47 protein-coding genes and 1 riboswitch (2 of these 48 only partly in view) are annotated in these 57671 nt (G+C 63.5%); of the genes, 28 read left to right on the top strand and 19 right to left on the bottom strand.

Annotation, left to right across the window (positions count from 1 at the left end):
* Positions 1-1139, bottom strand: the 5' portion of a protein-coding gene (locus F3J17_RS18580; RefSeq protein ID WP_167061722.1) for a DHA2 family efflux MFS transporter permease subunit. 445 nt of this gene lie to the left of the window's left edge; only the first 1139 of its 1584 coding nucleotides appear in the window; it begins with the start codon at positions 1137-1139; the stop codon falls past the left edge of the window.
* A 345-nt stretch (positions 1140-1484) separates the two neighbouring features.
* Here F3J17_RS18580 and F3J17_RS18575 point away from each other — a divergent pair, with 345 nt between their 5' ends.
* The 3 genes from F3J17_RS18575 to F3J17_RS18565 all read left to right on the top strand — a co-directional run bounded on the left by F3J17_RS18575 (position 1485) and on the right by F3J17_RS18565 (position 4647).
* Positions 1485-2129 carry a dienelactone hydrolase family protein gene (locus F3J17_RS18575; protein WP_167061719.1) on the top strand — a complete coding sequence of 215 codons (645 nt, stop codon included), beginning with the start codon at positions 1485-1487 and terminating at the stop codon, positions 2127-2129.
* Positions 2130-2522: 393 nt separating this feature from the next.
* The gene (locus tag F3J17_RS18570; protein ID WP_167061716.1) at positions 2523-3623 is read left to right on the top strand and encodes a rod shape-determining protein; all 1101 of its coding nucleotides are present in this window, start codon (positions 2523-2525) and stop codon (positions 3621-3623) included.
* A gap of 238 nt (positions 3624-3861) precedes the next feature.
* The gene (locus F3J17_RS18565; protein ID WP_167061840.1) at positions 3862-4647 is read left to right on the top strand and encodes an alpha/beta hydrolase; all 786 of its coding nucleotides are present in this window, start codon (positions 3862-3864) and stop codon (positions 4645-4647) included.
* A gap of 216 nt (positions 4648-4863) precedes the next feature.
* On the opposite strand, the gene F3J17_RS18560 is transcribed toward F3J17_RS18565, so the two are convergent.
* Positions 4864-5265 carry a hypothetical protein gene (locus F3J17_RS18560; protein ID WP_167061714.1) on the bottom strand — a complete coding sequence of 134 codons (402 nt, stop codon included), beginning with the start codon at positions 5263-5265 and terminating at the stop codon, positions 4864-4866.
* Between the two features lie 405 nt (positions 5266-5670).
* Between F3J17_RS18560 and gltA the strand changes: the two genes are divergently transcribed.
* Positions 5671-6972 (top strand): citrate synthase, encoded by a 1302-nt coding sequence (gene gltA / locus F3J17_RS18555; RefSeq protein WP_167061711.1) that lies wholly within the window; start codon positions 5671-5673, stop codon positions 6970-6972.
* A gap of 267 nt (positions 6973-7239) precedes the next feature.
* Entirely contained in the window at positions 7240-9510 is a 2271-nt protein-coding gene (locus tag F3J17_RS18550) for an amylo-alpha-1,6-glucosidase (RefSeq protein ID WP_167061708.1), read from the top strand.
* An 18-nt stretch (positions 9511-9528) separates the two neighbouring features.
* On the opposite strand, the gene F3J17_RS18545 is transcribed toward F3J17_RS18550, so the two are convergent.
* Positions 9529-10584, bottom strand: a complete 1056-nt coding sequence (locus tag F3J17_RS18545) for an asparaginase (protein WP_167061705.1) — start codon at positions 10582-10584, stop codon at positions 9529-9531.
* 661 nt (positions 10585-11245) lie between these two features.
* Here F3J17_RS18545 and F3J17_RS18535 point away from each other — a divergent pair.
* Positions 11246-12403: a porin gene (locus tag F3J17_RS18535; RefSeq protein WP_167061699.1), complete on the top strand. Its 1158-nt coding sequence runs from the start codon at positions 11246-11248 to the stop codon at positions 12401-12403.
* 101 nt (positions 12404-12504) lie between these two features.
* Here F3J17_RS18535 and F3J17_RS18530 read toward each other — a convergent pair whose 3' ends face one another.
* Positions 12505-14088 carry an MFS transporter gene (locus tag F3J17_RS18530; protein ID WP_167061696.1) on the bottom strand — a complete coding sequence of 528 codons (1584 nt, stop codon included), beginning with the start codon at positions 14086-14088 and terminating at the stop codon, positions 12505-12507.
* A gap of 110 nt (positions 14089-14198) precedes the next feature.
* Here F3J17_RS18530 and F3J17_RS18525 point away from each other — a divergent pair, with 110 nt between their 5' ends.
* Positions 14199-15077 (top strand): LysR family transcriptional regulator, encoded by an 879-nt coding sequence (locus F3J17_RS18525; RefSeq protein ID WP_167061693.1) that lies wholly within the window; start codon positions 14199-14201, stop codon positions 15075-15077.
* A gap of 45 nt (positions 15078-15122) precedes the next feature.
* Here the strand turns inward: F3J17_RS18525 and F3J17_RS18520 are convergent, their stop codons facing one another.
* The 4 genes from F3J17_RS18520 to F3J17_RS18505 all read right to left on the bottom strand — a co-directional run bounded on the left by F3J17_RS18520 (position 15123) and on the right by F3J17_RS18505 (position 20803).
* Positions 15123-15461: an FxLYD domain-containing protein gene (locus tag F3J17_RS18520; RefSeq protein WP_167061690.1), complete on the bottom strand. Its 339-nt coding sequence runs from the start codon at positions 15459-15461 to the stop codon at positions 15123-15125.
* Positions 15462-15560: 99 nt separating this feature from the next.
* Positions 15561-17600 carry a Fe(3+)-hydroxamate ABC transporter permease FhuB gene (gene fhuB, locus F3J17_RS18515; RefSeq protein WP_167061687.1) on the bottom strand — a complete coding sequence of 680 codons (2040 nt, stop codon included), beginning with the start codon at positions 17598-17600 and terminating at the stop codon, positions 15561-15563.
* Positions 17597-18562 carry an ABC transporter substrate-binding protein gene (locus tag F3J17_RS18510; protein ID WP_167061684.1) on the bottom strand — a complete coding sequence of 322 codons (966 nt, stop codon included), beginning with the start codon at positions 18560-18562 and terminating at the stop codon, positions 17597-17599. Before F3J17_RS18510 ends, fhuB begins: the two co-directional genes overlap by 4 nt.
* 33 nt (positions 18563-18595) lie before the next feature.
* Positions 18596-20803, bottom strand: a complete 2208-nt coding sequence (locus F3J17_RS18505) for a TonB-dependent siderophore receptor (protein WP_167061681.1) — start codon at positions 20801-20803, stop codon at positions 18596-18598.
* 259 nt (positions 20804-21062) lie between these two features.
* Between F3J17_RS18505 and F3J17_RS18500 the strand changes: the two genes are divergently transcribed.
* Positions 21063-21896: a helix-turn-helix transcriptional regulator gene (locus F3J17_RS18500; RefSeq protein WP_167061678.1), complete on the top strand. Its 834-nt coding sequence runs from the start codon at positions 21063-21065 to the stop codon at positions 21894-21896.
* Between the two features lie 2 nt (positions 21897-21898).
* On the opposite strand, the gene F3J17_RS18495 is transcribed toward F3J17_RS18500, so the two are convergent.
* From F3J17_RS18495 to F3J17_RS18485, 3 genes are all read right to left on the bottom strand, one after another.
* Complete coding sequence (locus F3J17_RS18495; RefSeq protein ID WP_167061675.1) at positions 21899-22789, bottom strand: helix-turn-helix transcriptional regulator; 891 nt, start codon at positions 22787-22789, stop codon at positions 21899-21901.
* Between the two features lie 172 nt (positions 22790-22961).
* On the bottom strand, positions 22962-23624 hold the full coding sequence (locus F3J17_RS18490) for a cation transporter (protein WP_167061672.1): 663 nt from the start codon (positions 23622-23624) through the stop codon (positions 22962-22964).
* Positions 23625-23780: 156 nt separating this feature from the next.
* Positions 23781-25637 (bottom strand): potassium transporter Kup, encoded by a 1857-nt coding sequence (locus tag F3J17_RS18485; RefSeq protein ID WP_205194859.1) that lies wholly within the window; start codon positions 25635-25637, stop codon positions 23781-23783.
* Positions 25638-26036: 399 nt separating this feature from the next.
* Positions 26037-26140, top strand: a riboswitch (SAM-I-IV-variant riboswitch).
* A 43-nt stretch (positions 26141-26183) separates the two neighbouring features.
* Between F3J17_RS18485 and F3J17_RS18480 the strand changes: the two genes are divergently transcribed.
* From F3J17_RS18480 to F3J17_RS18470, 3 genes are all read left to right on the top strand, one after another.
* Positions 26184-26504 (top strand): hypothetical protein, encoded by a 321-nt coding sequence (locus F3J17_RS18480; RefSeq protein WP_167061666.1) that lies wholly within the window; start codon positions 26184-26186, stop codon positions 26502-26504.
* A 133-nt stretch (positions 26505-26637) separates the two neighbouring features.
* Positions 26638-28293: a GMC family oxidoreductase N-terminal domain-containing protein gene (locus tag F3J17_RS18475; RefSeq protein WP_167061663.1), complete on the top strand. Its 1656-nt coding sequence runs from the start codon at positions 26638-26640 to the stop codon at positions 28291-28293.
* Between the two features lie 267 nt (positions 28294-28560).
* Positions 28561-29955, top strand: coding sequence for a cytosine permease (locus F3J17_RS18470; protein ID WP_167061660.1), 1395 nt, complete (start codon positions 28561-28563; stop codon positions 29953-29955).
* Between the two features lie 51 nt (positions 29956-30006).
* Here F3J17_RS18470 and F3J17_RS18465 read toward each other — a convergent pair whose 3' ends face one another.
* Positions 30007-30612: a rhomboid family intramembrane serine protease gene (locus F3J17_RS18465; RefSeq protein ID WP_167061658.1), complete on the bottom strand. Its 606-nt coding sequence runs from the start codon at positions 30610-30612 to the stop codon at positions 30007-30009.
* Between the two features lie 391 nt (positions 30613-31003).
* Between F3J17_RS18465 and F3J17_RS18460 the strand changes: the two genes are divergently transcribed.
* On the top strand, positions 31004-32173 hold the full coding sequence (locus F3J17_RS18460; protein ID WP_167061655.1) for a porin: 1170 nt from the start codon (positions 31004-31006) through the stop codon (positions 32171-32173).
* A 72-nt stretch (positions 32174-32245) separates the two neighbouring features.
* Here the strand turns inward: F3J17_RS18460 and catA are convergent, their stop codons facing one another.
* Entirely contained in the window at positions 32246-33181 is a 936-nt protein-coding gene (catA, locus tag F3J17_RS18455; RefSeq protein WP_167061652.1) for a catechol 1,2-dioxygenase, read from the bottom strand.
* A gap of 286 nt (positions 33182-33467) precedes the next feature.
* On the opposite strand from catA, the gene antA reads away from it, so the two are divergent.
* The 7 genes from antA (at position 33468) to F3J17_RS18420 (ending at position 40551) form a co-directional block, all read left to right on the top strand.
* The gene (antA, locus tag F3J17_RS18450; RefSeq protein ID WP_167061649.1) at positions 33468-34868 is read left to right on the top strand and encodes an anthranilate 1,2-dioxygenase large subunit; all 1401 of its coding nucleotides are present in this window, start codon (positions 33468-33470) and stop codon (positions 34866-34868) included.
* 3 nt (positions 34869-34871) lie between these two features.
* Positions 34872-35369, top strand: coding sequence for an anthranilate 1,2-dioxygenase small subunit (gene antB / locus F3J17_RS18445; protein WP_167061646.1), 498 nt, complete (start codon positions 34872-34874; stop codon positions 35367-35369).
* A gap of 17 nt (positions 35370-35386) precedes the next feature.
* Complete coding sequence (gene antC, locus F3J17_RS18440) at positions 35387-36448, top strand: anthranilate 1,2-dioxygenase electron transfer component AntC (RefSeq protein ID WP_167061643.1); 1062 nt, start codon at positions 35387-35389, stop codon at positions 36446-36448.
* A gap of 112 nt (positions 36449-36560) precedes the next feature.
* Entirely contained in the window at positions 36561-37556 is a 996-nt protein-coding gene (locus tag F3J17_RS18435) for an AraC family transcriptional regulator (RefSeq protein ID WP_205194849.1), read from the top strand.
* A gap of 127 nt (positions 37557-37683) precedes the next feature.
* The gene (locus F3J17_RS18430) at positions 37684-38688 is read left to right on the top strand and encodes a TIM barrel protein (RefSeq protein WP_167061640.1); all 1005 of its coding nucleotides are present in this window, start codon (positions 37684-37686) and stop codon (positions 38686-38688) included.
* 54 nt (positions 38689-38742) lie between these two features.
* Positions 38743-39150 (top strand): DUF6379 domain-containing protein, encoded by a 408-nt coding sequence (locus F3J17_RS18425; protein ID WP_167061637.1) that lies wholly within the window; start codon positions 38743-38745, stop codon positions 39148-39150.
* A gap of 177 nt (positions 39151-39327) precedes the next feature.
* Entirely contained in the window at positions 39328-40551 is a 1224-nt protein-coding gene (locus F3J17_RS18420; protein ID WP_167061634.1) for an MFS transporter, read from the top strand.
* Between the two features lie 84 nt (positions 40552-40635).
* Here the strand turns inward: F3J17_RS18420 and F3J17_RS18415 are convergent, their stop codons facing one another.
* Genes F3J17_RS18415 through F3J17_RS18405 form a run of 3 tightly spaced genes read right to left on the bottom strand, consistent with a single transcriptional unit; the run spans position 40636 to position 42783 of the window.
* Entirely contained in the window at positions 40636-41598 is a 963-nt protein-coding gene (locus F3J17_RS18415) for a LysR family transcriptional regulator (RefSeq protein WP_167061631.1), read from the bottom strand.
* Positions 41599-41611: 13 nt separating this feature from the next.
* Entirely contained in the window at positions 41612-42538 is a 927-nt protein-coding gene (locus F3J17_RS18410; RefSeq protein ID WP_167061628.1) for a LysR family transcriptional regulator, read from the bottom strand.
* Entirely contained in the window at positions 42514-42783 is a 270-nt protein-coding gene (locus F3J17_RS18405) for a hypothetical protein (RefSeq protein ID WP_167061624.1), read from the bottom strand. The genes F3J17_RS18410 and F3J17_RS18405 overlap by 25 nt, the downstream gene beginning before the upstream one ends.
* Positions 42784-42862: 79 nt before the next feature.
* On the opposite strand from F3J17_RS18405, the gene F3J17_RS18400 reads away from it, so the two are divergent.
* Genes F3J17_RS18400 through F3J17_RS18380 form a run of 5 tightly spaced genes read left to right on the top strand, consistent with a single transcriptional unit; the run spans position 42863 to position 48339 of the window.
* Positions 42863-43990, top strand: a complete 1128-nt coding sequence (locus F3J17_RS18400) for a porin (RefSeq protein ID WP_167061622.1) — start codon at positions 42863-42865, stop codon at positions 43988-43990.
* Positions 43991-44035: 45 nt separating this feature from the next.
* A complete protein-coding gene (locus F3J17_RS18395; RefSeq protein WP_167061619.1) occupies positions 44036-44338 on the top strand; it encodes a hypothetical protein in 303 nt (100 codons plus the stop codon).
* Positions 44339-44364: 26 nt separating this feature from the next.
* Positions 44365-45420, top strand: a complete 1056-nt coding sequence (locus F3J17_RS18390; RefSeq protein WP_167061616.1) for a sugar phosphate isomerase/epimerase — start codon at positions 44365-44367, stop codon at positions 45418-45420.
* A gap of 25 nt (positions 45421-45445) precedes the next feature.
* Positions 45446-46591 (top strand): Gfo/Idh/MocA family oxidoreductase, encoded by a 1146-nt coding sequence (locus F3J17_RS18385; protein ID WP_240161043.1) that lies wholly within the window; start codon positions 45446-45448, stop codon positions 46589-46591.
* Positions 46592-46641: 50 nt separating this feature from the next.
* The gene (locus tag F3J17_RS18380; RefSeq protein ID WP_167061613.1) at positions 46642-48339 is read left to right on the top strand and encodes a GMC family oxidoreductase N-terminal domain-containing protein; all 1698 of its coding nucleotides are present in this window, start codon (positions 46642-46644) and stop codon (positions 48337-48339) included.
* Positions 48340-48407: 68 nt separating this feature from the next.
* On the opposite strand, the gene F3J17_RS18375 is transcribed toward F3J17_RS18380, so the two are convergent.
* Together F3J17_RS18375 and F3J17_RS18370 are read right to left on the bottom strand one after the other, a co-directional pair.
* Positions 48408-49199 (bottom strand): SDR family oxidoreductase, encoded by a 792-nt coding sequence (locus F3J17_RS18375; RefSeq protein WP_167061610.1) that lies wholly within the window; start codon positions 49197-49199, stop codon positions 48408-48410.
* Between the two features lie 39 nt (positions 49200-49238).
* On the bottom strand, positions 49239-50003 hold the full coding sequence (locus tag F3J17_RS18370; protein WP_167061607.1) for an SDR family oxidoreductase: 765 nt from the start codon (positions 50001-50003) through the stop codon (positions 49239-49241).
* A 138-nt stretch (positions 50004-50141) separates the two neighbouring features.
* On the opposite strand from F3J17_RS18370, the gene F3J17_RS18365 reads away from it, so the two are divergent.
* A complete protein-coding gene (locus tag F3J17_RS18365) occupies positions 50142-51059 on the top strand; it encodes a LysR family transcriptional regulator (protein WP_167061604.1) in 918 nt (305 codons plus the stop codon).
* A 26-nt stretch (positions 51060-51085) separates the two neighbouring features.
* On the opposite strand, the gene F3J17_RS18360 is transcribed toward F3J17_RS18365, so the two are convergent.
* Positions 51086-51910: a hypothetical protein gene (locus tag F3J17_RS18360; protein WP_167061601.1), complete on the bottom strand. Its 825-nt coding sequence runs from the start codon at positions 51908-51910 to the stop codon at positions 51086-51088.
* 389 nt (positions 51911-52299) lie between these two features.
* Between F3J17_RS18360 and F3J17_RS18355 the strand changes: the two genes are divergently transcribed.
* The 3 genes in view from F3J17_RS18355 to F3J17_RS18345 are tightly spaced (at most 10 nt apart) and all read left to right on the top strand, a layout consistent with a single transcriptional unit that may run on beyond the window.
* Positions 52300-53376, top strand: coding sequence for an efflux RND transporter periplasmic adaptor subunit (locus tag F3J17_RS18355; protein ID WP_345891216.1), 1077 nt, complete (start codon positions 52300-52302; stop codon positions 53374-53376).
* Between the two features lie 10 nt (positions 53377-53386).
* The gene (locus tag F3J17_RS18350) at positions 53387-56605 is read left to right on the top strand and encodes an efflux RND transporter permease subunit (protein ID WP_205194848.1); all 3219 of its coding nucleotides are present in this window, start codon (positions 53387-53389) and stop codon (positions 56603-56605) included.
* A protein-coding gene (locus F3J17_RS18345; protein WP_167061596.1) for an efflux transporter outer membrane subunit crosses the window boundary here: on the top strand, positions 56602-57671 show its 5' portion. 415 nt of this gene lie beyond the right edge of the window; only the first 1070 of its 1485 coding nucleotides appear in the window; its start codon is at positions 56602-56604; its stop codon lies off the right edge, out of view. The genes F3J17_RS18350 and F3J17_RS18345 overlap by 4 nt, the downstream gene beginning before the upstream one ends.

Below are 57671 nucleotides of genomic sequence, written 5' to 3'. Positions count from 1 at the left end.
AGCACGAGATGGAACGTGTCGATCTCGATCACGTATCTTGAGCGCATGAAGAACACCACGGCGAACAGCACGAACGCGCAGGTGGCGATAATGCGCGCATCCGAGCGCGGCAGGATGCGCCCCACGACCGGCGCGAGAATCACGGCGAAAATCCCGAGCGGCGCGGTCACCAGCCCCGCATCGACGGAGCGGTAGTTCAGGTATTCCTGCATCCACTGCGGCAGTAGCACGAGATTGCCGAAGAACACGCCATACGCCACCGAAATCGCAATCGTGCCGCCCAGGAAGTTGCGCTGCCCGAATAGCCTCAAATCGACGATGGGATGCGCTTCGGTCAATTCCCACACGAGGAAGAACGCGAAGCTGATCAGCGCCACCACGCCCAGCCCCACGATCAGGGGCGAGTTGAACCAGTCGAGGTCCTTGCCTTTGTCGAGCAGGATTTGCAGCGACGCGACCCAGGCGATCAAAAGACCCAGGCCCACGATGTCGATGGGCGGCTTGCGCGTGGGCGATTCGCGGTTGCGGTAGATGCTCCATGTCACGAAGCCCGCGAACAGCCCCACCGGAATGTTGATGTAGAAGATCCACGACCAGTTGTAGCTGTCGGTGATCCAGCCGCCGAGCGCGGGGCCGGCAATCGGGCCGACCGTCGTGGTCATGGCCCAGAAGGCGAGCGCCGTCGACGATTTGTCCTTCGGCCAGGAGCCTAAGAGGATCGCTTGCGAGAGCGGAATCAGCGGGCCGGCCACCGCGCCCTGCAATACGCGGGCGATCAGCAGAAAGGGCAGGCTGGGCGCGATGCCGCAAAGCCAGGAGGCGAGTACGAAGGAAAGAATCGACGCCACGAACAGGCGCACCTGGCCAAAGCGCTGCGTAAGCCAGCCGGTCAGCGGAATCGACACGGCATTGGCTGCCGCGAACACCGTGATGACCCAGGTGCCTTCGTCCACCGACACGCCCAGGTCGCCCGAAATCGTCGGAATGGCGACGTTGGCGATCGAGGTGTCCAGCACGTTCATGAAGGTCGCCAGCGCCACGGCGACGGTTGCGAGAATCAGCCGGCCGCCTTCGAGCGGCGGCGGCGCGGGTGGGGCCGGCGGGGCGGGAGGCGTGGCTGAGGCAGCTGGCTGGTTCAAGCTTCTTCTCCGCGTGATCCGGTGATGCAAAACCGGTGCTGCAAAGCTGGAAAAGCCCGCGCGAGGCAGGCTGGAGTTGCGGCAAGCATAACCGCAATCGCCAAAGGCCATCCAGGCAGGTGTCAGCAGCCACACGTGGGAAAGGGGCTTGGCAGCGGCCCGTGCGCGCGTGCGTCGTGCTGACTATGGCCTTTCGCCTGGCGGTCGCGCCGACGCAATCTGCAAGCCCGGCGTATCCTTGCGGCTGGCGCGGGGGAGCGCAAGCGCGCTGCCCGGCGTTTCAACATCGACCCTCGCGCGCAGGGTCCGCATTTGTCAGAAACACGCCCACAGGGGATCTCCAGAATGAGCTGGGAACAATTCGATGGTGGCTGGCGTCTCGCGCCGGCCGAAGGCGCGCCACGCGCGCTGGTCGTGCTGCTGCACGGCGTGGGCAGCAATGCCCGCGATCTGATGCCGCTCGCCGATGCGTGGCGCGATGCGCTGCCCGGCGTCGCGTTCGCCTCGCTCGACGGCAGCGAGCCGTTCGACGGTGGCTTTGGCGGGCGTCAGTGGTTCAGTCTGCGCGACGTGAACGAAGCGAATCGCGGTGCACGCGTGGCCGCAGCCGCGCCGGTGCTGCAAAAACGTCTCGCCGATGAACTCGCGCACTGGGGCCTGGGCGCCGATAAGCTTGCGCTGGTGGGCTTCTCGCAAGGCTCGATCATGTCGCTCTATCTGGTAGCGACGCAGCCCGCCGGTTTCGCGGGCGTGGTCGCTTACGCGGGACGTCTTTCGGCGCCGGTGTCCGCGCAGAACCGCACGCCGCTCACGCTCGTGCACGGCGAAGACGACAACGTGATCCCCGTGCAGGAACTTGAACGTGCGGCGACCGCGTTCAGCGACGCGGGCTATGCAGTGGCCGCTTACGCGCTGCCAGGCGTCGGTCACACGATCACGGCGCAAGGCGCGATGCTGGGCCGCGATGCGCTGGTGCGCGTGCTGGGCTAACTACACGCCAGAAAACCCCTCCACGCGCGACGCCCGTCCCGCCGTGTCAATCAGCTCAGGCCGCACAACATGGCGGCCTGACGCATTTTTTCCACACTTCGCGTTTACGCTGTCGGGTTATTTCTGTTGCGGTTAAAGTCTCGCCCGGCTGATGCCGTAAACAGAGCCAGTGGGCCGTCATGGCTCCATGCGCCCGGCGCGCGTTGCATCATTCGCCAAGAGTTAATCGTCAGCAGAATCGTTCAATCGGGGATTGAATAGTTCAGCTGATTGTTTCTTATCGTTACGATTTGTTCAGACGATTGCACTAACGATTGTTTCGACGACGAAGCGCCGGGTTCGGATTCCGGGAGCGTGCCGCCGGCGCGCGCGCTCCTCATACACAACGACGACATGGCCCGAGCCACGCGGCAATCATCATTTCTGCACACACTGTCCCGCCACGCCGACCGCAACTCGGTGGCGGTCGACCTCGGCACGGCCAATACGCTGATCTACACGGCGGAGGGCGGCATCGTGCTCGACCAGCCTTCCGTAGTCTGCTTCGAGCGCAACGGTTACAAGAGCCGCAAGATCAAAGGCAAGGGCGCTGATGCGAGCGTCGCCGCCGTCGGCACGGAAGCCAAGGCGCTCGTCGGGCGCGCGCCGCAGAATCTCGAAACCGTGAAGCCGTTGTCGCACGGCGTGATCGCCGATTTCCTCGCGGCCGAGCACATGATGCGCCGCTTCGTGGCGATGGCGAAGCCACGTCGCCTGCTCAGCCGCCGTTCGGCGTTCACGGTCTGCGTGCCGGGCGACGCCACGCGCGTCGAGCGCCGCGCGATCCGCGAAGCGGCTTTCGCATCGGGCGCGGCCAGCGTGAACTTGATCGACGAATCGCTGGCGTCCGCGCTGGGCGCCGGGCTGCCGGTGAGCGCGGCGACCGGATCGATGGTCGTCGATATCGGCGGCGGCACGACGGAAGTGGGCGTGATCGCGCTGGGCAGCGTGGCGTGCGGCGGTTCGCTGCGGGTGGGCGGCGACCAGTTCGACCGCGCCATCATCGAGCACGTGCGCAATCTCTACGGCGTGATTCTGGGCGAGCAGACCGCCGAGCACCTCAAAGTGACGATCGGCAGCGCGCTGCGCGGCGAGCCCGTCGAGCGCCTGCGCGCAACGGGCCGCAGCCTCGAAGACGGCCTGCCGCGCACCATCGAAATCACCAGCGAAGATATCGCCGATGCGCTGGCCTTCCCGCTGCGTCAGGTGATCGGCGTGGTGCGCCAGGTGTTTGAGAGCGCGCCGCCCGAACTCGTGACCGATATCGCCGATAGCGGCATCGTGCTGACTGGCGGCGGCGCGCTGCTGGGGCGCCTCGACCAGTGTCTGGCGGCCGAACTGGGCGTGCCGGTGCGGGTGGCCGATGCGCCCTTGACCTGCGCCGTGCGCGGCGCGGGCGCGGCGGCTGCGGGCGCCGTGGCGGCAGACCAGCCGGCCTTCAGCGCCTACGACTGATCCCTGCGGGAACCCGCGCGCAGGGGCCGCTCAAAGCGAGGCCCGGCGGCCCGGGCGCGCTCGTGCGACAATACGCGCCTTTCGCTTTTCTTGTTACCCTGAATTACGTCGGGCGCCGCAGCGTTTGCAGGTTGTCTGCGCCGTTCCTTCGTCAGCTTTCGTCAGTCATCATCCAGCCGTGAATCAAGCCGTATTTCCCGCTCCCGGGTCGTTCGTCGAACTGCCCGGCGGGCAGCCCATGCCATATGTCGAAACCGGTAAGGGCGAATTGCTCCTTTTCATCCACGGGTCGCTTTGTGACTATCGCTACTGGCAGCCGCAGCTTGCGGGCCTGGGCGAGCACTACCGTTGCGTCTCCGTGAGTCTCACGCATTATTGGCCCGCGCCCGACAGCGCGGGCGCCGAGCCGTTCAGCTGGAGCCGTCACGCCGACGAAGTCGCACAGTTCATCGACGCCTTCGGCGCGGGACCGGCGCACGTGATCGGTCATTCGCGCGGCGGTTCGGTGGCGTACCACTTTGCACGCCGCTATCCGCAGCATCTGCAGTCGCTTACGCTCGCCGATCCGGGCGGCCCGGTGCAGCAGCCAGGCCAGAGCCTCGCGAAGCTGCCCGAGACGATCAACGCATTGCGCGCCCGCGCGGTGCAACTGATCGAGTCCGGCGAAGTGGATGCAGGACTGGAACTGTTCGTCGATTCGGTGAGCCGTCCCGGTTTCTGGGCCAAGAGCACGCGTTCGTTCCGCCAGATGGCGATCGACAATGCGCACACGCTCGGGCCGCAGTTTCTCGACCCGCTCGCGCCGTACACGCGCGAGGAAGCCGCCGAGGTCGGCTGCCCGGTGTTGCTGATCGACGGGGAACTGAGCCCGGTGATGTTCCAGCGCGCCGCAGCTGCGCTGGAAGAATGGATGCCTGACGCGCGCCGCGCGACGGTGGAGGGCGCTTCGCACGGCATGAACTTGGCGCGCCCCGGTGCGTTCAATGATCTGATCGATCATTTCGCGAGCGGCCACGGGCGCTGAGACGTCACCAGCCCACGATGTCCACGAGACGGCCGCGCAATGCGGCCGTTTTCATTCGAACTCTAAAGCATGGCACTCCGAATTAATCTGCGCGCAAAAAAGCGGCGCAATCCGCGCGAAAAACGGTAAAGATAGGCAACCGGCTCGGCTGACCGAAACGCCGCTGCAATCGCGGCGCGGTCAGCCGGGCAAAAACCGGGCAAGCGTGCTGAACGCTTAGTCGCGGCCGTGCGCGTGCGCGTCGAGCTTGTTCTCGGCGGCTTCGCCAACGAGGCCTGCGTAGTACAGGTGCACGCCGATAGCGAGCGAGTCGTTGCGGATTTCGTGGAAGGCCTTCCATGCCTTCACCGGGTCCTTGAACACGAGGTAGTGCGCTTCCTGCGCGACGAGGCGCGCAACCTGGTGCAGGCCGTGGCCGCGCAGCTTGTCGACGAGGTGGTCGAGGCTGCTGTGCGTGCGAGCGTCCGTGCGCGGGTAGAGCATGTGGAGCACCGCCACGCGTTCCGAGGCGAGGGCCGCCGAAAGCGCAACAACGATGTCCTGGTGATTGAGAGCCGTAACGACGGCGCCCTCTGCAAGTTCGTCTTCAGCGAACAGGGTGTCGATCGAGATGTTCATCTGTTCTTTCCTTACGTTTTGCGTACAGCGCGTGTGGCCTAAGTAAAAAAGGCCCGCCAAAAAGTAAGGCGGGCCGAAAGATGCATGCAAGACAGGGGAAGTCAATGCATGTCAACCAGTATCGCAGATACCGCGCGTTGATGTTGCGCTGCACAGGCAAAATATTGTTGCATAAATCGGGATTAAGCAAGCTGCAAGCATTCAATGTTGTAGATCTGAAGAGGCATTGTTGCTGGTCTCGATATCAATCGATGATGCAACGCGGCGTAGAATGCGGCAAGTGGTCGCAGTGAAGCCGCGCCGGAAATCTAAGACATGGTGCCGTGCTGCGCTGCGTCTTGCGAAGTAACGGCACTTGAGGGCCACTTGAGTGCGCTTGAGTGCAATTGAATGCAAGGACAAGACATGATCGACTCGAAGACCCACGCCACACTCACGATTCCCGGCCACGCTGAAGGCGTCGAACTGCCGGTTTACAAGGGCACGCAAGGCCCGGACGTGATCGACATCCGCAAGCTGTACGGCCAGACCGGCATGTTCACGTACGATCCGGGCTTCATGTCCACGGCGGCGTGCAACTCGGCGATCACGTATATCGATGGCGACAAGGGCGAACTGCTGTATCGCGGCTACCCGATCGACAACCTCGCGCAGAACGCCGACTTCCTCGAAAGCTGCTATCTGCTGCTCAAGGGCGAACTGCCCACGCAAAAGCAGAAGGACGAGTTCGTTGCGACCGTCACGAACCACACGATGGTTCACGAGCAGATGCACTTCTTCTTCCGCGGCTTCCGTCGCGACGCGCACCCGATGGCGATTCTGGTCGCGGCCGTGGGCGCACTGTCGGCGTTCTATCACGACTCGCTCGACATCAACGATCCGCAGCATCGTGAAGTGTCGGCGGTGCGCATGATCGCCAAGCTGCCGACGCTGGTGGCGATGGCGTACAAGTACACGGTCGGCCAGCCGTTCGTGTATCCGCGCAACGACCTGTCGTACAGCGCGAACTTCATGCAGATGATGTTCTCGAACCCGGCCGAGGAATACAAGGTCAACGACGTGCTGGTGCGCGCGCTCGACCGTATCCTGATCCTGCACGCCGACCACGAACAGAACGCCTCGACTTCGACCGTGCGTCTGGCTGGCTCGTCGGGTGCGAATCCGTTCGCGTGTATCGCCGCGGGCATCGCCTGTCTCTGGGGCCCGGCGCACGGCGGTGCGAACGAAGCCGCGCTGAACATGCTGGAAGAAATCGGCTCGGTCGATAACATCCCGAAGTTCATCGAGCAGGTGAAGGACAAGAACTCGGGCGTGAAGCTGATGGGCTTCGGTCACCGCGTGTACAAGAACTACGACCCGCGTGCGAAGCTGATGCGCGAAACGTGCCACGAAGTGCTCAACGAACTGGGCCTGCACGACGATCCGCTGTTCAAGCTCGCCATGGCGCTCGAAAAGATCGCGCTGGAAGACGAATACTTTGTTTCGCGCAAGCTGTACCCGAACGTCGACTTCTACTCGGGTATCGTGCAGCGCGCGCTGGGTATCCCGACCGCCATGTTCACCTGCATCTTCGCGATGGCGCGTACGGTGGGCTGGATCGCGCAATGGAACGAAATGATCGGCGATCCGGAACAGAAGATCGGCCGTCCGCGTCAGCTCTTCATCGGCAATGCGCCGCGTGAAGCCAAGCCGATCGCGCAACGCTAATGCTTTTTCATGATCGCCACGCCACGCATCGACGCATAACGTTGTGACGAGCGCGCACGGGCCACAAGCCCGCGCGCAGCGATCGACGGGCGCCCGCACGTTTTACCGTGCCGGCGCCCGTCTTCATTTCTGGCGAAGCACAGGCAATGCCTGCTACGTGCTTGCCACCGATTCGCGCTAACCGCTCCATAGCCACTACAATCGTTCGGACGAAGCACCTTGAAGCACTGATCAGGCAATGGTTGAGAGTTAGAGAGGAGGCAGGCAATGCAGGATCCTGAAACACTCGGCGGCGTCACGCGTTCCAGCGGCGTGGATCATCCCGACCCATCTCCCGATGGCGCGTTCATCGCGCCGGAAACCCCCGAAGTCGCCAGCGCCGACCAGCATGTGCTGAAGTCGGGCGATACCTTTATCGTCAACGACCCGCTCGGCGATATCACCGGCATCGACGACGGCTTGTTCGTCAACGACACCCGCGTGCTGTCGTCGCTGCGCCTCACCTTTGGCGGGCGCGTGCCTTCGCTGCTGTCCGGCAGCGTGAGCAGCGACAACACGGCGTTCACCGCTCACCTCACCAATCGTCCCTTGCCGCCGCTGGGCGGCACGAGTACGCCCGAAGGCGTGATTCACGTCGAACGCGAGCGCGTGCTCTCGGGGACCATGATGACCGAGGCCATCGAGCTCACGAACTACGGCACCCAGGACGCGTTGGTGCCGCTTTCCGTGTCGTTCGCCAGCGACTTCCGCGATATGTTCGAAGTGCGCGGCCTCAAGCGCGAAGTACGCGGCGAACTCAAAGCCCCGCGTATCGAAGGCAATGCGGTGCGGCTTGAATACATCGGCCTCGACAAGGTCGCGCGGCGCGTGCGCATCGAATTCTCGCCGAAGCCGGACAAACTGCTGGCGGACCGCGCGGACTTTTCCGTCGAATTGCCCGCGCAGGCCTGCGTATCGCTTTATCTCACCGTATCGATCGAAGTCGAGCCGCTCGAAGGTGTCGCGCCCGATGCGCCGAGCGCCGGCATCATCAAGCCGCGCCATTGCCTGGCCGATTCGAACGGGCAGAGCGTGGGCCGCGCGGCCGTGCGCGCGGCGCTGGTCGATGCGCACATCGTCATGCGCGAGCGGCGTCGCCAGACTGCACGCGTGCGTTCGAGCAATCCGCTCTTCAACGCGTGGATCAACCGCTCGATCGCCGATCTGGGCCTCCTGACCACCGATCTGCCGACCGGCCCGTATCCCTACGCGGGCATTCCGTGGTTCTCCACGCCGTTTGGCCGCGACGCGATCATTACCTCGCTGCAGACGCTCTGGCTGCAACCGGCGCTGGCGCGCGGCGTGCTGCGCTTTCTCGCGGCGCATCAGGCGCGTGAGGATTCGGCGTTCCGCGATGCCGCGGTCGGCAAGATCATGCACGAGATGCGCAAGAGCGAAATGGCCGCCACCGGCGAAGTGCCGTTCGCGCTCTATTACGGCGGAGTGGATTCCACGCCGCTGTTCGTGGTGCTGGCGGGCGCTTACGCGGAGCGCACCGGCGACATGGCGCTGATCGACGAACTCTGGCCCGCGCTCGAACGCGCCGCCGCGTGGGTGGCAGGTGTGTGCGAGCGCAACAAATTGGGTCTGCTCGATTATCGGCGCGAATCGGAAGGCGGTCTTGCGAATCAAGGCTGGAAAGACAGCCACGATTCCGTCTTCCACGCCGACGGACGCTTCCCCGATGGCCCGATCGCATTGGTCGAAGTGCAGGCCTATGCGAGCTCGGCGTTCGAAACGATGTCGAAGTTCGCCACGCATCGCGGCCTCGTCGAGGAAGCGGCGCGATATGCGGCGCGCGCCGCGAAGATTCGCCGTTGCGTCGAGGATAAATACTGGATGCCGGAGTCGGAGTTCTACGGCATCGCGCTCGACGGTCACGGCGAACTGTGCCGCGTGCTCGCTTCGAATGCGGGGCATCTGCTGGCGTTCGGCTTGCCGGAATACGAGCGCGGCCGTGCGGTAGCGGAGATTCTTGAATCGGCGCTGTTCCACACGGGCTGGGGCGTGCGCACGCTGGCGGCGGGCCAGGCGCGCTTCAATCCCATGGCGTATCACAACGGCTCGGTCTGGCCGCACGACAACGCGCTTTGCGCGCGCGGTCTGGCGCGCTACGGGCGCAAGGAAGCGGCGGTCCGGTTGTTGCAGGCCTTGTTCGAAGCCGCAGTGACCTTCGATATGCGCCTGCCGGAACTGTTCTGCGGCTTCCCGCGCCGCCGTGGCGAGCCGCCCACGGCGTACCCGGTTGCGTGTCTGCCGCAGGCCTGGGCGGCGGGCTCGCCGTTCATGATGCTGGAGGCCTGTCTGGGCGTGAGCATCGACGCCGTGCGTCACGAAGTGCGCGTCGAGCAGCCGATGCTGCCCGAAGGCATCGACTGGCTCGAAGTGGGGCACCTGCGTGTGGGCAATGCATCGGTCACGCTCACGTTCCGCCGCGTGGACGGCAAGGTCGTGGCGTCGGCGGATCGCAGCGATGTGAAGGTCGTAGCGGTGCTGTAAGCGCTCGCGGCGCGGCGATCAACGCTTGAGCAGATCGCCGCGCACTTCCAGATAACCGGTTTCGACGCCCATTGTGTTGCGGATGGGCGGCCGGTCGAATGCGCGCAGCGCAGCCAGTTGCTCCGTCGTGCCAATGCCCAGTTCGCGCAAAACCGCCGCCACGACCGCGTAAAGCGCGCCCAGATTCCCGTCTTCCACTTTCACGGCGATGCCGATGGCTTCATCGGCGCTGCTAGCGCCGCTGGCTTCGCTCTTGCGCACGCCAATCGCATAACTGCCGTCCGCGCCCACCTTGCCCACCAGATCGCCGCCAAACGCGCGCATCAGCGTCGTGCAGAAGCGCTGTTCGCCCGCAACCAGTTCTGGATGGGTCGTCATCGCCCGATAGATACGCGCGAGCGCCTCAGCGCGCGCGTCATTCGCGTCGCCGTCTGCCGCCTGCGCAAGCTTCGCATACAGACGCGCGAGGCGATCGAGCGGGAAGGCCGGCGTGGGCAGATTGCAGCCGTCGATACCCCATTGCACGCCGTCGTCGGGCAGGTCGCAGATTTCGGCGACGGTATGCTTCACGCGCTGCTGCAAGGGATGGCCGGCGGCATGGTAATCGTCAATCGGCGCGCCCATCATGCGCGCGGCGGCAAGCATGCCAACGTGCTTGCCGGAGCAATTGCTGCATGCAGGCGTCGGCTCGAAGCCGCGTTTGATCCAGTCGCGCCAGACCGCATCCGAGAGCGGCGCGTGGCCGCCGCAGCGCATCGCCGATTCATCCGCGCCCACCTTCGCGAGCATGCTGCGCGCCCGCTCGATATGACGCGCTTCGCTGCTGTTCGAGCCGCACATGAGCGCAAGATCGCCATCGTCGAAACCGAAGTGTTCGAGCGCGCCGGTTTCGATCACGGCCAGCGCCTGCGCGGGCTTGGCCGCCGAGCGCACGAGCGTGAGCCGCTGCGGATCGTTGAAGCCATAGAGCAGGCGCCCGCTGGCGTTCACCACGGCGATATGCGCGCGATGCGTGCTTTCGACAATGCCATTGCGATAAACGACGGCGGCAGTCTGCGATGAATCGAAGGTCATGACGTGTCTCCTTGAACCTTGTGGCTCGTTTGTCGGTAGCCTGAGCGGCTTTTCTGATACCGCGCATTCTAACTTCAACGTGCGCGCGCATTCATCATTCGAATTCCGCCTGAATTTCCATCACGGGTTTGCGATGTTCACAACCATTGAAATCGATGCGAGACAGATGAGAAAGCGATGGCTTTGATTAAAACATTTCATTTTCTTTACGACGCCGTCTTATTCGCCGATTTATTGTGTTTCATGCGCATTTTTGGGGCGCAATTGCACTGCATAAGCGCTACGCCATCGATGTCATGCACCTTCATTTACCCCTTGATTTCCAGCGTGTATTGCGAGGTGTTCTTTTGGCGCAACGCCGATTCAATTTCAACGCAATTTTTATTTTCGAGGCCTTATGATGCGCGTGATCGTATTTTCTTCCACGCGGCACGACGTCACGAGCGTATCTGCCGGCAGGCCTGCCTTGTCAGTGAATGCAAGCGCAGGCGGACATTGCATTGTCCGCAATAATCGCTCGTCATTATCGGGGTATTGCGCAATTGAAGTGCTTTACGCACGTTTCGCATCGATCTGCGAATGGTGCGCGCGCAGCGGCAAGTGTCACGTGGAAAGCGTATTCGATTCAATGAATTAACGCCCAAACTCGGAGCCATAAAACATGAAAAAATCGCTAATCGCCCTCGCACTCACCGGCGCGTTCGCAGTATCCGCTCACGCGCAGAGCAGTGTGACGCTGTACGGCCTCATCGATACCGGTCTCACCTTCACGAACAACTCGATGGGCCACAGCCAGTGGCAACTGAATAGCAGCTCCACGCAGAACACGGTGTTCGGCCTCAAGGGCACGGAAGACCTCGGCGGCGGCCTGAAGGCAATCTTCAAGCTTGAGCAGGGCTTCGTCCTCAACAATGGCGCACAGGCGTTCTCGGGCGACATGTTTGGCTCGCAGGCATGGGTCGGTCTGCAAACGGATCAATACGGCACGGTTACGTTCGGCCGCCAGTTCGACGTGATGAACGACCTCGTTGGCCCGCTCACGGCTGAATTCAACACGTGGGGCGGCAGCCTCGCGGCGCACCCGTTCGAGAACGACAACCTCGCGGCTAACTCGGTTGTCATCAACAACTCGGTCAAGTACGCCAGCCCGACGTGGTACGGCGTCACGTTCGAGACGATGTACTCGTTCAGCAACCAGACCAGCTTCGCGAACAACCGCTCGTACGGCTTCGCGGTTTCGTACGCACAAGGTCCGGTCAACCTCGCAGCGGGCTACCTGCAACTGAACGGCGCCGGCAACGGCAGCGGTGCAGTCACGACGGGCGATACCAGCGCGAACTTCGTCGCGCAACGTCAGCGCGTCTGGTCGCTGGGCGGCAACTACACGTACGGCCCGGTCACGGCCGGCCTCGTGTGGAGCCACTCGCAGATCGACAACGCGTCGGGCGTGTTCTCGTTCGGCACGGGCACGTACCTGGGCAGCGGCGACTCGTCGGCAGGCTCGCTCTCGGGCTCGCTGCGTCTGGATAACTACGAAGCGAACGTGAAGTACGCGATCACGCCGGCATGGTCGGTGTCGGGCGCCTACACGTACACGCACGGCGCGTACAACGGCTCGAACCCGGGCTGGAACACGGGCATGATCCAGACGGACTACGCGATCAGCAAGCGTACGGACTTCTACCTCGAAGGCGTGTACCAGAACGTCCACGGCGCGCCGCAAGGCTCGGTGCTCTCGCATGCGATGATCAACACGCTGTCGCCGTCGTCGACGGATACGCAGGTGGCGGTCACGGTTGGCATGCGTCACGCGTTCTGATCGACGTTCGGGCGGCCTGGCCGCCTGAATGTGGTCTGATTGCCTGACAAACGGGCTCGCTGTTGTTCGGCGAGCCCGTTTTGCTTTTGTTGTGTGCTCAACTATGCTTCACGCGCATCGGCGAGCAGTTTGACGGCCACTGCCGCGACCAGCGCGAACCCTCCGCTAAGCAGCAACGCCCACGAAAACCCTCGCGCAAAAGCCAGCGGAGCGGCGTGCGAGAGCACCTGCACGACCGATGTGTCCAGTGTTCGCATGGCATCGGTGAGATCGCCCGCGAGCAGGCTGGCCATGAAGTGCGAATCGACGGCTTGAGCAGCGCGGGGCGACGCAGCGACGAGTTGAGCCAGCGCGGTATGCGTACGCATGGCAAGCACCGCGCCGAGCACACCCACCGATGTGACGATGGCCGCAAAACGCGTCGTCGTGCTGATGCCCGAGGCCATGCCGGTGCGCTGCGGCGGCACGCAGGCCATGATGGCCTTTTGCGTATCGCCGTTCATGATGCCCGCGCCGGTGCCGGTCACGAGCATCGCCAGCGCGACGTACACATAGTGGCCGCTTGCGGCGCACGCGGCGGTTGCGAGATTGCCCACGCCGATCAACGCAAGACCCGCGCTCAGCACACCGCCGGTTGCGACGCGCCGCGAAAGCGCCGCGCCCAGTTGCGGTCCCACGATCATCGCGACCGCGAACGGCAGCATGCCCAATCCCGCTGCGAGCGCGGAGAAACCGAAGGCGATCTGCAGATAGAGCGGCAGGAAGGTCATCATCACCTGCGCGCAGGCCGCATAGCCGAACATCGCGAGCAGCGCGCCCACGAAGCGCGCCCGGCCAAACAGTGCGAGGTCGATCATTGGGCGCGCCTGCCAGCGCTCGGCGCAGACGAAGGCAGCCATCAGCGCGGCGCTCGCGGCAACACGACCCAGCGTCGCCGCCGAGTCCCAGCCGTGTACAGGAATGCCGATCAAGGCCCACACGCCGCAGGCCAGCGCCGCGGCAAACAGCAGGCTGCCCGGCGCGTCGATGCGCTTGGCGTGCGGATCGCGCGACTCGTCGATGGCGATCCACGCGCCAATGCCGAGCGCGAGGCAGATCGGCGGATTCATCAGAAAAATCCAGCGCCAGCCGGCCCATTGGGTGATTGCGCCCCCGATCCACGGCGCGAGCGTGGTGGCGATGCCCATGCACATGCCCCAGATCGCCCACGCGCGCTCGCGCGCCGGGCCTTGCGCAAAGCGGTGCGCGATCACGGACAGCGCCGCGGTGAGCAGCAGCGACGCGCCCACGCCCTTGACGGCGCGCGCCGCGATCAACGATGCCGCCGACGGCGCGGCGCCGCAGGCGAACGAGGCCAGCGCGAACAGCACGAGACCGCCAAGCAGCGTGCGGCGGCGGCCGAACCGGTCGGCGAGGCCGCCTGCAGGCAGGAGGCAGGCCGCGAAGGCGGTCATATAGGCGCTCACGACCCATTCGATCTGCGCGAAGCTGGCGTGGAACGAATGCGCGATCGAGGGCAGCGAAACGGCGACGACATTGGTGTCGAGCACGATCACGGCGCAGGTCGCGGAGGCGACCGTCAACGTGATGTTCGGATGGCGCTGCGAAAAACTGGCGTCGGGCAAAGCGCCGTCGACGGGGGCGGCGGTATCGACGGGCGCGCTGGAAACAGAGGGTTCGGACATGGGAGCGGGAGACAGTCGGGCAGCGTGGAAATCAAGCCCGCATCGTCGCATCATCGACGCTTCTCAGTCATTGCCATAAAATAGCGATTTGCTTCGCAAAAATATCAATCATGAGCCGTATCGAACTGCGTCATCTGCGGGCCTTTCTGAGCGTGGCGCGCCACCTGCATTTCGCGCGCGCCGCCGAGGAACTGGACATGGCGCCGCCCGCGCTCACGCGGCATATCCAGGAGGCGGAGCGTCATCTCGGGGCGCGACTGTTTCATCGCTCGCGCAGCGCTGTATCGCTGACGGCGGCGGGCGAAGCCTATCTGCCCGAAGCCGCGGCGGCGCTCGAACATCTGCAACGCGGCGAAGAACTGGCCGCGCTGGCCGCGCGCGGCGAAGCGGGGCGGATCGTGGCGGGTTATGTTTCGTCGGCGGTGTACTCGGGCGCGTTGCAGCGCTCGATCGGCGAATTCCGCGCTGCCTGGCCGCGCGTGGAAGTGAGCGTGACGGAGGTGGCAATGGACGATGTGGGCCGGCGTCTGGAGACCGGTTTGCTCGACATCGCCTATGTGCGCCCGCCGCTCGCGTTGCCGGATTCCCTGCGGCTTGCGACGCTGCAACGCGATGCTTTCGTGGCCGCCGTGCCGGCCGACTCAACGTTTGCCGCGTGCGAAACACTGCGCGCAGCCGATCTTGCGGAAGCAAGCTTCGCCGTGCCGGAGCAGGAATTCGGCACGCTCGAACTGGCGCGGCGCGGCCGCTTCGTGCCACGGATCGCGGCGCGGCCCGGCGGGTTGCTGGCGGTGCTCGCGTGTGTATCGGTGAACGGCTGGGTGGCTGTGATCCCCGATGCGCTGGCGGGATGCGTAACGCTGCCAGGCATCGTGTATCGGCCCATTGCGGGTAAGCCGATTACCTCCGAACTGGCGCTTGTCTATCGCAAGCACGAGAAGGCGCCAGCTGTGCGGGCGTTTTTGCGGTCGGTGGCGCGAGCGAAGTAAGGAGCGCCTGTTGCCGGTTTTGCCCCAGGCGCTCCCGGCGACCGTTCAAGACGCCTTGACCATCGCCACAACCGATTGATCGTAAGGCACCGCCGTAGGCGCACGAAAGCGCCAATGCTGACCCGGCGCGATCCCCGCGCCGTTCACCGACGTCGTTCCCAGGATTTCGCCCTGGGCGTTGAGCAGATTGATCGTGATGGTCGCGTTGTCGATGCGTGCGCCGGAGGTGTTGGTCGCGGTCCCGCTGATATAGCCGGTCATGCCGCCCGGATTGACTACGCCGCGCAGATCGCTCAACTCCAGCGCGTTTTGTGCGTAGGCGCTGAACGAAATCATCGAAGCGATCGACACGATCGCCGTGACGCAGACGCGTGTTTTCCTCATGACATTTTTCTCCCGTTCGGTTGATGAGCGCTCCATTGAAGCGTACGACCGAACCCGGGCATATGAGGAAATTCCGAGAATGCAGAGCCGCGTTGCCGATCAGCGTCGCCGTCCCAGCAGCCACATCAGATACGGCGCGCCGATCAGCGTGGCGACGAGTCCCGCGGGCAGCTCGCGCGGCATCAGCAGGGTGCGGCCCAGCCAGTCGGCGAGCACCATCGTCAGCGCGCCCACGGGCGCGGCTAGCGCGAGTTGCTGCGACGCCCGACGCGCGCCAAAGAGCCGCGCCACATGCGGCGCGACCAGGCCCGCGAACGAGAGCGGACCGACGATCAGCGTGGCCGCCGCCGTCAACAGCGCGATCAAGCCGAGCAGCGCGAGACGCGCACCGCGCATTGGCACGCCGAGCGCGCGCGCCGGTGCGTCGCCCAGCGGCAGGATCTGCAGCCAGCGCCGCGTGAAGGGCAGCAGCGCGCACAGCACGACGCAGAGCGCCAGCGCGAAGCCGGCATCGGCGGGCGTGATGGTGTAGGTGGAGCCCGATAGCCATTGCAGCAGCATGGCGGCCTGCTCGCCGCCGCTCGCGATCGCCACGGCCACCACGGCCTGAAACAGCGCGCCGATCGCCACGCCCGCGAGCATCACGCGCTCCGGCGCGTAGCGCGAGCGATGCGAGAACGCGAGGATCGCGAGCAGGGCCACCAGCGCGCCGAAGCTGGTCGCGGCAAGCCGTGCCACGTGGCTCGCGCCGCCGGGACCGCCCATGCCTGCCGCGCCAATCACCAGCGCGATCAACCCGAGCGCCGCGCCGGCGCTCACGCCGAGCAGTTCGGGGCTGGCGAGCGGATTGCCGGTCAGTCTTTGCATCAGCGTGCCCGCGACCGCGAGCATCGCGCCGGCTGCGAGGGCGGCGAACGCGCGCGGCGCGCGCCAGATCGTGACGTGCGACAGCTCGACCAGACCGCTCACGTGCCAGCCCTGCGGGCCGCGCGCGAGCAAAAGGCTCAGTGCGAGAGCGGCGAGCAGCGCCAGCGTCAGCGCGGCGAAGCGCCAGCGCAACGCAGCCGCAGTACAGCGCTTGCTGTGCGCTCCCAGCGGTTCCGGCGACGCCGCGCCCAGGCTTGCGCCGCGCTGCATGCGCGCAAGCAGGATCAGCATGACGGGCGCACCGTAGAGCGCGGTCGCCGCGCCGGTGGGCAGCAGGTCGCCCATCACGCCCGAGAAGCGCTGCACGGCCTGGTCCGCCACCCAGAGGATCAGCGCGCCGCACAACGGCGCCGCCACGAGGCGCTGGCCAAGCCGCCGTGCGCCCGCCATCCGTGCGAGCGGCGGCGCGGCCAGACCGATAAAGCCGATCACACCCACCGCGCTCACCACGGCTGCGCTCAGCATCACGGCCAGCGCGAGCGCCAGCAGACGCATGCGGCGCAGCGACAGGCCGAGACTGTGCGCATTGGCGTCGGCGAGGCCGAACAGGATCATCGGGCGCAGCAGCAGAAACGTCACGGCCATGCCGATCGCGAGCCGCCCGGCAAGCATGGCCGCCGCGCTCCAGTCCTGCTGCACCAGCGAGCCGCCGCCCCAGATGAAGAGGCCGCGCAGATAGGGCGCGTAGAACATCTGCAGCGCCACGCCGATCGAGCCGCAATAGAGCGTCACGACCATGCCCGCGACAGCCACCGGCACCGGCGCGAGCGCGCTGCGCCACGCCAGCCCGAATACCAGCATGGCGGCCGCGAGTGCGCCGCCGAGCGCGATCCATTGACCGGCCGCTCCGGCAAGCGCGGGGGCGGCGAGCGTCGCGATGGTCAGCGCGAGTTGCGCTCCCGCCGATACGCCCAGCGTCATCGGCTCGGCCAGCGGATTGCGCAGGACCTGCTGGAAGATCGTGCCGGCGAGGCCGAGTATCGCGCCGCACAGCCAGCTCACGACGAGGCGCGGCAGCCAGCTGTCGTGCACGATGATCTGCTGGATATCGCGTGGCGCGCGAAGCGCCTGCTCCCACTGCGAAGCGGGCAGCAGCGCGCCCAGATTGCTGAAGCTGAGCGCGAGCGCCGCAGCCAGCAGCGCAACCGTCAGCAAGGTGGGCAGACGACCTCGCGGGAACAGGCGTAGCGGGACGGGACGAGCGGTATTCATGAGTGTTGCGGGCTTCCCGTCATGGCATGGCCGGGCGAGGTGGGGCCGCCTGTGAGTGCATCGGCGAGTGCGTCGGCAAAACGGGCCGCCGAAGGCAGCATGCCGAAGCCCCAGAAGGGCGGCAGCGCCGCCACGCGGCCTGCGGCGACGGGCGGCAGCGCATGCCACAGGCGATTGCCTGCAAGTTGACGGTCCACGCCCGCTGGGAGCGGGTTGAAGTAAAGCATCATGGCATCGGGGCTCGAAGCAAGCTGTTCGAGACCGGCGACGCCGATGCCCCAATAGTCGGTCGCGCCATGCCACGCATTGCGCAGTGTCAGCGCATCCAGCACGTCCTGAAACAGGCTGCGCGCGCCATAAACGCCCACATGGCGCGCGTCGAAGAAACGAATCAGATAAAGCGGCGCGACGGCGCCGGGCGCGCCCGGCCGCGCTGCGTGCGCATCGGCGAGCCGTGCTCGCGCTGTGTCCAGCGCGTGTTGCGTACGCTCGACCAGCGCCTGCGCCGCGGCTTCGCGGCCGCACAGCTTGCCCAGTTGCAGCGTCACTTCGCACGAGCGTTGGTAGGGCGAGCCCGCATCGGTGTAGATCGCGAATGCGCGCACGGGGGCGATGCGTTCGAGCATCTCGCGCTGCGACTCCTGGCTCGAATTGATGAGGATGAGGTCGGGCGCGATCTGCTGGAGCAGTTCCAGACTGGGCGCGAGCCGCAGCCCGACGTCCGGCACGCCGGCCGGAACGGCGGGCGTGACCACGCTCGCGTTATAGCTGTCGGTCTCGCTCACGCCCGCGGGTGTGAAGCCCATCGCGAGCAAGGTCTCGACGAGCCCCCAGTCCAGCACGACGAGGCGTGGCGCGCGCGCGGACGACGCCCACGCGCGTGGGACGTCCAGACACGCAAACGGTAACAGCGGCGTCAGCGGAAGCAGCGCCGCCCGCTTGAGCAACGTACGTCGCTGCATATTCGCTTGGCTCCGGTCTGGCAAGGTGCTGACTTACCAGCGATAGCGCGCGGTCGCGAGCACTTCCGCACCGTCGGCGTAAGTACAGGTGGCCGCGCTGTAGCACGAGGCGATGTACTGACGGTTGAGCAGGTTCTTCGCGTTCACCGAGAACAGCCAGTGACGGCCCGTGTCGTAGTGAACCGCGGCATCGAGCAACGTGACCGCGCCGACGTGGATCGAGTTCGACTGGTCATACGAGCCGCCGATATAACGCACGCCGCCGCCGAAGCCCAGCCCGCGCAGCGGTCCGCCATGCAGCGTGTAATCGAGCCACGCCGATGCCGTATGGCGCGGAATGCCCCACACGCTCTTGCCTTGCAGCGAGGTGCTGGTGCCGTCGATGGTGGTTGCCGTGTCGTTGGATTCCGTCGTCACGTCGTTCAGATAGGTGTACGAAAGAACCATGTTCAGGTTGTCGCTGAGGCTCGCGTGGCCTTCGAGTTCGATGCCGCGCGCGCGCACTTCGCCAGCCTGCGAGTAATAGCCCGAGTGGTCCAGATCCGCAGTCAGCACGTTGTGCTCGGTGAGGTTGAACAGCGACGCCGTGACGAAGCTGTTGTAACCCGGCGGTTGATACTTCACGCCCACTTCATATTGCTGCGCGGTGGTCGGCTTGGCCGCGCCGCCGCCGTAGAGTTCGCCCACCTGCGGATCGAACGACTTCGCGAAGCTCGCATACGGCGCGATGCCGTTGTCGAACAGATAAACGAGGCCGGTGCGCCAGGTGAATGCGCGCGCCGATTGTGCCTGGTAGCTGGCGGTGACGGGATTGTTGTCGTCCGCGTCGACCCAGTCTTCGCGTGCGCCAATCAGGAAGCGCCATTTGCCGAACGCCATCTGGTCCTGCGCGTAGACGCCAAGCTGCTTCTGGCGGATGTGGTCGTAGGAGGTCTCGGCGGGCATCGAATTGTTGCCGTAGACCGGCGCGAACACGTCGAGCGCAGGCGCGCTGAAGTTCGAGCCCACGTCCTCGCCGTAAATCACGCGCTGGAAATCGAAACCGGCCAGCACGGTATGCGCGACCGGGCCGGTGGCGAATTTCGCCTGCGCCTGGTTGTCGATATTGAAGACGTTGACGCTTTCGTGGTTGTAGAACGAGTAGCGGTTCAGCGTGGTGTTCGAGCCCGACGCATAGGCGTACGGGAACACGTTCGCGAAGTCGTCCTTCACGTAGGTGTAGTGCGTGTTCTGGCGGAAGGTCCAGACCTGATTGAAACGATGCTCGAACTCATAGCCCACGGACAGCTGTGTGCGCGAGTGATGATCGAAATCCGGATCGCCCATGTTCGTATGCGACGAGATCTTGCCGGCCGGATTGAACAGCACCGTGCCGACGGCGGGCACGAAGTTGTAATAGCCCACGTCCGGATCGCGCTGATACTTCGCCAGGATCGTGAGCGTGGTGTTTTCGTCGGGCTTCCAGGTCACGGCGGGGGCGATATAAATGCGCTTCTGGCGCGTGCCGCTCACTTGCGTGGCCGAATCGAGACCGGTGCCGGTCAGGCGATAGGAGAGCTTGCCGTCCGCGGTCAGTGCGCCGCCCAGGTCGAAGCCCGCCTGCACGAGGTTGTGGCTGCCGGTCGTGAAGAACACTTCGTGAATCGGCGTGGTGGTCGGCTGCTTGCTGACGAGGTTGGCGACGCCGCCGGGATTGGCCTGACCATAGAGCACCGAAGCCGGGCCGTGCAGCACGTCGATGCGCTCCAGACCGTACGGGTCGAAGTTGGGAATCGCGTAGCCAAAGCTCACGTCGCTGGGAATGCGCGCGCCGTCCAGAAACTGTTCCAGATAGAAGCCGCGGCTGAACAGATAGGGCGCGCCCGATGCCGACGCGCCGCGAATCTCCGAGGTCACGCTGGCGGTATAGCGCAGCGCTTCCGCCACGGTCTGCGCGCCCTGCGCGATCATCTGGTCGCTCGTGACCACCGACACCGACTGCGGCGTCTCGATCAGCGGCGTATCGGTTTTCGTCGCCGATACCGACGTGACGGGCACGTAGCCATCGGCCGTGCCCGTCGCGTGGTTGTCGCGGCTGCCCGACACCTTGACCGTGGGCAACTGCTCGCCCGTGCCGCTGGTCGTGCTGGTGGTGTTGCCCGTCGTCGATGCGGTTTGTGCCTGAGCGGCGTGGAAGCTGCTCAGCAGGCAAAACAGCAAGGCATTGCTCAATGCGCTCGAAACGCGTACCCCGGTCTTCATGTTTGATCTACCCACTACTTTTGATAAATGTTAATGAGAATGATTCGTTATCACAACGTAAAAGAAACCAGCGCCTGTTCTTTTTTGGCTTTGAATGGGCAAAGCGGTGGGGGAGTACGACAGGTCAAGGCTGCGCGAATGCGCGTCACGAGGCACTATAATCGGAGACACTGACTTCCGTCAGGACAACTTTGACGCCAGAAAGGACATTTATGGCGTTATTGGTGTACCACAACACTCATTTGTCATCGATCAAGACATGGCCGTCCCCCGGCTCCAGACCTTCGGGCAGAGCGCCGCTGCCAAAAAAGTGATTGCGCAGGCCATCCACTACGCCGACGGCGCGCACGAAATCGCCCACATCCATCATCGCGCGCAGCTTATCTACGTGGCGGGCGGCATCGTTCGCGTCATCACGCCGCGCGGGTTGTGGGCGCTCAAGCCCGGCATGGCGTTGCTGATCGGAACGCAAATCGAGCACGAGTTGCATATGACCGGTCAGACGTCGATGCGCACGCTCTATATCGATCCGGACGCCTTGCCGCCACTGGCTGGCGACTGCCGGGTGATTGCGCTGGACGATCTGCTGCGGGCGGGCATCCTCGGCATGTACGACGCGGGCGGCGCCGAAGCGGATGAGCGCCGCACGGCGGTGCTGGTGCCGCTGATTCTCCATTTGCTCCACGAAGCGCTCGCGGCGAACGACTCCGACGGGACACACCAGGGCGAGACCTCGCTGCGCTTGCCGTTGCCCGAGCATCCGCGTCTGCGTGCGATCTGCGACAGCCTGATCGCCGATGCTGCGAACGCCGACACTCTTGAGCAATGGGCCGAGCGCTCCGGCGCGAGTGTACGCACGATCGCGCGGCTGTTTCGCCAGCAGACCGGCATGACGTTCGCGCAATGGCGCGAGCGTCTGCGGCTCGAAGACGCCCTGGCGAAGCTCTCGGTCGGCCACGCGCCGGGCGACGTGGCGCAGGCGCTCGGTTATGCCGACGTGCGCACTTTCACAGTGATGTTCCGGCGTGCGTTCGGCAGCACGCCGCAGCAGTTTCTGCACAGCCAGCAGCGGCTGAATGCGCCGCGTGCGTGATGCTACGCGCCCGCTGCGGCTGAAGACACCATCGACTGATACTTCAGCGGCGAGATGTGCAGCACGCGCTTGAACATCGCGGCGAAGGAATTGGCGTCGGCGTAACCCAGATGGCTGGCGACCTTGTCGATCGGCGTCTGGGTGGAGAGCAGGCACATCGCTTCGGACACGCGCATCTGCTCGCGCCACTTCGCGAATGGCATGCCGGTTTCGCGCTGGAAATGCCGCGCGAGCGTGCGCGAACTCGCGCCGAAGCGGTCGCCCCAATGATCGAGCGAATCGCTATTGGCCGGTTGTTCGATCAGCGCCTGGCAGATGCGGTGCAAACGCGGATGCTGCGGCAGCGGCAGACGGCCCGGCTGATCCGCGACCGGCACGGCAGCGGCGAGCAGATTGACGATCAACTGGGTGAGCAGTTCGCCGAGCTTGCCGGGTTTGCCGGGTTTGTCTTGCGTATCGGACGCATCGGACGTATCGGCGTTGTCCGGCGGCTGGGTGATGGCGAGGATGGCCTCGCGCAGCAGACCGCTCACGGGGATCAGACGCCCCGCGTCATCGGCGGGCAGCGGGCACGGATCGACATAAAGCGTGCGGAACGAGACCTTGCCGACCATCTCCAGTTCATGCTCGACGCGCGGCGGCACGAGCATCGCGCAATCGGGCGTCACGACCCAGCTGGCGGCGGGCGTGCGCACGCGGATCAGGCCGCTGGTGGCGTAGAGCAGTTGCGCGCGCGTATGCGTATGCGCGATCTCGCGCGCCCCCGACTCGTATTCGATGGCTTCGCCATAGACGACCGGCAGTGCCACCGACGGCGTGGCGTCGCGCGCAAGCGACGCCGCGAGACGGGATTCGACGTGTGGATTGTCCGTTTGATTATAAAAAGCTTCCATAACGTTCCATCTGGACAAGGTGTGCCCAAGCGACCGACGGAAGTATAGCCTTAATGAATGTAATGCGACTCATTATCATTCAATGAAATGAGTGAACGGGACGATAGCCCGTAAGCGGGAACCGGTGCGTCGAAAAGTGGTGGACTTCGAGCGGTTTCGGCAGGACGCGCGGTTAGGCGAACCGGCCGCTGCGAATCGAGCGGATGCAGCGGCTGAGCAGAATCCAGGCGGGATTTTCCTTCTGCATGAAGCCGAACAGAAAGATGAGGCAGCCGATCAACGCGGTGGCGCTGGTGTCGAACAGCGACGATCCGGCCAGCATGCCCGTCACGCCGATGGCGGCGATGCAGGACGAAACCGAATCGGCGACCGTATGGCGCGCGCTGGCGCGCAGCACGCCCGCGTAGTTCGCGTGGCCATGCTGCTCGGCGTGGGTGGCGGTCCACTTCAGGTAGCCGTACAGGCCGGCCTTGGCGAGGCAGCTTGCTATCGCCACCATCAGCGGGAACAGCGTGATATGGCGTTGCGCGTCGTCGCCCTGAGCGGCGGGCGCGAACACGCTCATGAGCAGGAATTCCGCGCCCACGGCCATCACCATCAGGCTCGCAAACGACGACACGACCGGCAGCAGGTGCTTCCTGCGGCCGTTGGGATTGCTGTGCACCCAGAAGATCGCGGCGGCCACCAGCCCATCGGTGGCGACGTCCATCAGGCTGTGTGCCCCGTCCGCCAACATCGCGTGCGAACCCGACGTCCAGCCGGCGGACATCTGGAATGTCATCAGGACGAGATTGACGAGCAGGGTGACGAGCGACGCTCTCTTGAGCGTATTCATGGTGTGCACGCGAGCGACGTTTTATCGTGAGTGGGGAGGGCAATGAGCCGACACGATATCGACGTCAGATTGCACGCCAGTGACAATCAGCGTGCTTAATAACAGGCGCTGGTCTTGCGGCACGCGCCGGGCGCGCTGAAAGCGCGAGGGATCAACTCATATTTCCACGCGCGAACCCAGTTCGATCACCCGGTTGGCGGTGAGCTTGAAGTACGCCGCCAGATTGCCGATGTTGTGCGCCATCACGCTGAAGAGCCGTTCGCGCCACACCGGCATGCCCTTGCCTCCGGTCGCCACCACGGTCGCGTGACTGAGGAACCAGGACACCTGCGCGGGATCGATGAGCAGCCCCTTCGGTTCGCAATCGCGCAGCGCCTGGGGCAGATTGGCCTCGTCCTTGAAGCCATAAGCGACCACGATGCAGTGGCAGTTGTGACCCAGCGGCGTGATGGCCACGCGTTGGTCGCGCGGCACATAGGGCACGTCGAGGTTTTTCACATGCACGAACAACGCGCGTTCGTGCAGCACATGGTTGTGTTCGAGATTATTGACGAGCGCATGCGGCACGGCGTTGGCGTCGATGTTCAGGAACACGGCGGTGCCGGGCACGCGGATCGTTTCGCCCGCAAACAGTCCTTCGAGATAGCGTTCCAGGGGCAGCGAGCCCGCATGGCTGCGCGCTTCTTCCACCATCAGCGCGCGGCCGCGATGCCAGGTAGACATGATGATGAACATGATCGCGCCGAGCATCAGCGGGAACCACCCGCCATCGACGAACTTGAGCAGATTGGCCGAGAAGAACGCGAAGTCGATGATGAAAAAGAACCCGGTGGCGAACACGCACAGCGCCCAGTTGTAGTGCCACGCGTAGCGCACCACATAGAACGTGAGGAAGGTGGTGATCATCATGGTGCCGGTCACGGCGATACCGTAGGCCGAACCCAGCGCCGTGGAGGAGCCGAAACCCAGCACCGCGGCCACCACGGCGATCAGCAGCAGCCAGTTGATGGCGGGCACGTAGATCTGCCCGACCTCGCGCTCCGAGGTGTAGACGATGCCCATGCGCGGCATGAAGCCCAGTTGCATGGCCTGCTTGGTCATCGAGAACGCGCCGCTGATGACGGCTTGCGAAGCGATGACCGTCGCCACCGTGGCCAGCACGACCATCGGGAACAAGGCCATCGACGGGAACAGGTGGAAGAACGGATTGTCCACGGCTTTGGCGTCGGACAACAACAGCGCGCCCTGGCCCAGATAGTTGAGCGCCAGCGCGGGCAGCACCAGCGCGAACCACGACAGGCGGATCGGCGGCGCGCCGAAGTGGCCCATGTCGGCGTAGAGCGCTTCCGCGCCGGTCAGGGCGAGCACCACCGCGCCCAGCGAGACGAAAGCCACCCAACCGTTGCGGATCAGGAAGCCAAGGCCCACGAAGGGGTTGAAGGCGTCCAGGATGGCCGGCGCACGGCCGATATTGAGCACGCCCGCCACGGCGATCACGCCGAACCACAGCACCATCACCGGCCCGAACACCGCGCCGATGCCCGCCGTGCCGCGCCGCTGCATCAGAAACAGCACCACCAGCACGGCCAGCGCGATCGGCACCACATAGGGTTTGAGAAGCGGTTCGGCGACTTCCAGCCCTTCCACGGCGCTCAGCACCGAAATGGCCGGCGTGATGACGCCGTCGCCGTAGAACAGCGCCGCGCCAAACACGCCGATGAGCAGCAGGGCATTGCGCAGGCGCGGCCGGTCCATCACCGAACTGGAGGCCAGCGCGAGCAGCGCCATGATGCCGCCTTCGCCGTGATTGTGAGCGCGCATGATGAGCGTGACGTATTTGAGCGTCACCACGATCATCAGCGACCAGATGATGAGCGACACCACGCCCAGCACGTTGGCGCGGGAGAGCGCCAGTCCGTGATTCGGCTCGAATACGGTGCTCATCGTATAGAGCGGACTGGTGCCGATATCGCCGAATACGATGCCGATGGCGGCCAGCGCCAGTCGGGCCATCGATCCGTCGAGGTGGCCAGCGTGCTCGCCCGGCTGCGGGCCTGAAGACGGTTCCATGAATGGCTCCTTCTCAGTGGATGGCGCCTTGCCAGCCGTTCCACTACAGCGTACAGAATAAAGCGCGCACCTTAAAGCCGTACTGATACGGAGGCGCACGGGGAAAACTCGAACAGGATAGTGAAGCACTCCTTAAGCTGTAAGAGCGCGGGCGTGACAATTTCATTCCAATTGCCTTACCGGTTTCGACGGTCTTATTCGCTCGCCTGTCTGGCTGAATGCCAAAAGTAAGGCGGCGGTTTTCCTGTTGTTCCCTTTGCCGCGTCGATCCTCCGCTTGCCCGTATCGAGAATTTCGATATAATGGAATCGCGTTCGAAATACTGAACGCAACGGTAAAACGTACATGCATCCAGAGTCGGACAGTCCGACGCCAACCTGCCTGCCCGGGCAAGGTGGAAGCCAATGTGGCGATGCGGCCGATTCACGGCAACGAAGCGGGAGCAGCATGGCTGGCACCGGTTCGATCAACCCTCAAACCGGAGCGACTATGCGTCAAGACACCCTCACATCCTCCCCGGCAGTCTGCGAAGACTGGTCCCATGCCCTTGGTGGCGTCAAACTCACGCACACCGTCCACCTCGTATCGAGTTCGAGCGCGGGCGTCGAATCGCGCGCGGCTGCGTTGATCGAAGACGAAAACGCTGCCGTCGATCGTTGGGCGGTCTCGCGCTGTCGCGGTGTGGTCGAGCAAACCATCGTGCTGGCAGGCATTACCGAAAGGCGCGCAGTGAAACTGCGCGAACAGCTTGCCGCGCTCGACGGCGTGCTGCGCACGCGGGTCGAGCATCAATTCGTGCGAAGCCGCTAGGCCGCTTCATCGAGCGAGCTTTTTCCTTGCCAGCGACCACAAAAAACATCATTTCGCGATTTTTTTGTGCTGAAGAAAATCCGGCATACAGCGACGGCCGACTCCGGCTGCGCGGTTCAACAGAGGAAAGAGCATGCCGGATGAAAAGACTTCAATCGATAAAGCGAGCGCCTTCGACTATGTGATCGTGGGGGCGGGCTCGTCGGGCTGTGTGCTGGCGAACCGCCTGAGCCAGGACCCCAACGTGACCGTCTGCCTGATCGAGGCCGGTAGTCACGACCGGAACGTGCGTATCCAGACGCCTGCTGGAACCATCACGCTCTACAAGAGCAAAAAATACAGCTGGAACTTTCTGTCCGCACCCCAGCAGCACCTGAATGGCCGCAGCCTGCATACGCCGCGCGGCAAGGCGCTCGGCGGATCGAGTTCGATGAACAGCATGATCTATATTCGCGGCCACGCGAGCGACTACGACAAGTGGGCAGCGGCGGGCTGTGCCGGCTGGGGCTGGAAGGACGTATTGCCGTATTTCCGCAGGTCGGAGAATAACCGGCTGGGCCAGGATCCTGGCCTGCATGGCGTGAGCGGCGAACTTTACGTTGACGCGCCGCGCGACCCCAATCCGGTTTCGGAGCTGTTCGTTAAGGCCGCCGGGCGCGTTGGCATCAAGCGCAATAGCGACTTCAACGGCAGGCAATTCGAAGGCTGCGGCATCTATAACGTGACGCAGAAGGACGCGAGGCGTCTGTCCAGCTATCGCGCATTCGTGGCGCCGGTTCGCCATCGCGCGAATCTCACTGTCGTGACGGATTGTGCAGTGCAAACACTCGTGCTCGAAGACAAGGTCGCGAAGGGCGTGAATGTGGTCGTCGATGGCGCAGCGAAGTGCATCGTCGCGCGAAAGGAGGTCATCCTGAGCGCAGGCGCACTCGGCACGCCACAACTGTTGCTGGCTTCAGGCATCGGCCCCAGGGAATCGCTCGAACAGGCGGGCGTGACGGTTCGTCATGATCTGCCGGGCGTGGGCAAGAATCTGCAGGACCATCTCGACGGGCTCGTGACGGTGCGCTCGAAAAGCGCAAAGACGCTGGGCTTTTCGCTCGCGTCGCTGCCGAGCGTGATTGCCGCGCCGCTGCGCTACGTGTTCGGACAAAAAGGCTGGCTCACGACCAACTATGTAGAGGCGGGCGGCTTTGCGCGCACGCCTCTGTCGCCCGAGCTGCCCGACGTGCAGTTTCACTTCGTGCCAGGCTACCGCAGCCATCGCGGCCGTCTCTTCGAATGGGGGCATGGATATGCGGTTCATACCTGCGTGCTGCGCCCGAAAAGCATCGGCGAGCTCAAGCTGAACGCCCAGGGGCAACTCGTTATCGACTTCAATTTCCTCTCGAATCCCGAAGACGGGCGCGTGCTGGTGGAAGGTCTGAAGCTCGCGCGCAAGATCCTCGCCGATCCCGCTTTCGACGCGATTCGCGGCAAGGAGATGCTGCCGGGTGAAGCCGTGCAGACCGACGAGCAACTCTGGGCTTATATCCGCGAATATGCGGCCACCGTGTTCCATCCGGTCGGCACCTGCAAAATGGGCGTGGATGCGCTGAGCGTCGTCAGTCCCACCACCTTGAAAGTGCAGGGGATAGAACGTTTGCGCATTGCCGACGCGTCCATCATGCCCATTCTCATCAGCGGCAATACCAACGCGCCGTGCATCATGATTGGCGAACGGGCCGCCGACATGATTCTGAACGGCGAGCGCGCGCGTAGTGACGCAAAGGCCGTCAACGTAGACTAAACCGGTTTGCGCCGTCATGGTGCATGAGGGATCGGTGCGTTTGACGCTCTGGCGAATGCCAGCGTCAAACGCGCCGATCAACGCTTGTTTTGCGGTGAAATCCCCGTGAAACCGCTGGATTCGATGCCCCCTCGCGGTGCGGCTATGCACCATATTCATTAGCCAGAAAAAAGCTATGCAAGGGCAAGCTATTTCGTTCTTTCGTCGTCCTTTTTGTTGCTGAACAGTGTCGGTGTTATCGAACGACGCCACTCAGAAGGAGACCCCATGGCCGAAGATACCCTGGCTCGTCTTGAGCAAAGTACCATCCAGCGCATACCGCGCTCCGAGCGCCACGGCAAGGCCAGCGACCTGTTCACCATCTGGTTCGGCTCGAACATCATGATGCTGACGATCGTGACCGGTGCGCTGGCCGTCACTGTATTCAAGCAACCATTCTGGTGGGGCGTGCTGGGCATCGTGATCGGCACGCTGATTGGCGCCATATTCATGGCGCTGCATTCTGCTCAAGGCCCGCAATTGGGCGTGCCGCAGATGGTGCAGACGCGCGGCCAGTTCGGCTCGATCGGGTCGCTGCTGGTGGTGGCGCTGGTCGTGATCATGTATTTAGGCTTTTTCGCGTCGAACCTGGTGCTTGGCGGCCAGGCGCTCGCCAGCTTGACGCCGGCGGTCACGGTCAACAACGGCGTGCTGCTGGTGGGCGCCTTGAGCCTTGTTGCCACGATCTTTGGCTATAACCTCATTCACGCCTATACGCGCCTCATGACGTGGCTTTCGGGCGTCGTGCTCGTGCTGACGTTTGCCTGGATCATCTTCGTGCATGGGCTGCCTGCCGACTTTTTCTCGAAGAACAGCGCCAATCTCACGGGCTTTCTCGGCACGATTTCAGTGGCTGCGTTGTGGCAGATTGCTTACGCGCCGTATGTCTCCGACTACTCGCGTTATATGCCTGAAGAGACCGGCGCACGCACCGCGTTCTGGTCGAGCTACTGGGGCTGCTCGCTGGGATCCATTTTCCCGATGATTCTGGGCGCGATGGTGGGCCTGCTGGTTAGCGACGGCGATGTCGTCAATGGCCTCACCAAGGTCACGCACGGCATTGCGCCGCTCGTCGTGATCGTGCTTTCCGTGGGCATTGCCGCGACCAACGCGATGAATCTCTATTGCGGCACGCTCTCTACCATCACGATCTTCCAGACGCTGTTTCCGAACTGGCAGGCAAAGGCGAGGGCGCGCGCGATTACCGCCGTGATTCTCTTCAGCATTTCACTGCTGATTGCGTTGTTCGGCCAGAGCAATTTCCTGGTTGAATACACCAACTTTATTCTGCTGTTGCTCTATGTGCTGGTCCCCTGGACGGCCGTTAATCTGATTGATTACTACCTGGTCTGCCACGGCGAATATGACGTCGATTCGTTCTTCCGCGCCGATGGCGGCGTGTACGGCCGGTTCAACGGCACGGCGATTTTTGCCTATGTTTTCGGCATCGCGGTTCAATTGCCGTTCGTTTCGACCGATATGTACACTGGCCCGGTTGCGAAAATGCTCAATGGTGCGGATCTTTCGTGGATCGTGGGACTGGTGCTGACGTCACTGGTTTATTACGTGACTAGCAAATTCTTTGGCGCATCGACGCAAATACGCCGCGCCAAGGCCGTATAAGCGGTGATATGGGCAAACCGTCTCCCTCACTGGGAGACGGTTTTTTTCGCTTCAACGCAAAGCGTTCTGGCGGAAGAAACGCGCGGCCAGAACGCCGCCTATTGCACCGCCCAGGTGACTTTGCCATGACACGCCGGGCGTAATCGGCAGCACGCCGTAGAACAGGCTGATGCCGTAGCTGCATGCCACGAAGAGCGCAACCAGCACCGGGATGAACTTACGGCTGTAGAAGCCATACGCGACGAGATAGCCCGCGTAGCCAAAGACCAGCCCGCTCGCGCCGATATGAACCGACCAGGGCGCGCCGAGGCACCACGCGCACAGCCCCGCACCGAGCATCCCGCCGATGGTGGCCTGCCAGAAGTTGGCGATGCGCGGCCACATGCAAAGCCAGCCGAGCACCAGCAGCCCCGGCGTATTCGACATGATGTGAATAAAGCTCGCGTGCAGCCACGGAGCGAACAGGATGCCCTGAAGGCCGCCAAGCGTGCGCGGCACGACGCCATGCCGGTTGAGTTGCAGGAAGGGCAACGCGGCCGACACCAGAAAAACGACCCACATCGACCCAACGAACAGACCGAGCAGGACGACGCGCGCCTTCAATTGTTCAAAAAGCGACGCACGCGTGGCGCGAGAGGGCGGGTTAAGGGCGGACATGCGTTCCTTGGCGAAGGATGGATTCGGGCAGGGATTAAACAGCGATTCAGGCATGCACTATAAACCGGGTCGCAGCGTGCCCGGCATCTTTGCGCATGGAGCTTGAGCCACAGTCAAGCCCAGAATCTTTGGCGAAAACCCAACAGTCGTTTCACAGACCGACGCGCACGGTGCGTCGCGCAAGCCCCGTGCACCAACGCTTTGCAGCCGGTCAGCGGGCACTTTCGATTTCTTGAATTGAGAATTTCAGTCCCTGATTTCTAGCGACTTTTGATTAAACCTAGACTGCCCTATCTGCTGGCGTCCATAGCGCCAGCAGCACCGTGAAAGGCCGCAACGACGGCGCAACGGCTATTACACCAACTCATCCAGCACGTTTCGAAGGGTATCGATGAAGATCCGAAAGACCGCAATCTCGGCAGCGGTGATGGCGCCGCTTTTTCTCCTCGCCAGCGCCGCGCACGCGCAAAGCAGTATCACGCTTTACGGCCTTCTCGACGAAGGGCTCAATTTCACCAGCAACGCAGGGGGCCATTCGGCGTGGGCGATGGCAAGCGGAGACACGGCCGGCAGCCGTTGGGGCATCAAAGGCAGCGAAGACCTGGGCAGCGGTTATAAGGCGATTTTCAAGCTAGAAAATGGCTTTAACATCAATACGGGCAAACTTGGTCAGGACTCCAGCATGTTCGGGCGTCAGGCCTATGTGGGGATATCGTCGGATCGCTACGGTACGATCACGTTGGGGCGCCAGTACGATACGAGCGTCGACGACTACGGTTTTGCCGGTCTGACCGCCGCCGGCAACTGGGCTGGCGACATCGCCACCCATCCCTTCGACAGCGATAACGCGGACTGGGATTTCCGCGTCAATAACGCCGTCAAATACGTGACGCCGACGTGGCGCGGCCTCACTGGCGAAGCCATGTACGGTTTCAGCAATGAGGCTGGCGGCTTTGCGAACAACCGTCTGTGGGGCGCAACGCTCAATTATCAGAACGGTAACTTCACGGCAGCCGCTTCGTATCTGAAGATGAACAACCCGGGTCTCACGACGAGCGGCGCCATTACGTCCGGCGATCTGTTCGATGCGGGCTCGCAGCAGACGATCGGCGTGTCGGCGAGCTATCGCTTCCCGAAGGTAGCGGTTGCCGCCGCATGGTCACATGTCGACGTCTATGATCCGACCAGCAACGTGTGGCTCGAAAACACCAGCCTGGCGAATGGTGCAAGCTGGAATTCGTGGAAGTTTGACAACTTCGAGGTCAACGCGCAGTACTTCTTCACGCCGGCGCTCTGGCTCGGCTCGACCTATACCTTCACGATGGCGCATCTGTCGTCGACGGCGGGCAGCTATGTGCCCAAGTGGCATCAGATCAGCCTGATGCTCGACTATGACCTGAGCAAGCGGACTTCGCTCTATATGCAGGGCGCGTGGCAGCACGTCGTCAGCGCGCACACCGGCACGGACTTCGACGAAGCGCAGATTGTCGATGCTTCGGCGGGCGCGTCGTCGGGCGTGAACCAGATGGTCTATCGCGTCGGCATCATGCATCGCTTCTAGGCGTGTGATGCAATGCAGTCGCTCCCCAGGCAGGGGCGACTGCGCTTGCTTCATGCGTGCTTCACGCGTGCGTCACGCCGTCGCCGTCGCGCGAGGGCGGCTGACGATCTGATTGTCCTTGCCCTGAATCCGCGGCGTCAGCGTGACATTGAACTCGATGTCCTTGTACGCATCGTCCTTGAGACCGAGCGCCGCGCCGCCCGTTTTCTCCACCACTGATGGAATCAGCTCCTCGCGCGTTGCATAGGCGAAGTCGTCCCAGATGAGCGGATCGCCTTCGATATTGAACTGCGTGGTGAGCTTGCGGTGCGCCCCGCTCGTGACAAAAAAGTGCACATGCGCCGGGCGGTTGCCGTGGCGGCCCAGGCCGTTCAACAACTGCTGGGTGGCCCCTTGCGGCGGACAGCCGTAACCCACCGGCATGAGCGTGCGGAATTCATAATCGCCGTTTGCCCCGGATTTGACCGCGCCGCGCAGATTGAAGCCGCTTTGCGCGCCGGTTGGGTCGAAGTGCGAATAAAAGCCTTTCGAATTGGCGTGCCAGCATTCGACGATGGCGTTGGCGACGGGCTTGCCGTCGGTATCGGTGACCTTGCCGTGAATCACGAGCGGGCCGGCATCGGCGTCTTCGTTGATATCGATCTTCGACACGCCCTCGCGCAGCGGCGCACCGGCGACGTAGAGCGGCCCTTCGATGGTGCGCGGCGTGCCGCCGTCCATGCCGGCAGCCTGATCGGCGGCGTCCAGGCGAATGTCCAGGTATTTCTCCAGACCGATCCCGGCCGCGAGCAGCGCTGCTTCTCCGTCCTGACCCAGCTTGTTCAGATAGTTGACGCCCGCCCACACTTCGTCGGGCGTGATGTCGAGATCGTCGATGGCCCTGAACAGATCGCCCAGCAGGCGATGAACGATCTGCTGGAAGCGCGCATTGCCGCCCTCCGCGCCGAGATTGGCGGCCGCTTTCAGCAGGTCCTGGACTTCCTGGGTGTCGAATACCTTCACGCTCATGATTGCTGTCTCCGTTTGATTGTCGCCTGCCGACCCGTATTGACGTCCGTAGTGCGTGAACAGGATTGAATACCCACCGCGGCTCGCGCGCTATCCATCTACTCGACGCTCGCTATCCGCTTTTTTTGACGTAATCCGCGATCGGGCAGGCATCCCGGCCGTGCGGCAAAAAAAGTGGATAGCGAAAGGCCACCAGGTGGATAGCGCGCGAAATTGGCGCGGTATCCAATGCAGTTCAACAAGGACCTGGTCGCAAGACCGTTGAACGGCACGAGGAGAACCCATCATGGGCGCGGAGAAAAGTACGTCGCAATGGCAGGAATTCGTTGGCGGATGCCTGGATTTCCGCCCGGCGGAGGGCGTGTATCGCATTGCACGCGAGATGTTCACGGAGCCTGAGCTTTTCGAACTGGAGATGGAATTCATCTTCGAGAAGAACTGGATCTACGCGTGCCACGAAAGCGAGATTCCGACGCCGAACGACTTCATCACGATGCGCGCCGGCCGTCAGCCGATGATCATTTCGCGCGACGGCAACGGCCAGCTCAACGCGATGATCAACGCGTGCCAGCATCGCGGCGCGACGCTTACGCGTATGAGCAAGGGCAATCAGTCCACCTTTACCTGTCCGTTCCACGCGTGGTGTTACAAGAGCGATGGCCGTCTCGTGAAGGTCAAGGCGCCCGGCGAGTATTGCGAGGACTTCGACAAGTCCACGCGGGGCCTGAAAAAAGCCCGTATCGCCAGCTATAAGGGCTTCGTGTTCATCAGCCTCGACGTGGAAGGCACGGACACGCTCGAAGACTACCTTGGCGATGCACGCATTTTCTTCGATATGGTGGTGGCGCAATCGCCCACTGGTGAACTCGAAGTGCTGCCGGGTAAATCGGCCTATACCTACGAAGGCAACTGGAAGCTGCAGAACGAAAACGGCCTTGACGGGTATCACGTGAGTACCGTGCACTTCAACTATGTGAGCACGGTGCAGCGTCGTCAGGAGGCGAATGCTCAAGCGAATGCACAGGCAGGCGGACAAGCCGCAGGCACGCTCGATTACAGCAAGCTCGGCGCAGGCGATGCTGAAACCGACGACGGCTGGTTCGCATTCCGCAATGGCCATAGCGTCCTGTTCAGCGATATGCCGAATCCCGGCGTGCGGCCCGGCTATGCCAGCGTGATGCCGCGTCTCGTGGAAGCCTACGGCCAGCAGAAGGCCGAGTGGATGATGCACCGCCTGCGCAACCTGAACATCTATCCGAGCATGTTCTTCATGGATCAGATCAGCTCGCAACTGCGTATCGTGCGCCCGGTCGCCTGGAACAAGACCGAGGTGATCAGCCAGTGCATCGGTGTGAAGGGTGAGTCGGATCAGGATCGCGAGAGCCGGATTCGCCAGTTCGAGGATTTTTTCAACGTCTCCGGCATGGGCACGCCCGACGATCTCGTCGAATTCCGCGAGCAGCAGCGTGGCTTCCAGGCGCGCCTCGAACGCTGGAGCGATATTTCGCGCGGCCATCACAAATGGGTGGTGGGCGAGACCGCCCATTCGCGCCTGCTGGACATCGACCCGGCGATGTGCGGCACGGAACTCACGCACGAGGGCCTTTATGTCAACCAGCACGGTGCGTGGCAATCGTATCTGCTCAAAGGCCTGGCGCTGAAATCGAACGAAAATAAGGAGGCCTGAATCATGTCCGTCACCCCCACCCTGCAACACTCGGTCGAGCAGTTTTTGTTTCGCAAGGCCGAGCTTTGCGACGCCCAGAGCTGGGACGAATACCTCGATCTGTTCGACGCGAATAGCGTGTTTCATGTGCCCCAATGGGACTCTGAGCATGTGTATACGACTGACCCGAAGCGCGGCATGTCGCTGATCTATTACGCGAATCGCACGGGGCTGGAAGATCGCGTGTTTCGTTTGCGTACGGGAAAATCGGCGGCATCGACGCCATTGCCGCGCACGCTGCACCAGATCACCAATGTGCGTATCGAAACGCGCGAAGACGGCACGCTGGAAGTGAAAGGCAACTGGGCCACGTTTTACGCGCGGCAGGGCATCGGCGAGCATTTCTTTGGACGCGTGACCTATGGTCTGCGCCCGGATGGCGAGAGCTGGAAGATCACCCGCAAGCATGTGCTGCTGCTGAACGACACCATCAATGCCGTGCTCGATTTTTACCATCTGTGAGCGGTAGGGACACCATCATGAGCCACAAGGTCGCCTTCAGTTTTGCAGACGGCAAAACGTTGTTCTTTGATGTGCGCGCCAACGAGCTGCTGCTGGACGCGGCGCTGCGCAACGGCGTGAACATTCCGCTGGATTGCCGCGAGGGCGTGTGCGGAACCTGCCAGGGACGTTGCGAATCGGGCAGCTATACGCAGGACTATGTCGACGAGGAAGCACTGTCCGCCGACGATCTCGCGGCGCGCAGGATGCTGTCCTGCCAGACGCGTGTGCAGTCCGATGCTTCGTTTTACTTCGACTACGATTCGAGCCTGTGCAGCGCGGGCGGCACGACTTTGCTCAGTGGACAGGTCACGGCCGTGAAGCAGGTTTCGGAAAGCACGGCAATCCTGCATCTGGATGCGAGCGCCTGCCCGGGACGCCTCGACTTTCTGCCGGGACAATACGCGCGGCTCAAAGTACCCGGCGCGAATGTATGGCGATCGTATTCGTTTGCAAACCGGCCGAACGATAGCAATCAGATTCAGTTCCTGATTCGCCTGCTGCCGGATGGCGCGATGAGCAACTATATGCGCGAGCGCTGCCAGCCGGGCCAGACCATCGAATTCGAAGCGCCGCTCGGCACCTTCTATCTGCGCGAAGTGGAGCGGCCGCTGGTGATGGTCGCGGGCGGCACGGGCTTGTCTGCGTTCCTCGGCATGCTGGACGATCTAGCGAACAAGGGCGGCTGCGGCCAGCCGGTGCGGCTCTACTACGGTGTCACGAACGCCCGCGATCTGTGCGAACTGGAACGCCTGAAGGACTACGAGGCGCGCATCGCGAACTTCGCCAGCGAGATTGTCGTGATGAATCCCGCTGATGAATGGTTGGGCAAAACCGGGCTGATTCCCGAGCATTTCGACCGCGCGTTTCTGGAAGCGAGTCCCTTCGACATGTATGTGTGCGGGCCGCCGCCGATGGTGGAGGCGATCAAGACCTGGCTGGCGAACGAGCGTATCGACGGGCACCGGCTCTTTTACGAGAAATTCGGGGACAGCAACAGCGGCATAAGCAGCAACGCCAGCGCAGCGGAAATCGCCTGAAAGCCGACTGAAACCGCTGCGTCGCAACGTAATTCATGATGTGCCGGGTATTTTGGCGACGCGCGGTGTGGATTACCATGGGGGCATTCGTCAAATAAACCGTCCCCTCGCCATGCCAACTCCCGCCGCCAAGGAAAGCCGTGGCATCGACGCGCTGCGCAACGACCTTGAAGGTGCGCGCGAATGGATGGCGACCATTTGCGGGCCACATGGCTTGCAGGTGCGCAGTCCGCAGCAATTGCACTTTCGTCACAGCGGCACCGTGATGCGCTCGATGGCGAGTACCCTGGGCTACGTCGAATACGGCACCGACGTTACCGTCTCCATCGACGATGAAGCGCCGCTCAACTGCTACAGCGTGAGCCTGCCGCTCACTGGTCAGCAGGAACTCGCGGCGCGCGGGCGGTTGTGGTTGTCGGATCAGGATCGCGGCCTGATTCTGTCGCCGCACGAGACGCAGGATCTGGCGATCACCGGCAACTGCCGCAAAATCATCGTGTCGATTCCGCGTCAGGCCTTGCGTCAGGTGCTCGAAGGACTGCTGCAACGTCCGCTCGATGCCGCCGTGACCTTCGATCCGCCTATGGACGCCGCCAACGGCGATCAGGCGGCGTGGTGGCGCATGGTCAGGTTCCTGCTGACGGAGATGGAGCAGGGCGGCCCGCTATTCGGCCATCAGCACATGGCGGGCGATCTCGAACAGGCCTTGCTCAAAGGGCTATTGCTGTCACAGCCGCACAATTTCTCGCAGGAGCTGGCCGACGCGATGCGGCCTTCCTGTCCGCAATATTTGTTGCGTGCGAAACAATTCATCCACGACAACGCGCGCGAGGATATCGCGCTGGAAGACATCGAGCGTGCGGCGGGCGTGTCGCGCTACAAGCTGTTCGATGGCTTCAAACAACACTTCGGTCATGCGCCGATGGCCTATCTGAAGAAGCACCGCCTGGAAGCCGTGCGGCGCGATTTGCTGGCCGACCGGTCGGAGCGCAACGTTTCTTCTATCGCCATGAATTGGGGCTTTTCGCATTTGAGCCGGTTTGCCAGCGATTACAAGGAACTGTTCGGCGAGACGCCCTCGCAAACCTTGAAGCGGGTGGGGCGCTAAAACGCGTTATCGGGTTTTCCCGGATCAATCACGAAATTCAATAGTTCACGCGCGAAAATTATCATTTTTCAATACCGCGACGATGACCAAATAATCCGTCACCAGCTCACACAATGACGGAGACAACATGTCATCACCCGCCCAGATCAAGCGCGGCATCAGCCTTTACAGCTACCAGGAAGAGTTTTTCCTGCGCAAGCTCGATCTCGAAGGCTGCCTCGCGGAAGCCGCAAAAATCGGTGCGAACGGAATTGAGATCGTCAGCGAGCAGATGATCCCGCGTGCGCCCCACGCCGCCGACGCGTTTTACGCGCAATGGCACGAATGGATGGCGCAATACGGCCTCACGCCCGTTTGCCACGATCTCTTTCTTGATACCAAACGCTTCCCCGGCCGCCTCATGAGCGACGATGAATGCGTGGCGTCGATCGAAGCCGATCTGCGCCATGCGCATCGTCTGGGCTGCCGCTTCGTACGCGTGCTCGTGAGCGTTTCGCCGCATATCCTCGCGCGCTGCGTGAGCGCTGCCGAGCGTTACGACGTGAAAATGCTGCTCGAAGTCCATTCGCCGCTGCACTTCGACCATCCGTGGATCATGCGCCACGCGGAATCGATGGAGCGGCTGGGCACGCAACACATCGGCTTCATGCCCGATATGGGCATCTTCGTGAAGCGCTATCCGCGCGTGATGCGCGACCGGTTCGTGCGCATGGGTGCGCGCGCAACGATTGCCGATTTCATCTGCGCAGCCTACGACGACCGCATTCTCTCCGAATACCTCTTGCAGGACGTCCGCCAGATGGGCGGTACAGGAATTGAGCTTGCGATGGCGGAGACGGTTCGCCACACGATCTGGTCGAACCCGAAACGCCTGCTCGAATTCATGCCGCGCATCCATCATATTCATGCGAAGTTCTACGAGATGACCGCCGAAGGGATCGAGCCGAGCATTCCCTACGACGAAATCCTGCCGGTGCTGATCGAGGGCGGCTACAACGGCTATCTGTCAAGCGAATACGAAGGCAACCGCCACGTACAGGATGCTTTCGAGGTGGACAGCGTCGAGCAGGTGCGACGGCAGCATCGCATGTTTGAAGGCCTGCTCGACCAGCACGCCGCGCTCGCGGCCTGATCGCCTTGAATCACCTGAAATCGCTTTGATCTACTGGCAAGGAACCGAATCATCATGTTCGACAAATACATCATCTGCGAAAACAGCTTGCGTCAGCGTTCCGGTAACGGTGCAGGCAACGGATTCTCGGTGGAACTGCGTCTACCGTATTACCGCGCGCTGGGTCTTTCGATGGTGGAGAAGATTGCTTTGACCATCGACGGCGCGCCCGTGCCGCAGGAGCGCATGACGCTCGTCGTCGCCGACGGCGCGTTCGCGGTCTCCGACCTGGGCGAGGTGCAGGACGCGCGTTGGGGCTTCGGCGAAGTCGCGCGCCTCGATGTGGACGGCGTGGCGCTTGCCGCGACGCCAGCGGGCGGCCACGACGTGCAGGTCGAACAGCATCTGCGTATTTCCTATCTGCCGTTCATGCTCGTCGGTAAGGATCGGAAACAACTTGGATTGTCGGCCGCAGTGGCGTGAGCGGCCGTGACACGCCGGGCTGGTAGCATGCGAGCGCGCGTGTCATCAAGACGGCCAGTGAAATAGTCGTTAAGCGAAGTACAGCAGCGGGCAAGGGTGCACAGAACACCCGCCCGTCCGGTCGACGGATCGACCCAGAAAAGACAAAGGCCGCCAGATGGCCTCAAGGAGACGCGTATGACGATCAGTACCGAGCGCAGGACGGCACGCGAGGCCGGGACGGCCCAGGGGCTCGTGCTCAGCGTGGCATCGACGATGTCGGTGATGGGCGCGGTGGTGATGGCCCCCTTGCTGCCGAGCCTTCACGCCGAATTCGCCACGACGCCGGGCGTCGATTTTCTGGTGCCGATGGCGCTGACCGCGCCGTCGCTCTGCGTGGCCTTGCTTGCGCCGGTGATCGGCGTGGCGGCGGACCGCATCGGGCGTCGCCGGGCGTATCTCTTTGCGCTGCTGCTCTACGTGCTGTTCGGCACCGCGCCGCTGTATCTCCAGACGCTGCCGCAGATTCTCCTGAGCCGCGTGGGCGTGGGCTTCGCGGAAGCCGTCATCATGGTCTGCAGCACCACGCTGCTGGGCGATTACTTCACAGGCCCGGAGCGCGTCAAATGGCTGTCGGCGCAATCGGGGATCGCATCGGTGTCGGGCATCGCCTTCATCATGCTTGGCGGAGTGCTCGGTCGCGACAACTGGCGCATTCCGTTTGCGATGTACGCGCTGAGCCTCGTGCTGTTCGCGTTCACGCTGCTGCTCACCTGGGAACCCGCGCCGCGCGAACGCGAAGCGGCCCATGCGCAGCGCTTTCCGTGGGGCAATCTGCTTGGCAATGGGGTGCTCACGGTCGTCGGTTCGCTGCTGTTCTATCTGATTCCGGTGCAGATGGGCGCGGTGCTCGCCGGGCATGGCGTGACGTCGCCCGCCACCATCGGCGTTCTGATCTCGATCGCCAGCATCCTGATCCCGATCGGCGCATTCCTGTTTCGCCGCGCGGCATTACGTATCCGTCTCGATGCGATCGTCTGTCTGCCGTTCCTGTTGATGGGCGCGGGCCTGATTGCGCTCGGCCGCACAGGTGACGCGACGATGGACGTGGTGGCCGCTTCGGTGCATCAGCTAGGCGGGGGTTTCGTGCTGCCGGTGCTGCTGACGATGGCGTTGCAACGGCTGCCGTTCGAATTGCGCGGGCGTGGCACGGGCATCTGGATGTGCGCGTTTTTCCTCGGCCAGTTCATTAGCGCGCCGGTGGCGATTGGCGCGATGAAGGCTGCGGGCAGCATCGGCGTGTCGCTGGACTGGCTGGGTGCGATGAGCCTCGTGGTGTGCGTATTGCTGGTGGTGGCAGCGGTGCCGCGTGCACGTCGCGAAGGATGGGGTGTTTTGCCGAATACGACGACGGGGCAGTGAATACCGCATCGGCGCGCTTGATAAGCCGATCCATCAACGCCATGCCGCTTGCTACGGCACGGCGTTTCGTTTTGTATCGGCAGTTCAGGGCGCAATGTCCGGCGTGATCTCGCTCGCGCAGTCGATCAGCAGGTCGCGAAACCACGCATAGGCGGGATCGTTCTCGCGCGTCGGCTGCCATTGCACGACCTCGGTGAGCGGCGGCAGCGCGATCGGACAATCGACGACACGCAATTCGCTCTCGCGGGCCGCGAAGCGTTCGGCCACGAACGACGGCAAGGTGGCGACCAGCTCTGTGCTCACAATGGCGGCGGGAATAGCCAGCAGATGCTCGGTGCGCACCACGCGTTCGCGCTGGGCGCGATGCACGAGCGCATCGTCGGATTCGATAGTCGCCACGCTGCCGTCCAGCAGCGTCGGCACGATATGCGGCGACGCGTAGAACGCGGCTTCGTCGAGCGCGCCGTGTCGGGTGCGTGCACCGAACACGGTGCGATTGCCGCGCCACACCAGACACCGATACGGCGCGCTCAACAACGGCCGGCGCGGATGATCCGCCGATATAAAACTGCCCGGCAGCACCACGAAGTCGAGTCCTTGCCGCTCAAGCGCTTCGACAGCAGGCGTGCGCGCCGCGCGAAACGCGCTGAAGGTGCGCACGGTGATGCTGATGCCGGGCGCTTCCCGGGTAAGCCGCGCGCTCACGAGCGGCAGCAGGAAGCCGGCCACGATCTCCGAACAGGCAATCGCGAAACGCCGTTCGGCGCGCGACGGATCGAAGCCTGGCTTGGCCGACGTCAGCACGCGCGCGCGTTCGAGCCACGCCTGCACGGCGGGCTTCAATTCCAGCGCGACCGGGCTCAAGACCAGCTTGCGCCCCTCCTGAATCAGGAGCGGATCGCCAAAGTGCTCACGCAGACGCGCCAGCATCGCGCTGATGGCCGGCTGCCCCACATTGAGCCTGTCGGCCACGCGCGTGACGCTGGGGTCGTCGAGCAGCGCGTCGAGCACCACGAGCAGGTTCAGATCAATCGAGCGATAGCGCATTACGGTGTGTCCATCAAAAGTTGCGCGCGCAATCGACGATCACGTGCGCGAGCCATTCGACCGCCGGATCGCCCGCGTGCGCCGCGCTCACTTGCAGCGTTTCCCAGACATCGATGGCGGCGAACGGCGCAGGCACGACGCGCAGCGGCATGGATCGCGCCGCCGCCTGGGCGAGTCGCGCGGGCACGGTGCCGATCCGTTCGGTGCCCACCACGAATTCCGGCACGAGCAGGAAGTTCGGCACGATCACTTCGACTTTGCGTGCCACGCCCGCGCGATCGAGACGTCGCCCCTCGACGGTATTGGCCGCCGAGTCCATGAAGGTGGCAATCACGTGCGGCAGCGACGAATAGAGCCGGGTGCTCAGACGTTCGCCCACGTGGGGATTGTCGTTCGCGACGATGCAGGTGAAGGTCTCGTGAAACAGGTCGACCGACGGTTGATCGGCCGAGGTGAATTCCTTGGGCGCAATCGCGAGATGCGCGCCGCGCCGCTCCAGTTCGTCGCCCATGAGATTGCGCGAGCGCGGCAACAGGCTGATGAGCGGGCGCATCGAAAGCGACACACGCGGCGCTTCGTGCATGAGCCGCGCGATCACGCGCGGCATGAACGCCTGCGCCACGTAGTCCGAGCACAGCACGACGAACTCCTGCTGCGCTTCCTGCGGCACGAACGCGTGATTGGCGTTGGCGATGACATCGGCGCGTTGAAGCAGGGCGCGCAGAACGGGCTGCAACTCATAGCCGAGTGTCGTTGGCGTCATCTGGCGATTGCGCCATTCGAGCAGCACATCGTCGAAATGCTCGCGCAAGCGCCCGAGCGCCGAGCTGACCGCCGACTGCTTGAGACCGATGCGCAGCGCCGCGCGCGAGACGCTGCGCTCGGTGAGCAGGGCGTCCAGTACGACGAGCAGATTCAGATCCAGACCTTTGAGGCGCATGCGCGGCGTTCCTGAGGACGTAAAAGCGCCTGCGTCGCGGCACAGCGCAGGCGGGCGTGAGGGATTGTCCGAAACAATACTTCGTCAGCGCTCTTGGTGATTTCCCCAGGCGGCCAGTGCGTAAAGACACGCGCAAAGCCCGTGATCCAGCGCCTCGCAACCATCTTGCCTCCCATCACGAAAATCAATACATCGCAGGCGATATTTTTCATTTTTCGGCATGACTGCGCCTGGAAATAATCCAATTCACGCGCCGCAGACAGCGCGAACAAAAAAGACGCAACACCAAAACGAAGCCGAAAGACTGGTCAGGAGACGACAACGATGAATCGCCAAAGCGAGGGGCGCGGATGCGACGCGGCCGGCAAACAGCGCCGCTGGCGCGTGGTGAGCCGCGCGGTGAGTTGCATGGGTGTCCCGCTCGGGCTGTGCCTTGCCAGCACTGCCGCGAGCGCGCAACAGGTCACGCTGTACGGCACGATGGACACCGGCCTGACCTACATCTCGAACAGCGGCGGCAGCAAGCTGATCGAAATGCAGCCGAACATCATGTGGAAAAGCGCCTTCGGCCTGCGTGGCAGCGAAGATCTGGGCGGCGGCACCAAGGCGTTCTTCGACGTGAGCAAGACGTTCAACACGTCGACGGGAGCCGATTACGGCTTTGGCCCGTCGATGGGCCTGAGCAACGACCGTTGGGGCACGCTCACGATGGGCCAGCTCAACGACTTCATGTTCCTCTCGCTCACGGTCCAGCGCTGGGGCCCGGAACTGTATTCGATGCCGCCGTACAACACCTCGGCGGGGCCGTTCACGTCGCTCGGCCTGACTTCCGGATCGACTGATTTCAACGGTACGGCGGGCTGGTACGTGTTCAACAACGCGGTGAGCTATCGCTCGCCGACCATCAACGGTCTCACGGTCGGCGCGATGTATGCGTTCGGCAACGTGGCCGGACATGTGGGGCGCGGGTCGACGCAGAGCTATGGCGCCGACTACAGCCTCGGTCCGTTGCAACTGGACGCGGCCTATACGCTCTCGCGCTCGACCGACATGGTCGAAGACGGCGGTGCGCTGCGCAACTGGGGCTTCGGCGGGCGGCTTGCCGTGGGCAGCGCGTGGCTCGACGCGCTTTACACGAACACGCGCAACACGGGGCTCGGGACGGGCGTGCAGGTGGTGAGCGCGGGTGGCCAGTTTCCTGTGACGCGCAATACCGTGATGTCGCTGAACTATCACTACGACTGGGCCAACGCGGCGGCGGACAGTTACCACGCGCACCAGATTTCGGCGGGGCTTTTCTACGGCTTCTCGCGGCGTACCGACGTCTACGCGACGCTCACCTGGCAACGCGCGAGCGGCAACGGCGCGACGGCGATGGTCGACTACACGATGGCGCGCTCGTCCACGGCTTCGCAGACAGTTGCGCGCGTCGGTATCACGCATCGCTTCTAGGTTCGCGCCTGAGTGCTCCCCACTACACGCCAACGAGGAAAGACCATGTTCACACGCATTCTGATCGCCATGCTGTTGATCGCGGCGACGATGGGCCGCGCGGGCGCGGCCGAGGAAGTCAAGCGCGTCTGTCGCGATGTCTGGAAGCACGACCATTACGAACAGAAGTGCCATACGGTGCGCCGCGCGCCGCCGCCCGCGCCGCGCATCGACGAACCGCCTGGGCCGCCGAACTCGAAGAAAGACGGCCCGCAAAGCGGCCCGCTCAAGCATCCCCATCCTCAGAAAGACGCGAAAGCCGCCAGGGCGGTTCAGCCGGTCAGCCTGAAGCGGCCGCAGTCCGATTGAGCCAGCAGAAAAGGAGTCCATACGCCATGAAAACGATACTCGGCCCCGCCATTTTTCTCGCGCAGTTCGTGAGCGACGAAGCGCCGTTCAATTCGCTCGATACGATTGCGCGCTGGGCCGCCGGTCTGGGCTATCGCGGCGTGCAGATTCCGGCATGGGACGCGCGCCTGATCGACCTCGATCGGCTCGCGGCGAGTCAGACCTATGCGGACGAAGTGCGCGGCACGCTTGCGGAGCACGGTATCGCTGTGACGGAGTTGTCCACCCATCTGCAAGGGCAACTGGTGGCCGTTCATCCCGCCTACGACGCGGCGTTCGATGGCTTCTGTCCGCCCGCCTTGCGCGGCCAGCCGCAGGCGCGCCAGCAGTGGGCGGCCGCGCAACTCATGCTGGCCGCGCAGGCAAGCAAACGGCTGGGATTGCGCGCGCACGCGACGTTTTCCGGCGCGCTTGCGTGGCCGTTCCTGTATCCGTGGCCGCAGCGCCCGGCCGGTCTTGTGGAGATGGCGTTCGAAGAACTGGCGCGCCGCTGGCGACCCATTCTCGATGCCTTCGACGAAGCGGGCGTGGATGTGTGCTTCGAGATTCACCCTGGCGAAGACCTGCACGACGGCGCGAGCTTCGAGCGATTTCTCGATGCAGTTGGCGGGCACGCGCGCGCCAACATCCTGTATGACCCGAGCCATCTTCATCTGCAGCAGATGGACTACCTGGCGTTCATCGACCTATATCGCGAGCGCATCAAGGCCGTGCATATCAAGGACGCCGAGTTTCGTCCCAACGGACGCAGCGGCGTTTATGGCGGCTACGGCGCGTGGCTCGAACGCGCGGGCCGTTTTCGTTCGCTGGGCGACGGGCAGATTGACTTCCGCGCGATCTTTTCGAAGCTCGCGCAATACGATTTCGAAGGCTGGGCCGTACTCGAATGGGAGTGCGCGCTCAAGGACGCGGCCGTGGGTGCGCGCGAAGGCGCACGCTTTATCGCCGATCACATCATCGATGTCACGGCGCGCGCATTCGACGATTTCGCGGCGTCGGGCGTGGATGAAGCCGCCAATCGGCGGCTGCTCGGTATCGGTTGACGGGTTTTACCAAGGACCACGAAGCATGAAGGAATTGATCAGGATCGGGATGGTGGGCGGCGGCGAGGGGGCATTCATCGGCGCGGTTCATCGCATGGCGGCGCGGCTCGATGGCGAATACCGGCTGCTGGCCGGTGCATTTTCCGCCGATGCGCAGCGCTCGCGCGCATCGGGCACGGCGTTGGGCATTGATTCCGCCCGCGCCTATGCGAGCTGGCAGGCGATGCTCGATGGCGAGAGCCAGCGCGATGACGGCATCGAGGCGGTCGTCATCGTAACGCCCAATCATTTGCATGCGCGCGTCGCGCGCGACTGCCTCGCCGCGGGTCTGCATGTGCTCTGCGACAAGCCGCTGGCGACGACGCTCGACGAGGCGAACGAACTTGCGCGCCTCGCGCGCGCAGCGGGGCGTCTGTTCGGCGTGACATACACGTATAGCGGCTATCCGCTCGTTCGGCACGCGCGCGAACGGGTGGCCGCCGGCGAAATTGGCGAGATCCGCTCGGTGCAGGTGCGTTATGCGCAGGACTGGCTGAGCGAACCCGTCGAGGCGTCCGGCAACAAGCAGGCCGCGTGGCGCAGCGATCCGGCCCAGGCGGGCGAGGGCGGTGCCATCGCCGATATCGGTACGCATGCTTATCACCTCGCGCGCTATGTGAGCGGACTCGACGCCCACGCGCTGCTGGCCGATCTCACGAGCGCCGTCACGGGGCGCAAGGTGGACGACAACGCGCACGTGCTGCTGCGCTACGCCAACGGCGCGCGCGGCATGTTGTGGGCGAGTCAGACCGCGCCCGGCAACGCGAACAACCTGGAACTGTCGATCTACGGCTCGCGCGGCGGCTTGAGCTGGCGGCAGGAAACCCCCGATGAACTCCACTTCGCGCCGTTAGGCGACAGCGCGCGCGTGATCCGGCGCGGCGACGCCCGGCTTGGCGCTACCGCCGCCAGGGCGACGCGCGTGCCGATGGGGCATCCGGAAGGTTATCTGGAAGCGTTCGCGAACCTTTACGCCGACTTTGCAGGGGCGGTTCACGCGCATCGCGCAGGTGAGCGCGGACCCGATGAAAGTGCGTTTCCGACCATCGAGGACGGCCTCGACGGCATGCGGTTTGTCCGGACGGCGCTGGCCTCGTCACGTGCAGGCGGCGTGTGGCTGCCGCTTTGCTGACAGGGCGTGCCCGATGGCCAATATTCGAAAGACACATTGCAGGAGTATCGATGAGTAATGTAGATGATGCGTACGACTACGTCATTGTGGGCGCAGGGTCGTCGGGCAGTGTGCTCGCCGACCGGCTCACCCGCGACGGCAAAAGCCGGGTGCTGCTGCTCGAAGCGGGCGGCGACAACGAATCCGAACTCGTGCGCATGCCGCGCGCATTCATGAAAATGTGGGGCAATCCGCAATACTTCTGGCAGTTCCCCGTGAAGGCGCAGAAGGATCGTCCCGCGAATGAAACATGGGTCTATGGGCGCGGTCTGGGCGGATCGAGTTCGACCAACGGCACCTGGTATCTGCGCGGCATGCCCGCGGATTACGACGCCTGGCGCGACATGGGCCTGCGCGAATGGTCGTGGAGCGAAGTCGAGCGCTGCTTCAACGAAATGGAAAGCTATCGATATCGCCACGGGCATCGTTCGCGCGGCCGCAACGGGCCGCTGCAGATAACGGAGTTGCCGTTCCGCTCGCCGGTGATCCGCGCGGCGCGCGAAGCCGGCCGGCAGATGGGCCTGCCGGTGCTCGACGATATCAATACGCCGGATACGCAGGGCATCGGCTATACGCAGGCAACGGTGGATCGGCGCGGCCGCCGCGCTTCGGCGTATCGCGCGTTTCTCAAACCCGCGATGGGCCGCAGCAATCTCGTCGTGAAGACTGGCGCGCTGGCGCAGCGCATCGCGTTCGAGGGCGAGCGCGCGGCGGGCGTGCACTACCGCGTGGGCGAGGTGGCATATTTCGCACGGGCGCGGCGTGAGGTGATTCTGTGCGCCGGCGTGCTGCAAAGCCCGAAGCTGTTGCAGCTCTCGGGCGTCGGTCCCGCCGATGTGCTGGCGAAAGCGGGCGTCGCACTGGTGAAGGATCTGCCCGCCGTGGGCCGCCATCTCGCCGATCATGCGATGTTCTCGATCTCGTTTCGCATGCGCAACGATGCGGGTTTCAATCGCGAATTCCACGGCTGGCGGCTGATGCGCCATGTGCTTCAGTACTACACGACGCGCACCGGGTTGATGGCGTACACCTCGCCGGAATTGACGGCGCTGGTTTCGATGCGCTCCGCGCCGCATTGGCCCGATGTGCAGTTCGGCGTTGGACCGTTTTCGATGCGTTCGAGCGAGGAAATCAAGGCCGATCCGGGGCGCGGCGCGCTGGAAGATCAACCGGGTCTCACGCTCAACGGCTACTACCTGCGGCCCAAAAGTCGTGGCAGCGTGGCGATCCAGTCTGCCGACGTCACGCAGCCGGTGCTGGTCGATGCCAACTGGTGGGGCGATCCCGAGGACCGCACGCTGCTGGTGGAGATGTTGCGGCTCATGCGCGAGTTCGCGGCGCAGCCCGCGCTTGCCCCCTATATCGTTCGCGAGGTGGTGCCCGGCGCGCAACATCAGAGCGACGACGAAATCTTCGAGGCACTGAAATGGCTGGTGAGTCCGGGCGTGCACGCGACCGGAACATGCCGGATGGGCGCGCCCGGCGACGCCGTGCTCGACTCGCGCCTGCGCGTGCATGGGCTGGCGGGATTGCGCGTGGTGGATTGTTCGTCGATGCCGACGCTGCCGTCGGGCAATACGAACGGTCCGGCGATGATGCTCGGTTATCGCGCCGCCGAGCTGATTCTCGAAGATCGCGACAGCGGTGGTGACCCGCCATACCCGACGACAAAGCGCACGCGCGAAGTGTCGGCGCAATCGCTCGTCTAGCGCGCGGGAAGAGGCCGGCGGGCTGGGCGCTAACGCCCACCCCGCCGGTCCTGTCCTGTCTTTGCAAACTAGAACGCGCTCTTCACCACGCCCCCATCGGCGCGCAACGCGGCTCCCGTGGTGGCCGAAGCCAGCGGGCTGGCGATATAGGCCACCAGCGAGGCAATTTCCTGCGGCGTGCCGAATCGCTTGATCAGCGACGTGGGCCGAACCTTCTCGAAGAACTCCTTTTCGAATGCTTCGAACGACTTGCCGTCGGCCTTTGCCAGCGTCTCGACGAATTCGCCTACGCCACGCGACTTCGTCGGGCCCGGCAGCACGCTGTTGACGGTGATGCCGGTTCCGGCAACGGCTTCGGCCAGCCCGCGCGAGACTGCGAGCTGCGCGGTCTTGGTCATGCCGTAGTGGATCATTTCGGCAGGAATCTGCACGCCGCTTTCGCTCGAAATGAAGATGATGCGCCCCCAGTCGGCCTCGCGCATGGCAGGCAGATACAGGCGGGCAAGACGCACGCCGCTCAGGACGTTGACATCGAAGAAACGCAGCCAGTCTTCATCGGGAATCGCTTCGAACGGTTTGGGCTCGAAGATGCCCAGGTTATTGACCAGGATTTCCACATTCGGGAAGCGGCGCGCCACTTCTTCGGCTGCGGCGGCCACACTCAGATCGCCTGCGAATCCGGCCACTTCGCCGCCGGTTTCGGCTTTGAGCTGCTTCACCACGGCATCCACCGACGATTGCGAACGGCCGTTGACGATTACGCGCGCGCCTTCCTGCGCCAGGGTGGTGGCGATGGCAAGGCCAATGCCGGCCGTGCTGCCGCTGACCAGCGCGAGTTTGCCTTTCAGATGCAAGTCCATGAACGTTTCCTTTCCTTGATTGACATTGAGGTGAGGGATTTACGTACGCGTAATCGAAGCGCCGCCATCGACGAGCGACGCCGTGCCGGTCACGAACGACGAATCGTCCGAAGCCAGATAAAGCACCGAGCGCGCGAGTTCTTCCGGCTTCGCGACGCGCTTGAGCGCATGCAGTCCTGTCACGAAGGCCTGAGACTCGCTGCTGTCGTTCATGTCGCGATACATCTCCGTATCCACCGCGCCCGGCAGCACCGCGTTCACGCGCACGCCCTGCGGGCCGTATTCGGCGGCCAGCGCCTGAGTCAGGCCGATGAGACCGGCCTTGCTCGCCGCGTAGGCGGCCGTGCCCGGAAAGGCAAACGAGTAACCCACGAAGGTCGATGTGAAGATGATCGATCCGCCGCCGTGCTTGAGCATTTCGGGGATCTGATGTTTCGCGCCGAGGAAGGCGCTGGTCAGATTGGTGGCCAGCGCGGCGTTCCAGCCCGCTTCTGAAATCCCGGTGCTCGGGCCCATCTCGCCCAGCGTGCCGGCGTTGTTGTAGGCGATATCCAGCCGGCCAAAACGGCTCACGGCAAGTTCGACCAGCGCCTGAGCGAACGCTTCCGATTGCACGTCGCCCGCCAGATACGCAACTTCTCCGCCTTCGCTGGCGATCTCGGCGGCCAGCTTTTCTAGCTCTTGCTCGCGGCGCGCCGCGATCACCACCTTGGCGCCTTCCCGCGCGAACAGCTTTGCGGTGGCACGGCCAATTCCAGCGCTGGCGCCCGTCACGATGGCCACTTTCCCAGTCAAACGTTCCATGTTGAATCTCCTGAGGTATTGCTTCGGCCATTGCCCTGTGCGCTGGCCCGTGACAGCAATATAGGATTCAGTCTTGATAGTGGAAAGGACGAAAAGATGGTCCTATCATTAAGTTTTTATGAATGATCGGAGAGGGGCATGGACCGCTTGCGCGCTTTCGAGGTTTTTGTGACGGTGGTGAACCGCGGCGGCTTTGCGCGCGCGGCGGAACTGCTGGGCACCTCGCCGGCCAATGTCACCCGCTATGTGCATGAACTGGAGGCGCACCTCGGCACGCGGCTGCTCAATCGCACCTCGCGCACGTTGTCGCTGACCGAGGGCGGCGAGACGCTTTACGCGCGTTGCAAATCCATCCTCGACGATGTCGCGGAAACCGAAGGGCTGGTGTCGTCGGCCACGGTCGAGCCACGGGGACGCTTGCGCATCAACGCGCCCGTCAGCTTCGGCATCCAGTATCTCGCGCCGCTCTGGCCCGGGTTCATGCGCAAGTACCCGGGCATCGAACTCGACGTCGCGCTGATTGACCGCGTCGTCGATATCGTCGACGAAGGCTACGATCTCGCCATCCGCATTTCACGCGCGGGTTCGACCAGTCACGCCGCGCGCAAGCTGGCCACTTCGCAGAACATCCTGTGCGCGTCGCCGGACTATCTGACGCGCTGCGGATTGCCTGCCGTGCCGGCGGACCTGATGGATCATCGCTGCATCGGCTATACCTACGCGGCTACCGGCGATGAGTGGGAACTGATCGACCGCGGCGGCAAGGCTCACCCGGTGAAGGTGGACTGCCACATGCACACCAATAACGGCGATACGGCGCGCGCCGCCGCGCTGGCCGGAGAAGGCCTGATCTGGCAGCCGACCTTTCTGATCGGCGACGATCTGCGCGCGGGCAGGCTGGTTCGCGTGTTACCCGAATATCGCCTGCCCGAGATCGATATCCTCGCGATCTACCCGAGCCGTCGACATCTGAGCGCCCGCGTACGCGTCATGATCGATTTCCTGGTGGAAGCGTTCGGTGGCGTGGCGCCGTGGGACGGCGCACGCGCGGGTTGATTCGACGATGGGCAATCGCAACAGGATCAGATAGCGTTGTTGCTGATGGGTTTGCCGGAATGGATGGCCGGGCTTTCACCATCTTTTGCGATGTCGCTATAGGTCCAGTCGAATTTCAGGACTGACGTAGCGATCGAACGGGGGACGGCAATACCGTATTCGGTTAGATAGGTTCGCCGCGACTTGTCCTGAACGATGCCGTCTTTCGTGTCTTCGCACTCGAAATCAATCGCCTTGCCACTCAGCGCTGCGTTGACTTGGGAAGCGGAATAAAAACGGCCTGTGTGACAGCTCGTCACCGAGGAACGGAAGTTGACGAGCTGAACCGTCGTACCGCTTTCGAACGTCGTGGTGTACGTAGTGTCTTCCTTGGGCGCATCGAACACGAACTGGTTATTGCCGACGTCGTGCACCACAACCGGAAGCATGGCAATCGTTTTCGAGTACGAAGCGGTTTCGGATTTCAGATCGATCAGATTGAGATACGAAATGCTGAAGGTTGCGCTAGCCGGTACGTCGTTGGCGGATAGCTCCATGATCTGCTGGACCAGACCGGTATCCTGCGCGTTGATCAGCGTGGTTTTGAAGTCACTCTTCGTACCCACGGTGCCGACGTGCCCCGAGACCGTACCGGACAGCGTCAGTATCTTGAAGGGAAGAGGGTGATTGCCGGCAGCGGGAAATTTGTCGCGCACGGAGTTCGGCAACGCATTAATGCCGAAGTGCGTTGCGAGGTACGCCGGTTTGTCGCTGGCAATGTCTTTGACGGAGACGAACTGCACACATCCCGACAACAGCCCCACGGACGCCAATGACGCGGCAGTCAACGCACGAATCTTCCTGGTCTGCATTCCATCAATCCTTGATTTACTAAAAAATCGGTTTTTACGGTGTTCTTTTCACCCATAAAAGCACGGAGAAAAACACCCCTGATCCACCTATCGGCGATCGACACGGATTCTTTAGGGTCTGGCTGGCGCGCACCAGGGTATTCAGCGATCTGAAAGATTGAATCGGCAACGACACCGTTGTCGCGCCAGAGCGCTGCGCGTCATCCTAATTTCTTGCGAATTTGATTTGCATAATCCCGCAATCGGGCGTGGACCGCGCTCATGGTATTGAGGCCAACACTATGCAAATCCGGCATTTCGCGCGTCGACGCACAGGCGTTCTGCTCCTGACCTGTGCGCTGGCGGCGTGTTCACATGAGCAAAAAACCGCGCAGAAAAAGGTGCAGACGGTGATCGTTGAAACGGTCAAGATGGTGCCGTTTGCGCAGTCGGCGTCCATGCCGGGACGCGCAACGTCGTTCCTGACGTCGCCGGTCACGCCCCAGGTGACCGGCGTGATCCAGAAGCGCCTGTTTGCCGAAGGCAGCGTGGTGCACGAAGGACAGGTGTTGTATCAGATCGACCCGGCGCCCTATCAGGCGACCTGGGACGCCGACAAGGCCGAGCTCGAAAAAGCCCAGGCCGCCTTGCTCTCTGCCCAGCCGATCGCCGAACGCGACCGCTCGCTTGCCGCCATCGACGCAATCAGCAAGGAAACGCTGGAAGAAGCCGAGGCCACGCTCAAGCAGGACGAAGCGACCATCGACGCCGACAAGGCCGCGCTGGAAAGCGCGCGCATCAATCTGGGCTACACGCGCGTGACCGCGCCGGTGACGGGCACGATCAGCGCATCGGCGTATACGCCCGGCGCGCTGGTGACGGCGGATCAGACCACGGCGCTGGCGACCATTTACGCCTACGACCCGATGTACCTGGACGTCACCGAATCCAGCACGGACGTGCTCGCGCTGCGCAAGAAGCTGGCGAGCGGCGCGTACAAGACCGATGCGAACGGCAATGCCAAGGTGAAGATCACGCTGGAAGACGGCTCGACCTACGCGCACGAAGGCACGCTGCAATTCGCGGGCGTCGGCGTCGACCAGACCACGGGGACGATTACGCTGCGGGTGATCGTGCCAAATCCGGACAAGCTCTTGCTGCCCGGCGAATATCTGCATGCCGTGATCGATCAGGGCATCAACGAAAGCGCGATTCTCGTGCCGCAGCAGGCGGTCGTGCACGATCAGCGCGGCAACGCCACGGCGTTGATCGTCGACGCGCAGGACAAGATCGAGCAACGCACCTTGATGCTCGCCGGGACGGCGAACAATAACGAATGGGTCGTGACGGGCGGCCTTGCCGCGGGCGAGCGTATCGTCGTGGCGGGATCGCAGTTCGTGAGCGTCGGCGATACGGTGAAAGCGACAGAAGCGCCGGGCGGCGATCAGGTAGCCAATACCGCCGCTGCGTCGCCTTCGGCGGATTGAGGGCTGTCGCATGCGCATCGCTCATTTCTTTATCGATCGCCCGGTTTTTGCGTGGGTGCTCGCGATTCTCGTTTCCCTGATGGGTGCATTCGCGATCACCCAACTGCCGCTCGACCAGTATCCCGACATCGCGCCGCCCACCATCCAGATCACGGCGACCTATAACGGCGCGTCCGCGCAGACCAACCAGGACGCGGTCGTGCAGGTGATCGAGCAGCAGATGGTTGGCCTCGACAATCTGATGTACATGTCGTCCTCGGCGAATTCCGAGGGCAATATCTCGATCAAGCTGACGTTCTCGGCGGGCACGAATCCGGACACGGCGCAGGTGCAGGTCCAGGACCAGTTGCAATCGGCCAATGCGCTGCTGCCGACCGAAGTGCAGGAAAGCGGCGTGACCGTGCGCAAGGCCTCGCCCGATACCTTCCTCGTCTTCAACCTCGTATCCGAAGACGGCAAGATGAGCAAGTCGGCCATCGCCGATTATCTCTACAGCAATCTCGAAGAGCAGATCGAGCGCCTGCCGGGCGTGGGTCAGGCGCAGCAGTTCGGCTATGAATACGCCATGCGGATCTGGCTGGATCCGAACAAGCTGCAAAAGTACGCGCTGATGCCCTCCGATGTGGTGACCGCCATCGACGCGCAGAACAACGACGTGGCGGCGGGCGAAGTCGGCAATACGCCGGCCGTGAAGGGCCAGGAACTCGACGCCACCATCACGGCGCGCAGCCGCCTGACGACCGCGCAGCAGTTCCGCGACATCGTGCTCAAGACCGAGACCAACGGCGCGCAGGTGCTGCTGGGCGACGTCGCGCGCGTCTCGCTCGGCCCGCAAGCCTATACGGTCGAAACCAACTTCAATAACAAGCCCGCGTCGGGGCTGGGCCTGCAACTCGCGCCGGGCGCGAACGAAGTGCAGGTCGACAAGGAAGTGCACGACTTCCTCAACAAGCGCGCGGCGAGCTTTCCGGACGGGCTGAAGGTCGAATATCCCTACGAGATGGTGCCGTTCATCAAGACGTCCATCGAAGAAGTGGTGAAGACGCTCGCGGAAGCCATCGTGCTGGTGGTCGCGATCATGTTCCTGTTCCTGCAGAACCTGCGCACCACGCTGATTCCGGCGATTGCGGTGCCGGTGGTGCTGCTGGGCACCTTCGGCATCCTCGACGTGTTCGGCTATTCGATCAACATGCTCACCATGTTCGGCGTGGTGCTGGCGATCGGGCTGCTGGTGGACGATGCGATCGTGGTGGTCGAAAACGTCGAGCGGCTGATGACCGAGGAGCATCTGTCACCGCGCGACGCCACCAAAAAGTCGATGACGGAAATCAGCAGTGCGCTGGTCGCGATTGCGATGGTGTTGTCTGCCGTGCTGTTGCCGATGGCGTTTTTCGGCGGCTCGACCGGCATCATCTATCGGCAGTTCTCGGTGTCGGTTGTATCGGCGATGGCGCTTTCGGTGGTGGTGGCGCTGACATTTACGCCCGCGCTGTGCGCGACGATCCTCAAGGACGGTCACGAGAAACCCAAGGGGCGCTTTTTCAGCGGCTTCAATCGCGGCTTCGATGCGTCGACCGGCAAATACCGGCGCGCCATCGACAAAATGCTCCATCACCGCAAGCCCGCGATCCTTATCTACGCCCTGCTGGTGGTGGGCGCGGGGCTGCTGTTCGTGCGCCTGCCCACATCGTTCCTGCCCACGGAAGACCAGGGCGTGCTGATGGTGACGGTGACCGCGCCGGTGGGCGCGACGCGCGAGCGCACCGAAGCGACCATGGCCAGGGTCGAGGACTATCTGCTCAAGCAGCCTGCCGTGTCCGAAGTGTTCAACGTCGCCGGTTACGCGGTGGGCAGCAATGGCCAGAACGTCGGCATGATGTGGGTGAAGCTCAAGGACTGGAGCCAGCGCACGGCCGTCAGTGACACGGCGCAGGGCTTTGTCGCCAGGGCTTCGCGCGATCTTTCGCAGCAGATTCGCGATGCGAAAGTGTTCGTGCTGCAACCGCCGACCGTGCGCGGCCTGGGTATTAGCTCGGGCTTCGACATGGAACTGGTCGATGAGGGCAATCTGGGCCACACGGCGCTGGCCGCCGCGCGCGACAAGCTGATCAAGATGGCGAACGCCAGCGGCATCGTGCGTCAGGTGCGCTTCAACGGTCTGGCCGATACGCCGCAACTCTCACTCGATATCGACGACCGCAAGGCGAACGCAATGGGCCTCGCGCCGGGCGATATCAATACGACGGTCGAAGATGCGCTGGGCGGCGAATACGTCGACGAATTTCTCGACAATCAGCGCATCAAGAAAGTCTATGTGCAGGGCGATGCACCGTTCCGCATGACGCCCGAGGCACTGGAGAACTGGTATGTGCGCAATAGCGTCGGGACGATGGTGCCGTTTTCCGCATTCTCGACTTCGCACTGGACCTTCGGTCCGCCCGAGCTGGACCGCTATAACGCGCAATCGTCGTTCGAGATCGTCGGTGATCCTGCGCCGGGCGTGAGTTCGGGGCAGGCGATGCAGACCATGGCGCAACTGGTCGCACAGCTGCCCAAGGGCATCACCTATGCGTGGACGGGACTCTCGTATCAGGAACAGTTGTCGGGCGGACAGGCGCCGTATCTCTACGCCGTTTCCGTGCTGTTCGTGTTCCTGTGCCTGGCGGCGCTCTATGAAAGCTGGTCGGTGCCGCTGGCGGTGCTGCTGATCGTGCCGCTGGGCGTGTTTGGCGCGGCGCTGGGGACCACGCTGCGCGGCCTGTCGAACGACGTCTATTTCCAGGTGGGACTGCTGGTGACGGTCGGGCTGTCGTCGAAGAACGCGATTCTGATCGTCGAGTTCGCGACGATGCTGGAAAAGCAGGGCGCAACGACGCTCAAGGCCATCGAGCAGGCGGTGGCGTTGCGGATTCGCCCGATCGTGATGACCTCGCTGGCGTTCCTGCTGGGCGTCGCGCCGCTGGTGGTGGCGAGCGGCGCGGGCGCGGCGGCGCGCCAGTCGATTGGCACGGGCGTGTTTGGCGGCACGCTGGTGGGGACGGTGCTGGCAATTTTCTTTACGCCGCTCTCGTATTTCATGGTCCGCAAACTGAGCGGCAAGGATGCCGCGCCGGGCGGCCCGCGCGGTCCGGGCGGAGCCAATGCGCCCGCCGATGGTTCCGGTTCGACCGGCGCGCAGGCGAGCGAGCACGAACACGAACACGAACACGCTGCGCAGGAGGCCGCATGAAGCGCGTAATCAACTGGATGGTGGCCGGTACGGCCGTCGCGGCGCTGAGCGCGTGTATCGACCTCTCGCCGAAGTATCAGCGGCCCGCGGCGCCGGTGCCCGCGTCGTGGCCCGATGCGGCCTCGGCTCCGGCGGCGGTCGAGCACACGGCGGACACGCTCGCCGCCGATATCGGCTGGCGCACGTTTTTCGTCGATCCGCGTCTGCAACGCACGATTGCGCTCGCGCTGTCGAACAGCCGCGATCTGCGCATCGCGATTCTCGATATCGAAAAGGAGCGCGCGGAATACCGCATCGAACGCGCCTCGCTGTTCCCCGAAATCGACCTGGGCGGCTCCGACGAAGCCGAGCGCACGCCAAACTCCGTGCGCAGTGCGGATTCTGGCGCCTCCACCGCCACGAGTGGCGCGAGCGGCTCGACTACCCACCTCTACAGCGCCAATCTGGGCTTCACCTCCTACGAACTCGATCTGTTCGGGCGCGTGCGCAACCTGAGCCAGGCGGCGCTGGAGACGTATCTGTCGACCATCGAGACGCGCCGCAGCACGCAGATCAGTCTGGTCTCCGATGTGGCGAGCGACTGGCTCACGCTCGCGTCTGACAAACGCCTGCTGGTGATCGCACAGGAAACTGAAGCGAGCCAGCAGCGCACCTTCGATCTGGTCGATCGCGAGCACGCGCTGGGCGCAGCGAGCGCGCTCGATATCGAGCAGGCGCAGGCGAGCCTGCAATCCGCGCGCAATGCCGTGGCGCAGGCGCAGACCACGGTGGCGCAGGCGCGCAATGCGCTCGACCTGGTGGTGGGCGCGCCTGTGCCGGTCGCCGATCTGCCCGATGCGCAGGTCGACCCCGTCGCCAGCATCACGACGATTCCGGCCGGCATTCCGTCGACGGTGCTGCAACGCCGCCCCGATGTGCTCGCCGCCGAACACACGCTGAAGGCCGATAACGCCGATATCGGCGCGGCGCGAGCGAACTTCTTCCCGACCATCAGCCTGACTGCCGCGCTGGGTTTCGAAAGTCCCGCGCTGGCTCAGCTTTTCACGGGCGGCAATCGCAGCTGGTC

It is taken from the genome of Burkholderia sp. Ax-1719, assembly GCF_011753055.1.
Lineage (GTDB): Bacteria > Pseudomonadota > Gammaproteobacteria > Burkholderiales > Burkholderiaceae > Paraburkholderia.
The sequence above is the reverse complement of the archived record's forward strand: the minus strand, read 5'-3'. Positions and strand labels throughout refer to the sequence as shown.

What these genes read in the sequence shown, in the direction of transcription:
- F3J17_RS18575 (WP_167061719.1), top strand. Translation starts at nt 1,485, where the DNA reads ATGAGCTGGGAACAATTCGATGGTGGCTGGCGTCTCGCGCCGGCCGAA.
- F3J17_RS18570 (WP_167061716.1), top strand. Translation starts at nt 2,523, where the DNA reads ATGGCCCGAGCCACGCGGCAATCATCATTTCTGCACACACTGTCCCGC.
- F3J17_RS18565 (WP_167061840.1), top strand. Translation starts at nt 3,862, where the DNA reads ATGCCATATGTCGAAACCGGTAAGGGCGAATTGCTCCTTTTCATCCAC.
- F3J17_RS18560 (WP_167061714.1), bottom strand. Translation starts at nt 5,265, where the DNA reads ATGAACATCTCGATCGACACCCTGTTCGCTGAAGACGAACTTGCAGAG.
- gltA (WP_167061711.1), top strand. Translation starts at nt 5,671, where the DNA reads ATGATCGACTCGAAGACCCACGCCACACTCACGATTCCCGGCCACGCT.
- F3J17_RS18550 (WP_167061708.1), top strand. Translation starts at nt 7,240, where the DNA reads ATGCAGGATCCTGAAACACTCGGCGGCGTCACGCGTTCCAGCGGCGTG.
- F3J17_RS18545 (WP_167061705.1), bottom strand. Translation starts at nt 10,584, where the DNA reads ATGACCTTCGATTCATCGCAGACTGCCGCCGTCGTTTATCGCAATGGC.
- F3J17_RS18535 (WP_167061699.1), top strand. Translation starts at nt 11,246, where the DNA reads ATGAAAAAATCGCTAATCGCCCTCGCACTCACCGGCGCGTTCGCAGTA.
- F3J17_RS18530 (WP_167061696.1), bottom strand. Translation starts at nt 14,088, where the DNA reads ATGTCCGAACCCTCTGTTTCCAGCGCGCCCGTCGATACCGCCGCCCCC.
- F3J17_RS18525 (WP_167061693.1), top strand. Translation starts at nt 14,199, where the DNA reads ATGAGCCGTATCGAACTGCGTCATCTGCGGGCCTTTCTGAGCGTGGCG.
- F3J17_RS18520 (WP_167061690.1), bottom strand. Translation starts at nt 15,461, where the DNA reads ATGAGGAAAACACGCGTCTGCGTCACGGCGATCGTGTCGATCGCTTCG.
- fhuB (WP_167061687.1), bottom strand. Translation starts at nt 17,600, where the DNA reads ATGAATACCGCTCGTCCCGTCCCGCTACGCCTGTTCCCGCGAGGTCGT.
- F3J17_RS18510 (WP_167061684.1), bottom strand. Translation starts at nt 18,562, where the DNA reads ATGCAGCGACGTACGTTGCTCAAGCGGGCGGCGCTGCTTCCGCTGACG.
- F3J17_RS18505 (WP_167061681.1), bottom strand. Translation starts at nt 20,803, where the DNA reads ATGAAGACCGGGGTACGCGTTTCGAGCGCATTGAGCAATGCCTTGCTG.
- F3J17_RS18500 (WP_167061678.1), top strand. Translation starts at nt 21,063, where the DNA reads ATGGCCGTCCCCCGGCTCCAGACCTTCGGGCAGAGCGCCGCTGCCAAA.
- F3J17_RS18495 (WP_167061675.1), bottom strand. Translation starts at nt 22,789, where the DNA reads ATGGAAGCTTTTTATAATCAAACGGACAATCCACACGTCGAATCCCGT.
- F3J17_RS18490 (WP_167061672.1), bottom strand. Translation starts at nt 23,624, where the DNA reads ATGAATACGCTCAAGAGAGCGTCGCTCGTCACCCTGCTCGTCAATCTC.
- F3J17_RS18485 (WP_205194859.1), bottom strand. Translation starts at nt 25,637, where the DNA reads ATGGCCCGACTGGCGCTGGCCGCCATCGGCATCGTATTCGGCGATATC.
- F3J17_RS18480 (WP_167061666.1), top strand. Translation starts at nt 26,184, where the DNA reads ATGCGTCAAGACACCCTCACATCCTCCCCGGCAGTCTGCGAAGACTGG.
- F3J17_RS18475 (WP_167061663.1), top strand. Translation starts at nt 26,638, where the DNA reads ATGCCGGATGAAAAGACTTCAATCGATAAAGCGAGCGCCTTCGACTAT.
- F3J17_RS18470 (WP_167061660.1), top strand. Translation starts at nt 28,561, where the DNA reads ATGGCCGAAGATACCCTGGCTCGTCTTGAGCAAAGTACCATCCAGCGC.
- F3J17_RS18465 (WP_167061658.1), bottom strand. Translation starts at nt 30,612, where the DNA reads ATGTCCGCCCTTAACCCGCCCTCTCGCGCCACGCGTGCGTCGCTTTTT.
- F3J17_RS18460 (WP_167061655.1), top strand. Translation starts at nt 31,004, where the DNA reads ATGAAGATCCGAAAGACCGCAATCTCGGCAGCGGTGATGGCGCCGCTT.
- catA (WP_167061652.1), bottom strand. Translation starts at nt 33,181, where the DNA reads ATGAGCGTGAAGGTATTCGACACCCAGGAAGTCCAGGACCTGCTGAAA.
- antA (WP_167061649.1), top strand. Translation starts at nt 33,468, where the DNA reads ATGGGCGCGGAGAAAAGTACGTCGCAATGGCAGGAATTCGTTGGCGGA.
- antB (WP_167061646.1), top strand. Translation starts at nt 34,872, where the DNA reads ATGTCCGTCACCCCCACCCTGCAACACTCGGTCGAGCAGTTTTTGTTT.
- antC (WP_167061643.1), top strand. Translation starts at nt 35,387, where the DNA reads ATGAGCCACAAGGTCGCCTTCAGTTTTGCAGACGGCAAAACGTTGTTC.
- F3J17_RS18435 (WP_205194849.1), top strand. Translation starts at nt 36,561, where the DNA reads ATGCCAACTCCCGCCGCCAAGGAAAGCCGTGGCATCGACGCGCTGCGC.
- F3J17_RS18430 (WP_167061640.1), top strand. Translation starts at nt 37,684, where the DNA reads ATGTCATCACCCGCCCAGATCAAGCGCGGCATCAGCCTTTACAGCTAC.
- F3J17_RS18425 (WP_167061637.1), top strand. Translation starts at nt 38,743, where the DNA reads ATGTTCGACAAATACATCATCTGCGAAAACAGCTTGCGTCAGCGTTCC.
- F3J17_RS18420 (WP_167061634.1), top strand. Translation starts at nt 39,328, where the DNA reads ATGACGATCAGTACCGAGCGCAGGACGGCACGCGAGGCCGGGACGGCC.
- F3J17_RS18415 (WP_167061631.1), bottom strand. Translation starts at nt 41,598, where the DNA reads ATGCGCTATCGCTCGATTGATCTGAACCTGCTCGTGGTGCTCGACGCG.
- F3J17_RS18410 (WP_167061628.1), bottom strand. Translation starts at nt 42,538, where the DNA reads ATGCGCCTCAAAGGTCTGGATCTGAATCTGCTCGTCGTACTGGACGCC.
- F3J17_RS18400 (WP_167061622.1), top strand. Translation starts at nt 42,863, where the DNA reads ATGAATCGCCAAAGCGAGGGGCGCGGATGCGACGCGGCCGGCAAACAG.
- F3J17_RS18395 (WP_167061619.1), top strand. Translation starts at nt 44,036, where the DNA reads ATGTTCACACGCATTCTGATCGCCATGCTGTTGATCGCGGCGACGATG.
- F3J17_RS18390 (WP_167061616.1), top strand. Translation starts at nt 44,365, where the DNA reads ATGAAAACGATACTCGGCCCCGCCATTTTTCTCGCGCAGTTCGTGAGC.
- F3J17_RS18385 (WP_240161043.1), top strand. Translation starts at nt 45,446, where the DNA reads ATGAAGGAATTGATCAGGATCGGGATGGTGGGCGGCGGCGAGGGGGCA.
- F3J17_RS18380 (WP_167061613.1), top strand. Translation starts at nt 46,642, where the DNA reads ATGAGTAATGTAGATGATGCGTACGACTACGTCATTGTGGGCGCAGGG.
- F3J17_RS18375 (WP_167061610.1), bottom strand. Translation starts at nt 49,199, where the DNA reads ATGGACTTGCATCTGAAAGGCAAACTCGCGCTGGTCAGCGGCAGCACG.
- F3J17_RS18370 (WP_167061607.1), bottom strand. Translation starts at nt 50,003, where the DNA reads ATGGAACGTTTGACTGGGAAAGTGGCCATCGTGACGGGCGCCAGCGCT.
- F3J17_RS18365 (WP_167061604.1), top strand. Translation starts at nt 50,142, where the DNA reads ATGGACCGCTTGCGCGCTTTCGAGGTTTTTGTGACGGTGGTGAACCGC.
- F3J17_RS18360 (WP_167061601.1), bottom strand. Translation starts at nt 51,910, where the DNA reads ATGCAGACCAGGAAGATTCGTGCGTTGACTGCCGCGTCATTGGCGTCC.
- F3J17_RS18350 (WP_205194848.1), top strand. Translation starts at nt 53,387, where the DNA reads ATGCGCATCGCTCATTTCTTTATCGATCGCCCGGTTTTTGCGTGGGTG.